52 protein-coding genes (2 of these 52 only partly in view) are annotated in these 55694 nt (G+C 67.3%); 32 read left to right on the forward strand and 20 right to left on the reverse strand.

Annotated features, from left to right (window positions below):
- From murD to AC3ISA_RS10835, 4 genes are all read left to right on the forward strand, one after another.
- Positions 1-649, forward strand: partial view of a UDP-N-acetylmuramoyl-L-alanine--D-glutamate ligase gene (gene murD / locus AC3ISA_RS10820; RefSeq protein ID WP_489177890.1) — the 3' portion only. Its footprint begins 845 nt before the window's first position; the window shows 649 of its 1494 coding nt (coding positions 846-1494); the start codon falls outside the window, past its left edge; it ends in the stop codon at positions 647-649.
- Positions 646-1824 (forward strand): peptidoglycan glycosyltransferase FtsW, encoded by a 1179-nt coding sequence (locus tag AC3ISA_RS10825; protein ID WP_489177891.1) that lies wholly within the window; start codon positions 646-648, stop codon positions 1822-1824. The genes murD and AC3ISA_RS10825 overlap by 4 nt, the downstream gene beginning before the upstream one ends.
- A 410-nt stretch (positions 1825-2234) precedes the next feature.
- Positions 2235-3326, forward strand: coding sequence for an undecaprenyldiphospho-muramoylpentapeptide beta-N-acetylglucosaminyltransferase (murG, locus tag AC3ISA_RS10830; RefSeq protein WP_489177892.1), 1092 nt, complete (start codon positions 2235-2237; stop codon positions 3324-3326).
- A gap of 202 nt (positions 3327-3528) precedes the next feature.
- Entirely contained in the window at positions 3529-4665 is a 1137-nt protein-coding gene (locus AC3ISA_RS10835) for a mechanosensitive ion channel family protein (RefSeq protein WP_489177893.1), read from the forward strand.
- Positions 4666-4806: 141 nt separating this feature from the next.
- Here the strand turns inward: AC3ISA_RS10835 and AC3ISA_RS10840 are convergent, their stop codons facing one another.
- The 5 genes from AC3ISA_RS10840 to AC3ISA_RS10860 all read right to left on the reverse strand — a co-directional run bounded on the left by AC3ISA_RS10840 (position 4807) and on the right by AC3ISA_RS10860 (position 10563).
- On the reverse strand, positions 4807-5220 hold the full coding sequence (locus tag AC3ISA_RS10840; RefSeq protein ID WP_489177894.1) for a surface-adhesin E family protein: 414 nt from the start codon (positions 5218-5220) through the stop codon (positions 4807-4809).
- The gene (gene smc, locus AC3ISA_RS10845; RefSeq protein ID WP_489177895.1) at positions 5217-8654 is read right to left on the reverse strand and encodes a chromosome segregation protein SMC; all 3438 of its coding nucleotides are present in this window, start codon (positions 8652-8654) and stop codon (positions 5217-5219) included. The genes AC3ISA_RS10840 and smc overlap by 4 nt, the downstream gene beginning before the upstream one ends.
- A 12-nt stretch (positions 8655-8666) precedes the next feature.
- Positions 8667-9269 (reverse strand): thioredoxin domain-containing protein, encoded by a 603-nt coding sequence (locus AC3ISA_RS10850; protein WP_489177896.1) that lies wholly within the window; start codon positions 9267-9269, stop codon positions 8667-8669.
- A gap of 1 nt (position 9270) precedes the next feature.
- Positions 9271-9915 carry a DsbA family protein gene (locus AC3ISA_RS10855; RefSeq protein ID WP_489177897.1) on the reverse strand — a complete coding sequence of 215 codons (645 nt, stop codon included), beginning with the start codon at positions 9913-9915 and terminating at the stop codon, positions 9271-9273.
- Between the two features lie 96 nt (positions 9916-10011).
- Positions 10012-10563 carry a DUF721 domain-containing protein gene (locus tag AC3ISA_RS10860; RefSeq protein ID WP_159849652.1) on the reverse strand — a complete coding sequence of 184 codons (552 nt, stop codon included), beginning with the start codon at positions 10561-10563 and terminating at the stop codon, positions 10012-10014.
- 20 nt (positions 10564-10583) lie between these two features.
- Here AC3ISA_RS10860 and mutY point away from each other — a divergent pair, with 20 nt between their 5' ends.
- Complete coding sequence (gene mutY, locus AC3ISA_RS10865) at positions 10584-11636, forward strand: A/G-specific adenine glycosylase (RefSeq protein WP_489177898.1); 1053 nt, start codon at positions 10584-10586, stop codon at positions 11634-11636.
- A 2-nt stretch (positions 11637-11638) separates the two neighbouring features.
- Here mutY and AC3ISA_RS10870 read toward each other — a convergent pair whose 3' ends face one another.
- From AC3ISA_RS10870 to AC3ISA_RS10885, 4 genes are all read right to left on the reverse strand, one after another.
- Complete coding sequence (locus AC3ISA_RS10870; protein WP_489177899.1) at positions 11639-13786, reverse strand: amylo-alpha-1,6-glucosidase; 2148 nt, start codon at positions 13784-13786, stop codon at positions 11639-11641.
- Positions 13787-13935: 149 nt separating this feature from the next.
- Positions 13936-15051, reverse strand: coding sequence for a glycosyltransferase family 4 protein (locus AC3ISA_RS10875; RefSeq protein ID WP_489180098.1), 1116 nt, complete (start codon positions 15049-15051; stop codon positions 13936-13938).
- A gap of 210 nt (positions 15052-15261) precedes the next feature.
- The gene (locus tag AC3ISA_RS10880) at positions 15262-16338 is read right to left on the reverse strand and encodes a site-specific DNA-methyltransferase (RefSeq protein ID WP_372693190.1); all 1077 of its coding nucleotides are present in this window, start codon (positions 16336-16338) and stop codon (positions 15262-15264) included.
- Between the two features lie 120 nt (positions 16339-16458).
- On the reverse strand, positions 16459-18546 hold the full coding sequence (locus AC3ISA_RS10885) for a catalase (protein WP_489177900.1): 2088 nt from the start codon (positions 18544-18546) through the stop codon (positions 16459-16461).
- A 182-nt stretch (positions 18547-18728) separates the two neighbouring features.
- On the opposite strand from AC3ISA_RS10885, the gene murC reads away from it, so the two are divergent.
- Positions 18729-20171, forward strand: a complete 1443-nt coding sequence (gene murC, locus AC3ISA_RS10890) for a UDP-N-acetylmuramate--L-alanine ligase (protein WP_489177901.1) — start codon at positions 18729-18731, stop codon at positions 20169-20171.
- Between the two features lie 11 nt (positions 20172-20182).
- On the opposite strand, the gene AC3ISA_RS10895 is transcribed toward murC, so the two are convergent.
- Complete coding sequence (locus tag AC3ISA_RS10895; protein ID WP_489177902.1) at positions 20183-20860, reverse strand: hypothetical protein; 678 nt, start codon at positions 20858-20860, stop codon at positions 20183-20185.
- A gap of 92 nt (positions 20861-20952) precedes the next feature.
- On the opposite strand from AC3ISA_RS10895, the gene murB reads away from it, so the two are divergent.
- The 4 genes from murB to ftsA all read left to right on the forward strand — a co-directional run bounded on the left by murB (position 20953) and on the right by ftsA (position 25101).
- Entirely contained in the window at positions 20953-21864 is a 912-nt protein-coding gene (murB, locus tag AC3ISA_RS10900) for a UDP-N-acetylmuramate dehydrogenase (RefSeq protein ID WP_489177903.1), read from the forward strand.
- A gap of 72 nt (positions 21865-21936) precedes the next feature.
- Entirely contained in the window at positions 21937-22878 is a 942-nt protein-coding gene (locus AC3ISA_RS10905) for a D-alanine--D-alanine ligase (protein WP_489177904.1), read from the forward strand.
- On the forward strand, positions 22866-23753 hold the full coding sequence (locus tag AC3ISA_RS10910) for a cell division protein FtsQ/DivIB (RefSeq protein WP_489177905.1): 888 nt from the start codon (positions 22866-22868) through the stop codon (positions 23751-23753). Before AC3ISA_RS10905 ends, AC3ISA_RS10910 begins: the two co-directional genes overlap by 13 nt.
- A gap of 13 nt (positions 23754-23766) precedes the next feature.
- The gene (ftsA, locus tag AC3ISA_RS10915) at positions 23767-25101 is read left to right on the forward strand and encodes a cell division protein FtsA (RefSeq protein ID WP_372693183.1); all 1335 of its coding nucleotides are present in this window, start codon (positions 23767-23769) and stop codon (positions 25099-25101) included.
- A 73-nt stretch (positions 25102-25174) separates the two neighbouring features.
- On the opposite strand, the gene AC3ISA_RS10920 is transcribed toward ftsA, so the two are convergent.
- Entirely contained in the window at positions 25175-27331 is a 2157-nt protein-coding gene (locus AC3ISA_RS10920; RefSeq protein WP_489177906.1) for an alpha/beta hydrolase family protein, read from the reverse strand.
- Between the two features lie 193 nt (positions 27332-27524).
- Between AC3ISA_RS10920 and ftsZ the strand changes: the two genes are divergently transcribed.
- Positions 27525-29117, forward strand: a complete 1593-nt coding sequence (gene ftsZ / locus AC3ISA_RS10925; protein ID WP_489177907.1) for a cell division protein FtsZ — start codon at positions 27525-27527, stop codon at positions 29115-29117.
- Positions 29118-29303: 186 nt separating this feature from the next.
- The gene (gene lpxC / locus AC3ISA_RS10930) at positions 29304-30203 is read left to right on the forward strand and encodes a UDP-3-O-acyl-N-acetylglucosamine deacetylase (protein ID WP_489177908.1); all 900 of its coding nucleotides are present in this window, start codon (positions 29304-29306) and stop codon (positions 30201-30203) included.
- A gap of 183 nt (positions 30204-30386) precedes the next feature.
- On the opposite strand, the gene pgeF is transcribed toward lpxC, so the two are convergent.
- From pgeF to lgt, 3 genes are read right to left on the reverse strand one after another with little or no spacing between them, the layout of a single operon-like run.
- Positions 30387-31157, reverse strand: coding sequence for a peptidoglycan editing factor PgeF (pgeF, locus tag AC3ISA_RS10935; RefSeq protein ID WP_489177909.1), 771 nt, complete (start codon positions 31155-31157; stop codon positions 30387-30389).
- A 13-nt stretch (positions 31158-31170) separates the two neighbouring features.
- Positions 31171-32256 carry a class I SAM-dependent methyltransferase gene (locus AC3ISA_RS10940; RefSeq protein ID WP_489177910.1) on the reverse strand — a complete coding sequence of 362 codons (1086 nt, stop codon included), beginning with the start codon at positions 32254-32256 and terminating at the stop codon, positions 31171-31173.
- Positions 32253-33122 (reverse strand): prolipoprotein diacylglyceryl transferase, encoded by an 870-nt coding sequence (gene lgt / locus AC3ISA_RS10945; RefSeq protein WP_372693177.1) that lies wholly within the window; start codon positions 33120-33122, stop codon positions 32253-32255. Before lgt ends, AC3ISA_RS10940 begins: the two co-directional genes overlap by 4 nt.
- A 174-nt stretch (positions 33123-33296) precedes the next feature.
- Here lgt and AC3ISA_RS10950 point away from each other — a divergent pair, with 174 nt between their 5' ends.
- From AC3ISA_RS10950 to AC3ISA_RS10960, 3 genes are all read left to right on the forward strand, one after another.
- Positions 33297-33584: an accessory factor UbiK family protein gene (locus AC3ISA_RS10950; RefSeq protein ID WP_489177911.1), complete on the forward strand. Its 288-nt coding sequence runs from the start codon at positions 33297-33299 to the stop codon at positions 33582-33584.
- A gap of 76 nt (positions 33585-33660) precedes the next feature.
- On the forward strand, positions 33661-34164 hold the full coding sequence (locus AC3ISA_RS10955) for a type III secretion system chaperone family protein (RefSeq protein ID WP_087119719.1): 504 nt from the start codon (positions 33661-33663) through the stop codon (positions 34162-34164).
- Positions 34164-34958, forward strand: coding sequence for a pyrroline-5-carboxylate reductase family protein (locus AC3ISA_RS10960; RefSeq protein ID WP_489177912.1), 795 nt, complete (start codon positions 34164-34166; stop codon positions 34956-34958). Before AC3ISA_RS10955 ends, AC3ISA_RS10960 begins: the two co-directional genes overlap by 1 nt.
- Here AC3ISA_RS10960 and AC3ISA_RS10965 read toward each other — a convergent pair.
- The 3 genes from AC3ISA_RS10965 to AC3ISA_RS10975 all read right to left on the reverse strand — a co-directional run bounded on the left by AC3ISA_RS10965 (position 34955) and on the right by AC3ISA_RS10975 (position 37621).
- On the reverse strand, positions 34955-35431 hold the full coding sequence (locus AC3ISA_RS10965) for a hypothetical protein (protein ID WP_489177913.1): 477 nt from the start codon (positions 35429-35431) through the stop codon (positions 34955-34957). The two genes, AC3ISA_RS10960 and AC3ISA_RS10965, sit on opposite strands and share 4 nt — an antisense overlap.
- A gap of 86 nt (positions 35432-35517) precedes the next feature.
- A complete protein-coding gene (locus tag AC3ISA_RS10970) occupies positions 35518-36885 on the reverse strand; it encodes an ATP-binding protein (RefSeq protein ID WP_489177914.1) in 1368 nt (455 codons plus the stop codon).
- A 4-nt stretch (positions 36886-36889) separates the two neighbouring features.
- Complete coding sequence (locus tag AC3ISA_RS10975; RefSeq protein WP_370514252.1) at positions 36890-37621, reverse strand: response regulator; 732 nt, start codon at positions 37619-37621, stop codon at positions 36890-36892.
- Positions 37622-37709: 88 nt separating this feature from the next.
- On the opposite strand from AC3ISA_RS10975, the gene AC3ISA_RS10980 reads away from it, so the two are divergent.
- Both AC3ISA_RS10980 and AC3ISA_RS10985 read left to right on the forward strand, forming a co-directional pair.
- A complete protein-coding gene (locus tag AC3ISA_RS10980; RefSeq protein WP_489177915.1) occupies positions 37710-38588 on the forward strand; it encodes a branched-chain amino acid aminotransferase in 879 nt (292 codons plus the stop codon).
- Positions 38589-38718: 130 nt separating this feature from the next.
- Entirely contained in the window at positions 38719-39990 is a 1272-nt protein-coding gene (locus AC3ISA_RS10985; protein ID WP_489177916.1) for a NupC/NupG family nucleoside CNT transporter, read from the forward strand.
- Positions 39991-40028: 38 nt separating this feature from the next.
- On the opposite strand, the gene AC3ISA_RS10990 is transcribed toward AC3ISA_RS10985, so the two are convergent.
- Positions 40029-40460 (reverse strand): PaaI family thioesterase, encoded by a 432-nt coding sequence (locus tag AC3ISA_RS10990; protein WP_055754103.1) that lies wholly within the window; start codon positions 40458-40460, stop codon positions 40029-40031.
- A 47-nt stretch (positions 40461-40507) separates the two neighbouring features.
- Between AC3ISA_RS10990 and AC3ISA_RS10995 the strand changes: the two genes are divergently transcribed.
- The 15 genes from AC3ISA_RS10995 to AC3ISA_RS11065 all read left to right on the forward strand — a co-directional run bounded on the left by AC3ISA_RS10995 (position 40508) and on the right by AC3ISA_RS11065 (position 54478).
- Positions 40508-40816, forward strand: coding sequence for a DUF3253 domain-containing protein (locus AC3ISA_RS10995; protein ID WP_372693171.1), 309 nt, complete (start codon positions 40508-40510; stop codon positions 40814-40816).
- Positions 40813-41439, forward strand: coding sequence for a uracil-DNA glycosylase family protein (locus AC3ISA_RS11000; RefSeq protein WP_489177917.1), 627 nt, complete (start codon positions 40813-40815; stop codon positions 41437-41439). The genes AC3ISA_RS10995 and AC3ISA_RS11000 overlap by 4 nt, the downstream gene beginning before the upstream one ends.
- Before the next feature lie 15 nt (positions 41440-41454).
- Positions 41455-42483: an alpha/beta fold hydrolase gene (locus AC3ISA_RS11005; protein WP_489177918.1), complete on the forward strand. Its 1029-nt coding sequence runs from the start codon at positions 41455-41457 to the stop codon at positions 42481-42483.
- Positions 42484-42571: 88 nt separating this feature from the next.
- Positions 42572-44209, forward strand: a complete 1638-nt coding sequence (gene fliF, locus AC3ISA_RS11010) for a flagellar basal-body MS-ring/collar protein FliF (RefSeq protein WP_489177919.1) — start codon at positions 42572-42574, stop codon at positions 44207-44209.
- A complete protein-coding gene (gene fliG / locus AC3ISA_RS11015; protein ID WP_135195015.1) occupies positions 44209-45243 on the forward strand; it encodes a flagellar motor switch protein FliG in 1035 nt (344 codons plus the stop codon). The genes fliF and fliG overlap by 1 nt, the downstream gene beginning before the upstream one ends.
- A 1-nt stretch (position 45244) precedes the next feature.
- Positions 45245-45907, forward strand: a complete 663-nt coding sequence (locus tag AC3ISA_RS11020) for a FliH/SctL family protein (RefSeq protein WP_489177920.1) — start codon at positions 45245-45247, stop codon at positions 45905-45907.
- On the forward strand, positions 45907-46239 hold the full coding sequence (fliN, locus tag AC3ISA_RS11025) for a flagellar motor switch protein FliN (protein ID WP_135195017.1): 333 nt from the start codon (positions 45907-45909) through the stop codon (positions 46237-46239). The genes AC3ISA_RS11020 and fliN overlap by 1 nt, the downstream gene beginning before the upstream one ends.
- Before the next feature lie 36 nt (positions 46240-46275).
- Positions 46276-47688, forward strand: a complete 1413-nt coding sequence (flbD, locus tag AC3ISA_RS11030; protein WP_372693166.1) for a sigma-54-dependent transcriptional regulator FlbD — start codon at positions 46276-46278, stop codon at positions 47686-47688.
- A gap of 2 nt (positions 47689-47690) precedes the next feature.
- Positions 47691-48587, forward strand: a complete 897-nt coding sequence (gene bla / locus AC3ISA_RS11035) for a class A beta-lactamase (protein ID WP_489177921.1) — start codon at positions 47691-47693, stop codon at positions 48585-48587.
- A 10-nt stretch (positions 48588-48597) separates the two neighbouring features.
- On the forward strand, positions 48598-50697 hold the full coding sequence (gene flhA / locus AC3ISA_RS11040; RefSeq protein ID WP_372693220.1) for a flagellar biosynthesis protein FlhA: 2100 nt from the start codon (positions 48598-48600) through the stop codon (positions 50695-50697).
- A 73-nt stretch (positions 50698-50770) separates the two neighbouring features.
- The gene (locus AC3ISA_RS11045; protein ID WP_489177922.1) at positions 50771-52297 is read left to right on the forward strand and encodes a sensor histidine kinase; all 1527 of its coding nucleotides are present in this window, start codon (positions 50771-50773) and stop codon (positions 52295-52297) included.
- Positions 52294-52716 carry a response regulator gene (locus tag AC3ISA_RS11050; protein WP_372693163.1) on the forward strand — a complete coding sequence of 141 codons (423 nt, stop codon included), beginning with the start codon at positions 52294-52296 and terminating at the stop codon, positions 52714-52716. Before AC3ISA_RS11045 ends, AC3ISA_RS11050 begins: the two co-directional genes overlap by 4 nt.
- A gap of 35 nt (positions 52717-52751) precedes the next feature.
- Positions 52752-53756, forward strand: coding sequence for a histidine kinase dimerization/phosphoacceptor domain -containing protein (locus tag AC3ISA_RS11055; RefSeq protein WP_489180099.1), 1005 nt, complete (start codon positions 52752-52754; stop codon positions 53754-53756).
- A 14-nt stretch (positions 53757-53770) separates the two neighbouring features.
- Entirely contained in the window at positions 53771-54214 is a 444-nt protein-coding gene (locus tag AC3ISA_RS11060; protein WP_428154414.1) for an NUDIX domain-containing protein, read from the forward strand.
- An 84-nt stretch (positions 54215-54298) separates the two neighbouring features.
- A complete protein-coding gene (locus AC3ISA_RS11065; RefSeq protein ID WP_372693161.1) occupies positions 54299-54478 on the forward strand; it encodes a CsbD family protein in 180 nt (59 codons plus the stop codon).
- Positions 54479-54546: 68 nt separating this feature from the next.
- Here the strand turns inward: AC3ISA_RS11065 and AC3ISA_RS11070 are convergent, their stop codons facing one another.
- Together AC3ISA_RS11070 and AC3ISA_RS11075 are read right to left on the reverse strand one after the other, a co-directional pair.
- On the reverse strand, positions 54547-55041 hold the full coding sequence (locus AC3ISA_RS11070; RefSeq protein ID WP_489177923.1) for a hypothetical protein: 495 nt from the start codon (positions 55039-55041) through the stop codon (positions 54547-54549).
- Between the two features lie 54 nt (positions 55042-55095).
- Positions 55096-55694: the 3' portion of a vWA domain-containing protein gene (locus AC3ISA_RS11075; RefSeq protein WP_489177924.1), read on the reverse strand. Its footprint extends 580 nt past the window's final position; 599 of the gene's 1179 nt are visible here — the last part of the coding sequence; its start codon lies off the right edge, out of view; its stop codon occupies positions 55096-55098.

Raw genomic sequence — 55694 nt, forward strand, 5'->3', positions numbered from 1 at the left:
CTGGGTCCCGGCTTTCGCCGGGATGAGCGGAATTGAAGTCCGATCAGGTCTCATAAAGTCGCAAGGCGCGATTCTCGCCGACCTCACCGCCGCCCGCTCGCTGCCGGGCCGCCACAACGCCCAGAACGCCGCCTTCGCCTATGCCGCCGCGCGGGCGCTGGGCGTATCGCACGACGCCGCCGTCGCCGGCCTGCTGTCCTTTCCCGGCCTGGCCCACCGCATGGAGGCCGTCGGCCGCCTCGGCCCGGTCCGCTTCATCAACGATTCCAAGGCCACCAACGCCGACGCCGCGCGTCAGGCCCTGTCGTCTTACCCCCGCGTCTTCTGGATCGCCGGCGGCGTGCCAAAGGCCGGCGGCATCGACGACTTGGCCGACCTCTTCCCCCGCGTGACCAAGGCCTATCTGATCGGAGAGGCGGCCGAGGCCTTCGCTACGACGCTGGCCGACACCCCCCACATCATCGCCAGAACCCTGGACGCCGCCGTGGCCGCCGCATCTGCCGACGCCGCATCCGCAGGCGGCGACCAGATCGTCCTCCTGTCCCCCGCCTGCGCCAGTTTCGACCAGTATCCCGACTTCGAGGCGCGGGGCGAAGCCTTCCGCGCCGCCGTCCTGGCCCTCGGGGCCGTCCCGGAAACCGCGTCATGAGCGCCCCCTACACCCCCGCCTTCTCGCGCAACGACCAGAGCCACGTCGCCCAGTGGTTCTGGACCGTGGATCGCGGCCTGCTGGGCGCGGCCCTGGCGCTGATGGGCCTGGGCGTGGCGCTCAGCTTCGCCTCCAGCCCGGCCGCCATTTTAGCCGATGAATCGATCACCGATCCCTTCCACTATTCCTGGCGGATGATGATCTTCTCGGGCCTGGGCCTCAGCCTGATGCTGACCAGTTCGCTGCTGTCGCCGCGCGGGGTGCGCCGCATCGCGGTCCTGGCCCTGTTCGGCGCCATCCTGGTGATGATGGCCCTGCCGTTCATCGGCGACACGGTGAAGGGGGCCGCCCGCTGGGTGAACTTCGGCCCGTTCAGCCTGCAACCGTCCGAGTTCGCCAAGCCCGGCCTGATCGTCTTCGCCGCCTGGATGTTCGCCGAGGCGCAGAAGGGGCAGGGGGTGCCCGGCGTCACCATCGCCTTCGGCTTCTACGCCCTGACGGTCTCTCTGCTGCTGATCCAGCCCGACATCGGCCAGACCCTGCTGATCACCACCACCTTCATGGCCGTCTTCTTCATGGCGGGGGTGCCGTTCAAGTGGATGGCGGTGCTGGCCAGCGCGGGCATGGCGGGACTGGTGTCGCTGTATTTCGTCTTCGGCCACATGCGCGACCGCCTGAGCCGCTTCTTCTCGCCCGAGACCACCGACACCCACCAGATCGACAGCGCGTCCGAGGCCATCCGCGCCGGCGGCCTTCTGGGGCGCGGCATCGGCGAGGGCGTGATGAAACGCCGGGTGCCCGACCTGCACACTGACTTCATCTATTCCGTCGGCGCCGAGGAGTTCGGCCTGATCCTCAGCCTGATCATGATCGGCCTCTACGCCTTCATCGTCATCCGGGGCATGCGCCGGGCGATGAAGCTGACCGACCCGTTCGAACAGACGGCGGCGGCGGGCCTGTTCATGCTGATCGGCTTGCAGGCCTGCATCAATGTGGCGGTGAATCTGAACCTGATCCCGACCAAGGGCATGACGCTGCCCTTCATCAGCTACGGCGGCTCGTCCATGCTGGCCATGGGCCTGACCATGGGTTTCGCCCTGGCCCTGACCCGCCGCCGCCCCGGCGCCTACGAACCGGGCGCCAGCCTGCCGGGACGACGGCGGCGGTTGCTGTAGTTTTCTTTCGTCATCCTCCGGCGCGAAGCGACCGGGGGACCCAGCGGCGTGCGTGAGCGCGAACCTGTCGCGGATTCTGCTTCAACCACTATGCGGCCGACACATCGCCTTCGGCGCCGTTGGGTCCCCCGGTCTCGCTTCGCTCGTCGGAGGATGACGAAGGAAGAGGGACATATGACCTTCTCTCAAACAAACACCCGAACGATCCCAACTGCTTAACACCGACCAGCCGCTTTCTCCTGCCCACACCCCAAAACCGTGCGATCCTGTCGCCGACCCATCCTCGACCCCACCCGTCCGCCACGGATTTCAGACGAAGTGCACTATTCAGACGGTGTTTTTCGCGCCCCCGCCGTCTGAATTTCAGACGAATTGCACTATTCAGACCCTCTTTTTTCGGAGCCCGCCCCATGACCAAGCTCTGCGTCGTCGCCGCCGGCGGCACCGGCGGCCATATGTTCCCGGCCGAGGCCTTGGCGCGCGAGATGGCGGCGCGCGGCTGGCGGGTGGTGCTGGCGACCGATCATCGGGGCGAGCAATACGCCCACGCCTTCCCGGCCGAGGAGCGGCTGGCGCTGGACGCCGCCACGGGGTCCGGTCCGCTAGGCCTGATCAAGGCGGGCGTCGCCATCTTCAAGGGCGTGGTCCAGGCGCGGACGGCCTTCGACCGGCTGGGCGCCGACGTAGTCGTGGGCTTCGGCGGCTATCCGTCCGCCCCGGCCCTGGTCGCCGCCGTCACGTCACAGCGCCCGACCGTGATCCACGAGCAGAATGCCGTCCTGGGCCGCACCAACCGCATCCTGGCGCCCTATGTCGGCCAGGTCGCCTCGTCCTTTCCGACGCTGGAGCGGGCGCCGGCCAAGGTCCAGGGCCGCTCCCACGTGGTGGGGTCGCCGGTGCGCGCCGAGATCCGCGCCCTGTTCGACCGCCCCTATGTCGCCCCCGGCGACGACGCACCCGTCCGTGTGCTGGTGACCGGCGGCAGCCAGGGCGCCCGCATCCTGTCCGAGACCACGCCCCGCGCTTTGGCCGCATTGCCCGAGGCCTTGCGCCGTCGCCTGAAGGTGCAGCAGCAGTCGCGGCCCGAGACGCTGGAGGCCGCGCGCCAAATCTATCTGGAGGCCGGGATCGAGGCCGAGGTCGCCCCCTTCTTCCGCGACATGGCCGAACGGCTGTCCAGGGCGCATCTGGTGGTGGGGCGTTCCGGCGCCTCGACCTGCGCCGAACTGGCGGTGGCGGCCCTGCCGTCCGTCCTGATCCCGCTAAAGATCGCCACCGACGACCACCAGCGCCTGAACGCCAAGGCCCTGACCGACGCCGGCGCCGCTGAAGTCATTCTGGAAGACGACCTGACCGTCGATCGGCTGGCCTCGACCCTGACCGCCGTCCTGTCCGACCCGTCGCGCCTGTCGGCCATGTCCGCCGCCGCCCGCAGCGTCGCCATCCCCGACGCCGCACAACGCCTCGCCGATCTGGTCGAGGCGACGGCGGGGCGCACCTAGGACTTCTCCCTCCCCCTGCGGGGGAGGGTGGCTGAGGCGCAGCCGAAGTCGGGTGGGGAGGGCAAGGCAAAGTCCCACCGACCTAATTATTCAAACTCGCGCGCCCTTGCCGGGCCGCCCCCACCCGGTCGCTGCGCGACCACCCTCCCCGAACGGGGAGGGAGATTCACAACCCTCTCGGCCCTGACGCGTTAGGAAGCCCATGCCTCCCGAAATCATCGCCGTCACCCGCCAGATCCGCGCCCTGTGGCACCGCTTCGACTGGCTGCCCGAATGGGCGGTTGTCATCCTGGTCCTGCTGGTCTTCGTCGGCGGCGGCTGGCTGACGCACAAGATCGTCTTCTCCATCCTGCGCCGGGTGGTCAGGAACAAGGACGTCTTCTGGCGCGGCGTGGTCGAGCGCGCCCGGATCAAGCTGCGTGTCCTGATCATCATCATCGGCATCGGCATCGGCGTGACCGTGTCGCCGATGGACCCCGGACCGTCTCAGGACATCCGCAACATCCTTCAGTTCCTGTTCGTCCTGACTCTGGGCTGGCTGGCCTCGGGCATGCTGGACATGTGGTCGGTCATGCACCTCAAACGGTACAATATCGCCGTCGAGGACAATCTGCTGGCCCGCAAACACCTGACCCAGACCCGCATCCTGCAACGGGTCGCCAAGGTGGTGCTGTTCATCGTCACCGTGGGTCTGGCCCTGATGACCATCGCCGGCTTCCGCCAGTGGGGCGTCAGCCTGCTGGCCTCGGCCGGGGTCGTCGGCATCATCGCGGGCCTCGCGCTTCAGCCGATCCTGACGAACATGGTCGCCGGCATCCAGATCGCCCTGACCCAGCCGATCCGCCTCGACGACGCCGTCATCGTCGAGAACGAGTGGGGCAATGTCGAGGAGATCACCGCCACCTATGTGGTGGTCAAGCTGTGGGACTGGCGCCGGATGGTGCTGCCCCTGTCCTATTTCATCACCACGCCGTTCCAGAACTGGACGCGCGAGAACGCCCGCCTGATCGGCGTGGCCTTCTTCTACGTCGATTACGAAGCCCCGATCGATCGGCTGCGCACCGCTTACGAAGCCATCGTCAAGGCGTCCAAACACTGGGACGGCGACGTCCAGGTGATGCAGGTGACCGACATCACCGAACGCGTGCTTCAGGTCCGCTGCCTGGCCAGCGCCCGCTCGGCCGGCATCGCCTTCGACCTGCGCTGCGAGATCCGCGAGAAGCTGATGGCCTTCATGCGCGACGACTGCCGCGAGGCGCTGCCACGCGATCGCATCGAATGGCCGCAAGGGGAAGATAGGTCTGCATCTCTCCCTCCCCGTACCGGGGAGGGTGGCTGAGCGGAGCGAAGCCGGGTGGGGAGGGCAGGGCGACGTCCCACTGACCTGTCTCGCATCAGGCAGTTGCGTCCCTGCCGGGCCGCCCCCACCCCGTCGCTGCGCGACGACCCTCCCCGGAGCGGGGAGGGAGAGCTGTTGTCGCTAATCCGCCAGAGCCGCCTGTCCTCGCCTGATCGCTTCGTCCAGCGACAAGGTCTCGGCGGGCCGCTCGGCCGCGCAGGCGATGGCCAGCAGCTCCGCCGCATCCCCGCCGGGCGCGGCGGCGTATGCCGATGCCGGATCGGCCGTCGCCGGGCCTTCGGTTCCGTCGGACTTCAAGGATGCAAAGTCCAGTCGGTCCGCCGTCTTCGCCCGGCAGTCGAAGGCCCATCGCGACCAGCCCCCGACATAGGTCACGTCCCCGACCTTGAACCCCGCCTCCGTCACCTGAAGCTCGCGCATCTGGGCCAGGTCGCCCGTGCGTTCGATGGAGGCGACGTCGGCGTAGATGGCGAACCGGCCGACGCCGGTCTCGACCAGTTGGGGATCGATCAGGGCCAGGAGCAGGGCGATCATGCGACCAGGGTCTCCGCCTGGTGCAGGTCCACGCTGACCAACTGGCTCATGCCGCGTTCGGGCATGGTGACGCCGTAGAGGCGGTCCATGCGGCTCATGGTCACGGGGTTGTGGGTGATGACGATGAAGCGGGTGTCGGTGCGGCTGCGCATCTCGTGCAGCATGCGGCAAAAGCGGTCCACGTTGGCGTCGTCCAGCGGGGCGTCCACCTCGTCCAGCACGCAGACGGGGGCGGGGTTGGCCAGGAAGACGCCGAAGATCAGGGCCGCCGCCGTCAGGGCCTGCTCGCCGCCGCTCATCAGGCTCATGACCGACAGCCGCTTGCCGGGCGGGCAGGCGTAGATTTCGAGCCCGGCTTCCAGCGGGTCGTCGCTCTCGACCAGTTTCAGCTCGGCCTGGCCGCCGCCGAACAGGGCCTCGAACAGGGTCTTGAAGTTGGCGTTGATGACGTCAAAGGCCGCCACCAGCCGCTCGCGCCCCTCGGCGTTCAACTCGTCGATGCCGTCGCGCAGCTTGGCGATCGCCTGGGTCAGGTCGATCCGTTCCGACTTCATGCTGTTCAGCCGGTCGCCGTATTCGACGGCCTCGTCCTCGGCGCGGAGGTTGACGGCGCCCAGGGCCTCGCGCTCGCGCTCCAGCCCGTACAGCAGGCTCTCGGCCCCGGCCGCGTCGGGCGGGCGGGCGATGGCGTCGTCGGTCAGCTTACGGCCCAGGTCGTCGGGTGACATCTGGGCGGTCTCGCGCAGGGTGGTCTCGGCCTCGGTCAGCTTCTCGGCGGCGGCCTCGGTGCGGGCGGACAGGCCGGCGCGGGCCTCGCGGGCCTGGCTGGCGGCGGTCTCGGCGGCGCGTGAGGCGCGGTCGGCGTCGGTCGCCTCGGTCTCGGCCTCGGCCATGGCGTCGGACGAGGCCTGTTTGCGCTGTTCGGCGGCGGTCAGGGTGTCGAGCAGCTTGCCGCGTTGTTCGGCGAAGCCCTGGGGCGCGATCTCGGCCTGTTTCAGCTGGGCGGTGGTCTTGTCCGCGTCCTTACCCAGGGCGGCGACGCGGGCGGCGCTGTCCCTGGACCGCGTGATCCAGCCGTCGCGGGCGCGGGTCAGGCTGCCCAACCGCTGTTCACGGCCTTGGCGGTCGCGGGCCTCGGCGTCGCGGTCCGAGCGGGCGGTCTGGGCGGCGAGGCGGGCCGTGTCGGCGGCGGCGCGGGCGGCGGTCAGGTCGTCGCGCAGGCCAGACAGGGTCTCCGATGGAGCCTCCGTGGTCTGGGCGGCGTCCAGTGCGGCTTGAGCTTCGGCCACCTCGGCGGCGAGGCGGGCCACGGTGTCGTCCAGGGCCTGGGCGCGGGCTTCGCGGCGGGCCTGGTCGCGGGCCAAGGTCTCGACGCGGTCGCGGGCGCCGGTCACGGCCTTGTCGGCGGCGAAGGGAGCCAGGCGGGCGGTCTTGACCGAATCCTCGGCGGCGCGGAAGGCGTCGGTGGAGGCTTTCTGGGCGGCCTGGGCCTGCTCCAGGGCGGGTCTGCCCTTGTCGATCTCGGCCTCCAGCTCGGCCAGGCGTGTGCGCTGGCCCAGGCGGACGGCGGCGGGGCGGGGCGCCTCGGCGCGGCTGACGAACCCATCCCAGCGATAGAGGTCGCCCTCGACCGTCACCAGGCGTGCGCCGGTCGGCAAGTCTTGAGCCAGCCGGGCCGCGTCGGCCCTGGCCGCAACGCCGCACAGGGCGAGGCGGGCGGTCAGTTGATCCGGCGCCTGCACATGGTCGGACAGGGGCGTGACGCCGGCGGGCCAAGACGGCGAGGGCGCGTCCGCCCCGCCCCAGTAGGCGGCGGCGCGGGCGTCCAGCGCCGCGTCCAGATCGTCGCCCAGGGCGGCGGCGAGGGCGGCCTCGTAACCCTTGTCGGCGCGCACCTTGTCCAATGCCGGCGGATGATCGCGCTTGCCGGTGACCAGCAGCTGGGCCAGGCCGCGCGCCTCGGTCTGCAGCCGGCCCAGCCGGTCCTCGGCCGCGCGGGCGGCGGTGCGGGCCTCCTGTTCGGTGCGGGCCAGGTCGCCGCGTGTCGCCTCGGCCGCCTCGACGGACTCGCGGGCGGCGGTCAGCTCGGCCTGGGCGGTTTCCAGCGCCTGGCGAGCGGTCTCCAGCTCGGGTGTTTCCAGCGGACCCAGGGCCTCGCGTTCGCGCCTGGCCTGGTCGTGCTGGCCGGTGACGCGCGCCAGCCGTGTCTCGGCGTCACGCTTGCGCGCCGTCTCGGCGTTGGCGCGGGCCTCGACGGCGGCGAGCATCCCGGCCAAGCGTTCGACCTCGCCGTCGGCGGCCTTGCGGGCGTCCTCGGCGGCGGCCAGCGCCTTGTCCAGTTCGGGGCCGCGTTCGGGGGCGGCGGCGATCTCGGCCTTCAGCTTCGTCAGTTCGTGGTCCAGCCGGTCCAGTTCGCGCTGGGCGTCGGCGGCCATGTTGGTTTCACGCTCGACGTCGGCGGCGATGCGGCCGGCCTCGGCCTTCAGTCGGTCGACCTCGGCGCGGGCCGCCTGTTCGGCTATGTCGAGCCGGTCGCGCTCCAGGCTGGCGCGGTGCAGCAGGGCCGAGGCGACGGCGTCCTCCTCGCGCGCCGGCTTCAACGCCTCTTGGGCGGCCAGCGCAGCAGTCTGTGCGGCGGCGGCGGCGGTCGTCGTCTCGGCCACAGCACGATCGGCGGCGCGCAACTCCTCGGCGGCGGCCTCGGCGGCCAACCGGGCGTCGTTCCAGCGGACGAACAGCAGCGCGGCCTGAAGGGCGCGGATCTCGGCGCTGATCTTCTTGTATTTCTCGGCCTGGCGCGCCTCACGCTTCAGCCGGTTCAGCGCCGTTTCCAGCTCGCGGCCGATGTCGTCCAGCCTGTCCAGATTGGTCTCCGCCGCCTTGAGTCGCAGCTCGGCTTCGTGGCGGCGGGTATGCAGACCGGCGACCCCGCCCGCCTCTTCCAGGATGCGGCGGCGGTTCTGGGGTTTGGCGGCGATCAGCTCGCTGATCTGGCCCTGCCGCACCAGGGCGGGGGAGTTTGCGCCGGTCGAGGCGTCGGCGAACAGCAGTTGCACGTCACGCGCCCGGACCTCCTTGCCGTTGATGCGATAGGTCGAGCCCTGGCCCCGGTCGATGCGGCGCGACACCTCCAGCACCGGACTGTCGGTAAAGGGCTGGGGTGCGCGGCGTTGCGCGTTGTCGATGGTCAGGCTGACTTCGGCGTGGCTGCGCGGCGGTCGGCCGGCGGCGCCGGAGAAGATGACGTCGTCCATGCCCTGGCCGCGCATGGCCTTGGCCGAGTTGGCCCCCATGACCCAGCGCAGGCCCTCAAGGACATTGGACTTGCCGCAGCCGTTGGGGCCGACCACGCCGGTCAGGCCGGATTCGATATGCACCTCCGCCGGGTCGACGAACGACTTGAAGCCGACGAGCCGGAGGCGCTGGAACTGCATCGCCCTGGCGGACTACCGGCGCAGCAGAGGGTCGATGGCGGCCGACAGGGCGTCCAGCGAATGGTCGGTCACTGCGGTTCCGTTGACGAAGAAGGTGGGCGTGCCGGTGACGCCGGCCGCATTGGCGCCCGTGATCTGGGCGTCCAGTTCAGCACGGATGGTCGGGCCTTGCAGGCAGGTCTCGATCTGCTCGCGCGTCTTGCCGCTGGCGGCGATGCCGGCCGCGAACCAGGGCTGAGGCCCCGTGGTGCGCAGATTGGCCTGGTCTCGCATGAAGACCGCCGCCACGTCGAAGTAGCGTTCCGGCGCAGCGCACAGGGCCACCGCGGCGGCGGCGGCGGCGACATTGGCGGGCTGGGTCGGCAGGTTGCGGTGAACCAGCCGGACCTTGCCGGTGTCGATATATTTGGCCTTGAACGCCGGCAGCACGGTGTTGTGGAAATCCGCGCAGTGCGAACAGGTGAAGGACGCGTATTCGATCACCGTCACCGGCGCATCCGCGCGACCCAGGACATGGTCCTGGGCCGTGACGGGCGGGGGCGCATCGGCGGCGAAGGCCGGCGCCGCAGTCAAGGCTGCGGCGAATGACAGGGCGAGGAAGACGCGTCGCATCATCTTACTTGGCCAGGGCTGCGTCGATGGCGGTGGACAGGTCGGTCAGGCTTGCGCCTTCGCCGCCCGGCGAGATGACCTGGGTGTCGTTGACGTAGAAGGCCGGGGTGCCGGTCACGCCCTGGGTGCGGGCGGCTTGGACGCGCTTCTCCATGGCGGCGACGGCGTCCTTGTCGGTGACGCAGTCGTTGAACTGCTGCTCGGACATTCCGGCGGCCTGGGCGGTGCGCAGCAGCCACTCGCGCGGCGACGAGGTCAGCATCTCTTGCTGGGTCGCCATCAACTGGTGGACGACGTCGAAATACTTGTCCGGGCCGGCGCAGCGAGCGATCAGGAAGCCTGCGGTGGCGGCGTCGACCGGCGGGGTCGGCAGTTCGCGGAAGACGTAGCGCACCTTGTTGGTGTCCACATATTTGGCCTTGAAGGCGGGCCAGGTGTTCTTCTGCCACTGCGCGCAGTGGGGGCAGGTGACCGAGGCGTATTCGACCACGGTGACCTTGGCGCCTTCCGGCGCGCCCAGACCCATGTCGCCCTCGGCCGCGCCCTTGGATCCGCCGCCGCACGCGGCCAGAGCCATGGTCGCCAGGGCGGCGCCGGTGATGGCCGCACGACGGCTCATGCGGACGAAGCGGGATTCAGTGTCGGCCATGGGACTTCCTTGATCGGATCGTTGGCGAATGGTGGCGCGATTCCCCTGGAACGACGACACCCCAGACTTGTCGAGAACAGGTGCGGCGAAGTTTTGTCAATCCTGCCTGTCGGTGCGCGAAAGCGCGACGCGGCCCAGGCGGGCGAGGGCGGCGCGCAGATCGTCGGGGGCGGAGGCGATGGAGGCGGCGAGATCGGCCTCGGCCTGGGCGGGCAGGGGCGGCGGCTTGGCGCTGCGTTTGGGGCGCGAGGCGGCCTCTTTCAGCGGGGCCACCGGCCCTTGGGCGATGCGCAGGCGATCGACCGTTCCGGCGCCGAGGAACAGGTTCACGCGGGCCAGGATGTCTTCCGACTGATGCTGGATCAGCAGGGCGGCGGCGCCGGCGACGCGCAGCTCCAGCACGCCGGGCTGGCCGCCCTTGCCCTTGGTCAGTTTTTGGGGGCGGGTGACGCGGGCCAGTCGGTCGCCGACGATCTCGCGCCAGCGGGGCTCCAGCGCGCCGGCGCCGCGTCCGAACTGCTCGTCCAGCTTCTTGATCAGCGGCGTCAGCGCCTTGCCCGCGCGCGGCGCCGGCCGGGGGACCGGACGGGTGCGGCGGCGAGACAGGATCTCCCGGACCTCGGCGTCTGTGGGCAGCGTGCGGCGCATGGGTCTATATAGCCCGACCGATGCCCGACGTCTCTCCCGACATAGACCTGATCCGATCCGACCTGCTGGCCTGGTATGAGGCCCATGCGAGGAGCCTGCCTTGGCGGGCGGTCGTGGGCGCGGCGCGGACCAAACCTTACCGCGTCTGGCTGTCGGAGGTCATGCTGCAGCAGACGACGGTGCCGCATGCGACGCCCTATTTCCACGCCTTCACCACACGGTGGCCCACGGTCTCGGACCTGGCGGCGGCCGAGGATGCGGAGGTGATGGGGGCCTGGGCGGGGCTGGGCTACTACGCCCGCGCTCGCAACCTGCTGGCCTGTGCGCGGGCGGTGGCGGGCGAGCATGGCGGGGTGTTCCCGGATACGGAGGCCGCCCTGCTGGTCCTGCCGGGGGTGGGCGCCTATACGGCCGCGGCCGTGGCTTCCATCGCCTTCGACCGGGCGGCCAATGTGGTGGACGGCAATGTCGAGCGGGTCATGGCGCGACTGTTCGCGGTCGAGACGCCGGTCCCGGCCGCCCGACCCGAGCTGAGGCGTTTGGCGGGCCTGTTCATCACAGACGAGCGGCCGGGCGACTGGGCGCAGGCGCTGATGGACCTGGGCGCGACGGTGTGCCGGCCCAAGTCGCCGTCGTGCGGGGCTTGTCCCGTGGCGAGCGAATGCCTGGGTCTGGTCAGCGGCGACCCGGCGCGGTTTCCGCTCAAGACCAAGAAGGCGGATCGACCGCACCGGCGGGGCAAAGCCTATGTGTTGGTCGACGATCAGGGGCGGGTCGCGGTGGAGACGCGGCCGGACAAGGGGCTGCTGGGCGGAATGCTGGGCCTGCCGACCAGTGAGTGGGCGATGGACGCGCCGACGGGGGAGCCGCCGATCAAGGCCGACTGGCGCGAGGCGGGGGCGGTGGAGCACGTCTTCACCCACTTCAGCCTGACCCTCACGGTGATGACGGCGCGGGGCGAGGCGGAGGATGGCCCCTGGCGCTGGATGCCGGTCGAGGCGGCGCGAGCGGCCCTGCCCACGGTGTTCGCCAAGGCGCTGGATCGGGCGAGCGCGCCAGACCTTTTCACATAGGCTTACCGCAGGGTGCGGATCGCGACCTTGCCTTGTTTGTGGTTGGGGATGACGACGGCGCGGCCGCCGGCGTGCTGGATGTTCAGATCGACGACGGAGCCGCCGACCTCCAGGCCAGTGATCCTCAGGCGGTCCAGGCCCGCGGGCAGGACGGGGTCGGCCAGATCGACCGTCTCGGTCCAGGCGTCGATGGACAGGCCCAGCGTGGCCTGAAGCATCAGGAAGACCGATCCCGCCGCCCAGGCCTGGGGCAGGCAGGCGACCGGATAGGCGATGGGCGGCTCGCCCGGCTCGCGGGGGAAGCCGCAGAACAGTTCGGGCAGGCGTAGGTGGAAGTGGGCAGCGGCGGCGTAGATTTCGGCCAGGATGGCGGCGACGGCGTCGCGCTCGCCATAGTTGGCCATGCCTGCGGCGGCCATGGCGGTGTCGTGGGGCCAGACCGAGCCGTTGTGATAGCTCATCGGGTTGAAGCGGGCCTGGCCCAGCTCAAGCGTGCGGATGCCCCAGCCGGTGCGGAACTCGGCCGACAGCAGGCGTTTGGTGACGCGGCGCGCGCGTTCCAGTGACGGCAGTCCGGTGAACAGCAGATGGCCGGCGTTGGAGGCGATGGCGCGGCACTGCTCGCCGTCGCCGTCCAGGGCCACAGCGTAGAAGCCCTCGTCCTCCATCCAGAACTTGTCCTCGACCAGGGCGCGAACCTGTTCGGCGCGCATCCGCCATTCGGTCGTGCGGTCGTCGTGCAGACGCTCGCCCAGGTCGGCCAGTGCCTTCCAGGCGGCGAAGGCGTAGCCTTGGACTTCTAGCAGCGCGATCGGGCCCTTGGGGAAGCGGCCGTCGGCGTGGAAGATGGAGTCTTCGGAGTCCTTCCAGCCCTGGTTCGACAGGCCGGTGTCGGCGCCGCGCTGATAGTCGATCAGGCCGTCGTTGTTGCTGTCGCCATAGTCGCGCATCCAGTCGGCGGCGGCGATCAGATTGGGCCAGAGCGTGCGGATCAGGTCCAGATCGCCGGTGCGGTTGGCGTAGGCGCCCGCCAGGGCGATGAACAAGCAGGTGGTGTCGACCCCGCCGTAATAGAGTCCGAACGGCACCTCGTGCAGGGCGCTCATCTCGCCGCCGCGCGTCTCGTGCATGATCTTGCCGGGCTGGCTGTCCTGGAACAGCGAGGTCTCGGTCGCCTGGCGTGAGGCCAGATAGGTCAGGACGCCCTTGGCCAGGGACGGGTCCAGCCACAGCATCTGCCAGGCGGCGATGATGCCGTCGCGCCCGAACGGGGTCGAGAACCAGGGCGTGCCTGCATAGGGATAGGGGCCGGTCGGCAGGTCGGTGGTCAACAGGGCCATGTCGGCCCTCGACTGATCCAGCCAGTCGTTGAACCGCGGGCTGCGTGGGCCGCGCACCGAGGCGCCGCGACGGCGTTTGGCGCGCATGGCCAAGCGCGCCTGGACGGCGTTTCGACGCCAACGGCCGGCGTCCGGCGTCTCGCAGGCATCGACGCCGCATTCGATGAACAGGTCCATGGCCCGGCCCTTCGGCAGGCTGAACATGAACTCGGCCCTCTGGTGCGTCAGGCGGGCGGGCGGCTCGGAGAAGGCCAGGCAGCTGGAGCGATCGACATCGTCCAGACCGGTGTAACGGAAGGTGACGCGGCGACCGTCGGTGGTCGGGGTATGGATCGTGCCACGCTTGGCCCTGGGCGTGCCGCGCACCTGGAAGATGTCAGCGAAGTCGGCGCCGAAGTCGAAGGCCAGCGGCAGGAGGATGTCCTCCACGCCGTGGTTGACCATCTGGATCCGTTCGAACATCCGTCGGCCCCACAGGAAGCGACGCCGCTCGATATGCAGCACGCCGGCAGGGGCGGACCGGCCGCCCATCGGGGGCAGCGGGCGGTTGGTCGTGTGGCAGGAGAAGAAGACGTTGTCCTGACTGACGCCCGACGACAGTCGCGACGGCTTCAGCAGGCCGACCGTCATGGCCCAGCGCGACAGGACGCGGGTGTCGTCGGCAAACAGGCCGTCGGCGCCGCCCTTCATGTCGCCCCAGCCGTCCGCAACCAAAAATGTGTCGCCGTCCTTCAGCGCCATCAACTGCTCAAGGCCGGAGGCCTCTACCGATTCGCCGGCGGTCAGTTGGGTGGAATAGGCGTCGTCCATGCGGTCTCTTCCCCGTCGTTTGAGGCCTTGGCCGAACGTGTCGCACCCGAATGCGGCGCTGAGGGGCCGCTTGAGTGATGAAATGAAGCAGGCGTCGGAGGGTTCACCTCCGCCGCCTGTTTTTCTTCGATAATCGTCGGCTGTGACGCTTAGGCGATGGCGGCGAAGCTGCGGTCTTCCTCAAGGGGGCGTAAGGGAGTGACCACATTGTCCAGCGCCGCTTCGGCGAAGGGGCGGCGAGCCAGGAGGTCGCCGTAGACGTCCAGATAGCGGCGGGCCATGGCGGTGGCCGAGAACCGCAGGTCGAAACGGGCGCGAACGGCCTCGCGGTCCAGCAGGTGGGCGCGGCCGGCGGCGGCGATAGCCTGTTCCATCGTATCGACCAGGAAGCCGGTTGCGCCGTCCTCGATGATCTCGGGCGTCGAGCCGCAGCGGAATGCGACGACGGGCGTGCCGCAAGCCATGGCCTCGATCATCACAAGGCCGAAGGGTTCGGGCCAGTCGATGGGGAAGAGCAGGGCGTCGGCGCCGCCAAGGAAGGCGGACTTCTGATGGTCGCCGATCTCGCCGATGAACTCGATCAGGGGATTGCCCTCGACCATGGGGCGGATGATTTCCTCCCAATAGCGTTTGTCGGCGGCATCCACCTTGGCGGCGATCTTCAGCCGCTTGCCAAGCTTCGTGGCGATCTCGATGGCGCGGTCGGGACGTTTCTCGGGCGAGATCCGGCCCAGGAAGGCGAGGTAGTCCTCAGACCTGGGCGAAAAGAGATACTGTTCGCCGGGCATGCCGTGATGGACGGTCGCCTTCCAGTTGGCGAAATGCAGGGGCTTGCGCTGGTCGTCGGAGATGGAGACCAGGCCGAACTCGCTCCAGCGGGCGTAGACGCCGGGCAGGTCCTTCATGTCCAGGCGGCCGTGCAGGGTGGTGATCGTCTTGTCCGCCAGTTCCCGGAACAGCGGGAAATGGATCATGTCGGTGTGGAAGTGGATCACGTCGAACTCGTCTGCGCGGTCCATCACCTCGCCCAGCATGGACAGGTGAGCGGCGAGGTCGGATTTCAGCGGCGCGGGATCAAGGCGGATGGCCTGATCGCGAACGGGAACCAGGCGCGCCTTGGTCTGGGCGTCGGCGCTGGCGAACAGGGTGACGTCATGGCCCAGATCTACCAAGGCGTCGGTCAGGTGCGCGACGACGCGTTCAGTGCCGCCGTAAAGCTTTGGAGGAACGGCCTCGTAAAGCGGGGTGACCTGCGCGATCTTCATGATGTTGTGCTCCGACCCCGCAATGGCGGGGGCCGTGGACAACAATGATCTCGCAACTGCGAAGTTCCACGGTTCGATGCGAATTTTCACATAGGTTTCGGTGGGTTACAGCGAAGCTGACCCAATGTCAGTGTGCGGATTCGTACGTTTCGGATTCGTCCGCGCCGCTAAGTGATTGATGTGGCTGATGCGACGCGGCGTCGCACCGGCCTACATCGCGGCGCGAACCTCGGAGCGCAGGGCGTCGATGGATTTCAGGCCCTGGTCGGTCTTGAAGCGCCAATAGGTCCAGCCGTTGCAGGCGGGGGCGTTTTCAAACAGGGCGCCCAGCTTGTGGATCGAGCCGCTGAGCGAGCCGGACACCAGCGAGCCATCGGCGCGGACGCGGGCCTCGCGCTCGCCCTTGGGGCAGTAAAGACGGTCGCCGGGATGCAGCAGGCCGGCCTCGACCAGGGCGCCGAAGGGCACCTTGGGCTCGGCGCGCTTGGAGCCCGTGACCATCAAATCGTCGGCGCTGGCGGGGATGACCGAGGCGATGCGGGTCGCGGCGACGTCGGCATAGGTCTCGTCACGCTCGATGCCGATGTAATGGCGGCCCAGCCGCTTGGCGGCGGCGCCGGTGGTGCCGGTGCCGAAGAAGGGGTCCAGGATCACGTCGCCGGGACGGGTCGCCGACAGCAGGACGCGGTGCAGCAGGGCCTCGGGCTTTTGCGTCGGATGGGCCTTCTTGCCGTCGGCGTCCTTGATCCGCTCTTCTCCGGTGCACAGGGCGAAGGTCCAGTCCGACCGCATCTGGGTGTCTTCGTTGAAGGCCTTCATCGCATCGTAGTTGAAGGTGTAGCGCTTCTGATCGCGGCTCTTGGCGGCCCAGATCAGGGTCTCGTGGGCGTTGGTGAACCGGGTGCCCTTGAAGTTCGGCATCGGGTTGGACTTGCGCCAGATGATGTCGTTCAGCACCCAGAAGCCCAGGTCCTGGATGGCCGAGCCCAGGCGGAAGACGTTGTGATAGGAGCCGATCACCCAGATTGAACCCTCCGGCTTCAGCACGCGGCGGCATTCCGCCAGCCAGGCGCGGGTGAAGGCGTCGTAGTCGGCGAAGCTGGCGAACTTGTCCCAGTCGTCATCGACGGCGTCGACCTTGGAATTGTCGGGACGCAGCAGGTGGCCGCCCAGCTGCAGATTATAGGGGGGGTCGGCGAAGACCATATCCACCGAGGCGTCGGGCAGGCTCTTCAGCACTTCGATGCAGTCGCCACGGTGAATGACGTCGGTCTTCAGATCGGACATGGAACGCGGTCTCGCAACAATGAGACCGCTATGGTGAATCCTTACGGTTAAGGCAGTGTTGAAATCCGCCCGGTCCCGTCATCCCAGGCACAGGGCCTGGGATGACGAAAGGTGGGGCGATCAGGCCAGCATGCGCACCTTGGGCTCGCGATCCCACTGGCGGGTGCGGGCGGGGGCGAGGAAGGCCCCGGCGTCCTTGGACAGGTCGATAACGCCGGCGTCCGGCTGGACGCCCGCCTTGTCCAGCAGGGACTGTGCCTCGGGCGTGTGACCGATAGCCTTGAGGTGGCCGAAGGCGTCCTTGGCGAAATCGACCGCGGCCCCTTCCTTCAGCAACTGAGCGCAGCCGTCCTCGGACAGGACGATGGCGACGGCGTCGAACAGGACCGATGGGCTGCCGGCCAGTTGTCCGTCGGCAGCCAGGGTCTTGCCGCCCTTCAGCTTGGCCCCGCCGATCTTGGGCGCGACGATGAAGACCGAGCCGCCGTCGCCCTCGACCGTCGCACGCACGGCGTCGATCACCGCGCCGTCCGAGCCGTCGGCGACCAGGATGGCGACCTTTCGGCCCTTCAGGGTGTCGGGATATTTGCCGACGATGCGCAGGGCAGGCGAGGCGTCCAGGTCGATTGGTGTGACGGCCGGTTCCGACGCCTTGGGCAGGGGCAGGTTCAGGCCGTCGGCGACCCGCTGAGCCAGGGTGTCGTCCACGTTCTGGAGATTGGCCAGCACGCGGTCGCGGACGTGGGCCAGCGAGACCTTGGACAGTTCGAACACGATAGCGCTGGCCAAATGGGCCTGTTCGATCTCGGTCTGGGAGCGGAAGAACAGACGCGCCTGGCTGTAGTGGTCGGCGAAGGTCTCGGCGCGCAGCCGGACCTTCTCGCCCTCGACCGGCACGGCCGCAGTGCGGAAGCCGCCCTTGGGATCTTCACGCGGGCCGCCGTCCTCGCCCGCCTGCGCCAGGCTGTTGGGTTCATAGTTGGCGCGGCCCTTTGGCACGGCCATCTGCATGTGGCCGTCGCGCTGGAAGTTCTGGAAGGGGCAGCCCTTGGCCTGGTTGATCGGAATCTGGTGGAAGTTCACCGTGCCCAGGCGTGACAGCTGGGTGTCCTGATAGGAGAACAGCCGGCCCTGCAGCAGCGGGTCCTCCGAGAAGTCGATGCCCGGCACAATGTTGGTCGGCAGGAAGGCGACCTGTTCCGTCTCGGCGAAGAAGTTGTCGGGGTTGCGGTTCAGGACCATGCGGCCGATCACGCGGATCGGATAATCCTCTTCCGGCACAAGCTTGGTGGCGTCGAGAATGTCGAAGGGCAGGGCGTCGGCCTGTTCCTGGGTGAACAGCTGCACGCCGAACTCCCATTCGGGGAAGTCGCCCTGGGCGATGGCCTCATACAGGTCGCGACGGTGATAGTCGGGGTCGGCGCCGGCGATCTTGACCGCCTCATCCCAGCAGGTGGACTGCGTCCCCAGCTTGGGCCGCCAGTGGAACTTGACCAGGGTCGCCTCGCCGTCCGCGTTCAGCAGGCGGAAGGTGTTGACGCCGAAGCCTTCCATCATGCGCAGGCTGCGCGGGATGCCGCGATCCGACATGGCCCACATGACCATGTGCATGCTCTCGGGCATCAGGCCGATGAAGTCCCAGAAGGTGTCGTGGGCGCTGGCCGCCTGGGGATAGCCCTTGTCGGCCTCCATCTTCACCGAATGGATCAGGTCGGGGAACTTGATCGCGTCCTGGATGAAGAAGACGGGGATGTTGTTGCCGACCAGATCCCAGTTGCCCTCGGTCGTATAGAATTTGACCGCAAAGCCGCGCACGTCGCGCGGCGTATCCACCGAGCCTGCGCCGCCGGCGACGGTCGAGAAGCGGGTGAAGAGCTCGGTCTTCTTGCCGACCTCGGTCAGGATCTTGGCGGTGGTGAAGTCCGACAGACTGTCGGTCAGTTCGAAGAAGCCGTGGGCGGCCGAGCCGCGGGCATGGACTATGCGCTCGGGGATGCGCTCATGGTCGAAATGCTGGATCTTCTCGCGAAGGATGAAGTCCTCCAGCAGGGTCGAGCCGCGCGGGCCGGCTTTGAGCGAGTTTTGATTGTCGCTGATCGGCACGCCGTGATTGGTCGTGGTGCGGGTCTGTGGCGTCGAGGCGGTCTGGTGCAGTTCGCCGGCATTGCCGAGCGTGGACGCACCGGCGGAGGTGGGTGTCTTGGCCATCTGGAAACCTTGGGGCGGCGGCGTCGACAGGGGTGCGGCGCGCGTTACCATCATAACGTTGCGGGGATGCGATGGTTCTGTGCGGGATCGCGCACAGGCAGCGCGGTGATCGCCCTCAGAAAAGTTCGCTCCGTATGCGGCGCGCCCTTCGCATGCGGCGAGGCGGAGTCTATGACGCGACGATGATCGCACGCCTTCGCCCCGTCCCGTTCGACCTCGGTCCCGTCCATTTCGTTGGCATCGGCGGCATCGGCATGAGCGGCATCGCCGAGATCATGCTGAAGATCGGCTATTCGGTGCAGGGCTCGGACGCCAAGGCCAGCGCCAACACCGAACGCCTGGAACAGCTGGGCGCCCGAATCTTTATCGGCCATGACGCGGCCCATGTGGGCGAGGGCGTCTCAGCAGTCGTCTATTCGACCGCAGTCAAGGCCGAGAACCCCGAGATGAAGACGGCGCGCGAGCGCCGCATCCCCCTGGTGCGCCGGGCCGAGATGCTGGCCGAGCTGATGCGGTTGCAATTTTCCATCGCGGTCGGCGGCACGCATGGCAAGACGACGACGACCTCGATGGTCGCTGCCCTGCTGGACGCGGCCGGGCTGGACCCGACGGTGGTCAACGGCGGCATCATCAACGCCTATGGCACCAACGCCAAGGTCGGCGACGGCGACTGGATCGTCGTCGAGGCGGACGAGAGCGACGGCAGCTTCCTGCGCCTGAAATCGACGGCGGCCATCGTGACCAACATCGATCCCGAGCATCTGGACCACTACGGCGACTTCGACGGGGTTCGGAAGGCGTTCGTGGATTTCGTCGAGAACATTCCCTTCTACGGCTTCGCCGCCGTCTGCCTGGACCACCCCGAGGTGCAGCGGCTGGTGGCGGCCATCGATAACCGGCGGCTGGTGACCTATGGCGTCAATCCGCAGGCGATGGTGCGGGCCGAGAACATCGACATGGGGCCGGACGGATGCCGGTTCGACGTGGTGTTCCACGGGGCGGGCGCGGACGCCGACGAGACGCGGATCGACGGCCTGTATCTGCCCATGGCCGGGGGCCACAACATCGCAAACGCCCTGGCCGCCATCGCCGTGGCGCGCGAGCTGAACGTGGCCGACGAGGCGATCAGGACCGGCCTGGCCGGCTTCGGCGGGGTCAAGCGCCGCTTCACCACCACGGGCGTGGTCGGGGGCGTGCGGATCGTGGACGATTACGGCCACCACCCTGTCGAGATCGCCGCCGTCCTGAAGGCCGCGCGCCAGGTGGTGCAGAACGCCGAGGGCGACGGCCGCGTCATCGCGGTGGTCCAGCCGCACCGTTACACCCGCCTGCGCGACCTGATGGAAGAGTTCTCGACCTGTTTCTCGGACGCCGACGCGGTGGTCGTGGCCGACGTCTATGCGGCGGGCGAGACGCCGTTGGAGGGCGTGGACAAGCATGCTCTGGTCGAGGGCGTCCGTCGCTTCGGCCATCGCTCGGTTCAGGCGCTGGACGGCGTCGAGGCCCTGCCGGGCGTGATCGCGGGCGAGGCCAAGGCGGGCGATCTGGTCGTGCTGCTGGGCGCCGGCGACATCACGTCATGGGCCTATGCCCTGCCGGGGCAGTTGGAGGCGTTGAACGGCTGACTGTCCGCGCCTCAGAGATGGGCGAGGATCATGTTGCCCGCGATGAAGGCCAGAAAGCCAGCCATCACAAAGGCGGTGGCGAAGGAGGACAGCCACTCCTGTCGCCCGCGTATGCCGAGCACCTCCTGTTCACTCAGGCCCCCGGCGGCAAGCCGTTTCCGGTCCGCTTCGAACAATGGGACGAGGCAGGCAAAACAGAGCGCCATCGGCAAGAAGACGATGACCAGTTGAACCAGGCTGGAAAAAGAGGCCCGACCTGCGCTGAATCGCCAAAGGAATGACGTCAGTACTTCCTGATGGCCCAAGGGGGCGTAGGCGGCGATCAGCGAGCTCATTCCGACCAGATACAAGAGAGCGTAGACGGCGATCTGGCGCGCCCTCCACTTGATCCGTGGAGGTGGCTGGGTGGGCTCTGAACCAAAGCCTGGCATCTCCTCGCCGAACAGGAATTCGCCAGCCGCCTGCTTGCGTCGGATGTGCCAGAACCATCGATAGGTCGCGGCGTGCAGGATGGGCAGGCCGATTACGGCGACGAACCCGACCAGAATCAGGTTCAAGACTTCTTCGGCGGTGATGGCGATCGCAGTATAGGTGTTTACGGCGTAGACGAGCGCGATCCAGCCCATCAGCATGACCGCCGTCAGAACCATCGAGACGGCGAGAATCTTGACCACTTGAACGGGTTTCATGATGCGACCCTAGGCGATGCAGGATGGGGCAGGCCAGCGGCCTTGTTCGTCTACGCTTTGACTTCGGCGGCGGCGCCTTTATCGGACATCGCATGACCCTGAGTGACGATCTTCCTGCCGTGCGCGGCAAGCTGCTGCGCGACGAACCCCTCGGCCCCTACACCTGGTTCCGGGTGGGCGGCGCGGCCGACGCCCTGTTCATCCCGGCGGACGCCGACGATCTGGCGGATTTCCTGAAGGCGTTTGACCCGACTGTCCCCGTGACCGTGCTGGGCGTCGGCTCGAACGTCATTGTGCGCGACGGCGGGGTCGAGGGGGTGGTGATCCGCCTGGCCGGGCGGCCGTGGGCGCAGATCACGACGGACGGCGATACGATCACGGCCGGCGCGGGCGCGCTGGATTCCATGGTCGCCAAGGCTTCGGCCAAGGCGGGCCTCGCCGGGCTGGAATTCTATGCCGGCATTCCGGGCACCATCGGCGGCGCCTTGACCATGAACGCCGGCTGCTATGGTTCAGAGACCAAGGACGTGCTGGTCTCGGCATGGGGGCTGAACCGCAAGGGCGAGCGGGTCGATTACGCCCTGGCGGATTTCGGTTACACCTATCGCCATAGCCAAGCGCCGGCTGACATCATCTGGATCGAGGCGACGTATCGCGGCACGCCCGACGCGCCCGAGGCCGTCGCCGCCCGGATCAACGACATCACCAGCCGCCGTGAGACCACCCAGCCGATCCGCGAAAAGACCGGCGGCTCCACCTTCAAGAACCCGCCCGGCCATTCGTCGTGGAAGCTGGTCGACGAGGCTGGCTGGCGCGGCAAGCTGCACGCCGAGACCGGCGGCGGCGCCATGTTCAGCGACCTGCACTCCAACTTCATGATCAACCCCGGCGAGGCGACAGCCGCCGACATCGAGGGTCTGGGCGAGGCGGTGCGCGCCGATGTGCTGGCCAAGACCGGCATTCAGTTGGAGTGGGAGATCAAGCGGATCGGCCGCGCGACCTAACCACAAAATTTCAATCGCGGGGGCGAGAAGGTTGATGGCTTGTTAAACATGTAGGCCGCAATCGGAGACGTCATGGCCCGCGCTTTCAAAGACCTTCATGTCGCCGTCCTGATGGGCGGCCTTTCCGCCGAGCGGGAGGTTTCGCTCTCCTCGGGCGAGCAGTGCGCCCAGGCGCTGGAGCGGCAGGGCGTGCGCGTCAGTCGCGTGGACGCCGGGCGCGATCTGGCCAATGTGTTGTCCGGCCTGATCAAGCCCGATGTGGTGCTGAACTGCCTGCACGGCGCCTGGGGCGAGGACGGTTGCGTCCAGGGCGTGCTGGAGACGTTGAAGATTCCATATAGCCATTCCGGCGTGCTGGCCTCGGCCCTGGCGATGGACAAGGACAAGTCGAAGGCCGTCTTGCGGGCGGCGGGCATCAAGGTGCCGGGCGGCGGCCTGTATGATCGCCACGAGGTCGCCAGCCGTCACGTCATCGAACCGCCCTATGTGGTCAAGCCGAACGCAGAGGGGTCGTCCGTGGGCGTATTCCTGGTGCGCGAGGGCGCCAATCGGCCCGTCGCCGAGGTTGGCGAGCCCGGCTGGACCTATGGCGAACAGGTCGTGGTCGAACCCTATATCGCCGGCAAGGAGCTGTGCGTCACGGTGTTGGGCGAACCGGCCGGGCCGCGCGCCCTGACAGTCACCGACATCACCCCGACCAAGGGCTTCTACGACTACGAGGCCAAATATGCGCCGGGCGGGTCTGTGCACGTCCTGCCCGCTGTCCTGCCGCCCGCCGTGTTCGAGGCCGCGATGCGTCAGGCCGAGGCCGCGCACGTCGCCATGGGGTGCCGGGGCGTGTCGCGATCCGACTTCCGTTATGACGATGTTAAGGACGATCTGGTCCTGTTGGAGGTCAATACTCAGCCCGGCATGACCCCGACTTCGCTCGCGCCCGAGCAGGCGGCCTACACCGGGATGAGCTATGACGATCTGGTTCGGTGGATGGTGGAGGACGCCTCATGCCCGCGGTAGTTCGCGGCGGTCGGCGACAGAGTTCTAATCAGGCTCCCCAACGTGGCGCGGCTCCCAAGGGCGGAGGTCGGTCGCGTGGCGGGGCCAAGAACGCGTCCGCCATTCCCGGCAAGATGGCCGCCATCGGCCGTGTCGATATTTCACCCCGCACCGCCGTGATCGCCCTGGGCGCCGGCGCGCTGCTGCTGGTCGGGGTTCTGGCCACGGGTGCGCGCGCCGAGCGGATCGGCGCGTCTGTCTCGCACGGGATGGACAATCTGACGGCCGGCATGGGGCTGACGCTGAAGCGGGTGCACATCACAGGCGCCTCGCCCGAGGCCGAGCCCGCCATCCAGCAGGCGCTGGGCCTGTATTCCGGCCAGCCGATCACCAGCCTGGATCTGGACGCCATTCGCATGCGGGTTCAGGGCGTGGGCTGGGTCAAGGAGGCGCGCGTGGTGCGCCTGTTGCCCGACACCCTGATCGTCGAGGTCAAGGAACACGACCGCCTCGCCGTCTGGCAGGAGGCCGGTCAGATCAAGGTCATCGACGCGCGCGGTCAGGTCATCGACGGGGCCGATGCGCGCCGTTACCCGACCCTGCCGCTGGTCGTGGGCAAGGGCGCCGATGTGGCGGCGGGCGAAATCCTGCCGCTGCTGGCTCAGCGTCCGCGTCTGATGGGGATGGTGGACGCCCTGGTGCGCGTGGACGAGCGCCGCTGGGACCTGCGTCTGAAGGACGGCAGCCTGATTCAGTTGCCCGCCACCGAACAGGAGGCGGCCCTGATCCGCCTCGATGCGCTGGACCAGCGCGAACGCCTGCTCGACCTGGGCTTCGCCCGCGTCGATCTCAGAACCCCGGACGAGGTCGCCGTGCGACCCACCGGCGACGCCTAGGAACGCCAAGATCATGACCAAGCAACGCGGAGCGGCGAACGATCAGGGTCGGGGCATGGACCCTCGCGCCGGTCGCGCGCCCGTGATCGCCGCGCTGGACATCGGCCAGTCCAAGGTCTCGTGCTTCATCATGAAGCCCGACGGCGTGCGTCACGCCGACCGCACCATCCGCGTCGCCGGCGCCAGCCATGTCCAGTCCAAGGGCGTGAAGGGCGGGGCCATCATCAACATGGACGAGGCGGCCCAGGCTATCGGCCACGCCGTCGAACGCGCCGAGCGCGCGGCTCAGAGCCCGGTCTCCGGTGTCGTCGTCACGACCGCCATCGGCCAGATGGCCAGCCACCGGGTGCAGGCGCGTGTGTCGCTGGGCGCCAATCCGGTCGGGGACGCCGATCTGGCGCGCGCCATCGGCATGGCCCTGGCGCAGATCCGCCTGCCCAACCGCCGCCCGATCCACGTCCTGCCCATCGCCTGGTCGGTGGACGGTGCGCGCGGCGTCCATGATCCGCGCGCCATGCGGGGCGGGTCGCTGGGGCTGGACCTGCTGGTCGTCTCCATGGCCGAGAACGTCTTCACGACCCTGAGCCACTGCCTGGAGCTGGCGCACCTCGATCTGCAGGGCGTGGCCGCCGCGCCCGTCGTGTCGTCCCTCGCCGCGCTGGAAGAGGACGAGATGGACCTGGGCGCCGTCTGCATCGACATGGGCGGCGGTTCGACCAGCGCCGCCGTATGGGGCGGGCGCTCCCTGCTGCATATCGAAAGCCTGAACGTCGGCGGCGACCACGTCACCTCGGACATCGCGCGGGGCCTTTCGACCTCCAAGGCCGGCGCCGAACGTCTCAAGACCCTTCACGGCTCGGCCATGGCCAGCGCCAACGAAGACCGCGAAATGCTGGAGGCCCCGCCGCGCGGCGAGGACGCCTCGGCCGGCCCTGTCATCGTCCCGCGCGCCATGCTGAAGACCGTCATCGCCCCGCGCGTCGAGGAAACCCTCGAACTGCTGCGCGATCGGTTGAAGAACGCCGGGGTTGGCCTCGAACCCGGCGCAGGCCTGGTCCTGACCGGCGGCGCCAGCCAGCTGAACGGCGTGCGCGAACTGGCGGTGCGTGTCTTCGACCGTCCCGTCCGCCTCGGAAAACCCCAACGGGCGCCACATTTGGCCGACGCCGCCTCCGGCCCCGCCTTCTGCGCCACCGCCGGCGTCCTGCTCCGCGCCGCCTACGGTCCGCGCGAGGCCGTGTCGGCCCGTAAGCTGATGGCGCGCCAGATCACGGCTGCGGATGCGCCGCGTATCCACCGCGGCAACGTGGTCGGACGAGTCGCGGGTTGGCTGCGCGACAACCTCTAGCGTTATATCTGAACCAAGAAAAAAGGCCCGCCGTCCGGCGGGCCTTTTGCTTTGTGTCAGGTCAACCCAGACTTCAGAGACCCGAACCGCCACAGCCGGTGCGGAGATAGTCGTCGATATATCCGAGTTGCTCCGCCATGATGGCACGGGTCCAGGCCGGGCCGTGGGCGTAGTCCTTGATCAGATGATACTGGACATCCTGGCCGCTGCTGCGTGCGCGAGCCACGAACAGGTCCGAATGGTCCTGGGTCACGGTGCGGTCGCGTTCGCCGGTGAAGACCATCATCGGGATCTGGATCTGGTTGGCGCGGGTGATGGGGTTTAGGCCATTGACCGTGTCGCGCTGCGCTTCACGCGTATAGGGGTTCTGGAACATGCTGGATCGGATCTTGGTCATATCCGACACGCCGGCTCCCGCGATGGCGCACTTGTAGAGGCCCTCGGGCCGGATGCCGGCGACCATGGCGGCGTAACCGCCGTAGGAGAAGCCGAACATGGCGACACGCCCTTGCTGCGCGACGCCCTGGTCGATCAGCCATTTGACGCCGTCGTCCTTGTCGTCCTGCATCTTCTGGCCCCACTCGTTGTCGCCAGCGATCCAGAGGCGTTTGCCCCAACCGTCCGAGCCGCGATACTGCGGTTGAAGCACCGCATAGCCGCGCGAGGTCAGCATGGCGCGCCACGACGAGTAATCCCAGGTCATCTCGTCACGGGCCCAAGGGCCGCCGTGAGGCATGATCACGGTCGGGTAGGGGCCTGCGCCGAAGGTTTCCGCCGGCGGCTTGCTCAGGAAGGCCGGGATGTCGAGGCCGTCACGCGCCTTGTAATAGACCAGTTCCGTCTTGCCGATGGTCGCCGGGTTGATCTGCGGGAAGGGCTGGCCCAACGGGGTCAACTGACCATTGCGGAAGATCGAATACGCGCCCGGGTCGTTAGACGCTCCAGCCCAGACGACGACCGTGCTCCAATCCTGAGAAGCGGCCGTGACGTTCATGTAGCGATCTGTCGCATAGGCTATGGTGCGCGCCGTTCCCGTCGCAGTGTCGGTTACGCGGAGCGGGTGGCGTTCGACGTGCAGCGCCTGTTCGAGCCCGGCGACCAGGCTTTCGTACCCTTCAGCGATCGGGAATTCGGTTTCGCGCGGACCATTGTAGGTGAATGACCGGACTTCGCCAAAATCCGGGCCCTTGATGCGATTGATGCTCATGCCGGTCGCTTCAAACAGGGGGTGTTCGAAGACGGCTTCTCCAAGCTGGCGAGCCGCAATATTGTATTCGAACACCGCTGCCTTGTCGCGACCACGGTTCGAAATTACGTAGGCGATGTTCGGGTCGGTGCTGAAGCCGGCGACCGAGAAGACTTCCCGATTCTTTACATGGCTGCGGAAGTGCTCGTCCCAGGACCCGCTGGCATTGCGAAATTGGGTTGCGATATAGAGGCCTTCCGCGTCGCGGTCGGCTATGTTCCGCACGCGCAGGTCGCCATTCAAATCGGTGTCGTACCCGATTACGCGCTCGCTGGAGCGCTGGATGCGCTCCGAGCGGTTGCTACGCACATTCAGCTTCAAGACGTCGCCGTTGATTTCGATCAGAATGTTGTCCGGATCGTTCGGCAGCGGGTCGAGGACTGAAGGACTTTGAGTTTTCAGGAATTCCGCTTCGTCATCGGAACGCGGACGGAAGGAATTGATCGGATCGCGCCAGTTTTGCCCCTGAAGGTCGGTGAGCATGAACTTGCCGAGGAACGTCTTCACCGATCCACCGGCCGCATCATAGGGCTGCCACAGCGACACGCCCAATACGTCGTTCTTCACGAAATTCACGCCCTGGATCTTCATCTGAGAAGATCCGATCACGGTCGGATTGCGGGCCAGATTTTCCGCGTCCCAGACCAGGATGACCCTGTCTTCGCCGCGCGCCTGAACCGCTGCGATGTGTTTTCCGTCAGGCGAGACCGTGAAGCTCGACATCAGAGGGAAGGCTGCAAACTGCTGCACGGTCGGCGCTGCGACCTGGGTCGCAGAAACCGGCGCCGCCGTTTGGGCGTAGGCGCCGCTCGCCGTCGAAATTAACAGGGCCGCCGCACAGAGCCCGACTGTCTTGATTTTCATTGTGAACGCTTCCCCACTGTCGATCGCATGGTGCGCCGACCAAATCTTGCCGCAATGAACCAAAACGAGCGATGATCGGCAAGCGCCAGTATTTCGGCTCGTCCAATCCTTCAGGGTCATGAAGCCGGCGGGTTTCTCCGGCAATCTGCTGCACAGCTTCCATATAGGGGCTTCACTTCGGGCCGACTCACATTATCGCCGTAACCTTCTCTTAACCTTCATGGGCGCAATCCTTAACGCGCTCATAACCAAAGCGATTCGGCGGGGCGGTCGGTTGGTTTGAAGGGGCGGGTCAGCAGGTCGGAAAACAGAAATGTCGCTCTCATTGGTCAAGCCGCAACACACTGAACTGAAGCCCCGCATCGTCGTGTTCGGCGTCGGCGGCGCCGGCGGCAACGCCGTGAACAATATGATCGACGCCGGCCTCGAAGGGGTCGAGTTCGTCGTGGCCAATACCGACGCGCAGCACCTCAGCTTCGCCAAGACAGATCGCCGCATTCAACTGGGCGAGACCATCACCCAGGGCCTGGGCGCGGGCGCCCATCCCGAAGTCGGCATGAACGCCGCCGAGGAATCCGCCGACGAGATCCATCAGCACCTGGAAGGTGCGCATATGGTCTTCATCACTTGCGGCATGGGCGGCGGCACCGGCACCGGTGCGGCGCCCGTCATCGCCAAGTGCGCGCGTGATCGCGGCATCCTGACCGTCGGCGTCGTGACCAAGCCCTTCACCTTCGAAGGCCGTCACCGCATGCGCCTGGCCGACGCGGGCGTCGCCGAGCTGCAGCGCTACGTCGACACCCTGATCGTCATTCCGAACCAGAACCTGTTCCGCGTCGCCAACGAACGCACCACCTTCGCCGACGCCTTCGGCATGGCGGACCAGGTGCTGCACTCGGGCGTGCGTTCGATCACCGACCTGATGATCCTGCCCGGCCTGATCAACCTGGACTTCGCCGACGTGCGCGCCGTCATGTCCGAGATGGGCAAGGCGATGATGGGTACGGGCGAGGCCTCGGGCGACGACCGCGCGTTGCTGGCCGCCCAGAACGCCATCGCCAACCCGCTGCTGGACGAGACCTCGCTGAAGGGCGCCAAGGCTGTGCTGGTGAACATCACCGGCGGTCTGGACATGACCCTGCTGGAAGTCGACGAGGCCGCCAACGCCATCAGCGCGGAAGTGGACGGCGACGCCAACATCATCTTCGGCGCGGCCTTCGATCCGGCCCTGGATGGCAAGATCCGCGTCTCCGTCGTCGCCACCGGCATGGACGAGGGCGAGATCAAGCGTATCGAACCCATCGCCCCACCGGCCGCCAGCGCGCCTTTGGCCGGTCATGACGCCCGCCGTTCGGCCGGCGGCCTGTACGGCACGCAGCAGTCGCGTTCGCCGGAGCCGACCCGGGATAGCTATCGCGAGCCGGTCCGTGCGGAAGCCCCGCGTGCGCCCGAGCCCCGCATCGAGGCGGCGCCGGTCGTGCCGACCTTTCAGGCCCCAGCCGCTCGCGAGCCGGAACCGCGCCCCGAGCCGGTGATCCGCGTCGCCGAACAGCAGCCGCGCCCGCTGGACCCCATCGTCGATCCGTGGGTCGAGGAATATGAGACCCGCGCCCCGGCCCCTCGCGTTGCGCCGCAGGGCGACCTGTACGCCGAACGTGAACGCGCCGCGCCTGTCGCGCAGCCCCAGGCCGACGACGGTTATGATGACCGCGATCACCGTCGCAGCGGCTGGAGCCTGTTCGGTCGCGGCAAGCGCACCCAGCCTCAACACGAGGCCTCCTATGCACCCCAGTCCACGCATCAAGCGCGTGGGTCGGTCCAACCGGCGCAGCAATCGGAACCGGAGGCGGGACAGGCCGATGACGACCTGGAAATCCCATCCTTTCTCCGCCGTCTGGCCAACTAGACAACCCAAGTGACGATGGAACGCCCCGGAGCCCGGCTCCGGGGCGTTCTTCGTTTCAGGATATGTCCCAGACCGAAACAATCCGAAACCGGACTTTGATTTCGCAGTTGCGGCATGCCCGCTACATGAAACCTAGGGCGTAATCCGCACAGGGTGCGGCGCGCAGAACCAAGAGCGAGTTTGAGTTTGTCGGTCAGAAACGACCATCACGAACACACCATCGTCGCCCCGGCCATCATCGCCGGCGTCGGGGTGCATACCGGCCGCCGCGTGCGGCTGGCGGTTCGGCCTGCGCCTTCGGGCACGGGCATTGTCTTCGTGCGCACCGACATTACTGACCGCGACAACCGCATCCCGGTGTCGGGCGAGGCCGTCGTGGACGCCCGCCTGAACACCATGATCGAGAACAGCGCGGGCGTTCGCCTGTCGACCATCGAGCATCTGATGGCCGCCTTCGCCGCGCTGGGCGTGTCGAACGCCGTGATCGAGGTGGACGGACCGGAGCTGCCGATCCTGGACGGGTCGGCGCTGGAGTTTGTGCAACTGCTGGACCGGGCGGGTTTCCGTCCGCAGCCCACGCCGCAACGCTATATCGAGATCCTGGAGACGGTCCACGTCACCGAGGGCGACAAACACGCGGCCCTGCTGCCGTGCGACCGTTACGAGATGCGGTTCGAGATCGACTTCCCGTCAGCCGTGATCGGCAACCAGATCATCGACTTCGTCGTGGACGAGCCGACGTTCCGCAAGGACATCATGGCCGCTCGCACCTTCGGCTTCGCCCATGAGGTCGAGGCCCTGCGTCAGGCGGGTCTGGCGCGCGGCGGCTCGCTGGAGAACGCCGTGGTCATCGACGGCGACGAGATCCTGAACCCCGGCGGCTTGCGCATGGAACGCGAGTTCGTGCGTCACAAGGCGCTGGACGCCATCGGCGACCTGTATGTCCTGGGCGCGCCCCTGCTGGGCCGCTACGAGGGCTACAAGGCGGGCCACGCGCTGAACAACCGTCTGGTGCGGGCGCTGCTGGCTGCGCCACATGCGTGGCGCGAAGTGACGCGCGTGCCGGAGCTGGCGCGGGTGGGCTGAGCGCGCGTTTTCCCTCCCCGGAACGGGGAGGGTGGTCGAGCCACAGGCGAGACCGGGTGGGGAGGGCCAAGTGACGCCCCACAGACCTCTTCTTACATCAGGCAAGTGCGCCCTATCGGGTCGCCCCCACCCCGTCGCTGCGCGACGACCCTCCCCGGAACGGGGAGGGAGAGGCTTTATGCGCTAAGCCCCGATCACGCTGATCAACCGTCCGAAATCCGGTTCGCCGTGCTGGAACGCCCGGCGGTTGGAGAAGAACCGTTCCGCATCCGCGCAGGTGTCGTGGCCGGTCCAGACGGCCTGGCCGAGGCCGGCTTGCTGGAGCCGCCACAGGACGAAGCCGGGCAGGTCGAACTGGCGTTTGTCGTCGGTCTCGCCGGGGTGGAAGAAGCGGTCGGCGCCGGGGTCGTGGTGGGTGAAGCGGTCCTCGAAATCGACGCCGACCTCGTAGCTGGCGGGGGCGATGCACGGGCCGACGACGGCCAGGGTGCGGCGGGGATCGGCGCCCAGGGCCTGCATGGCGGCGACGGCGGAATGGATCACGCCGCCCAGGGCGCCCTTCCAGCCGGCATGGACAGCGGCGACGATGCGGGTCTCGGGATCCGCCAGCAGCACCGGCGCGCAGTCGGCGGTCAGGACCGAGCACAGCAGGCCGGGCTCGGCCGAGACGACGGCGTCGCCTTCGGGCCTGTCGCCATGCCAGGGGCCTTCGGCCACGCGGGCGACGGCGGAGTGGATCTGGTAGCAGCCGTTCAGATGGTCGGCGTCGGCGCCGAAATGGGCGGCGACGCGGCGGCGGTTCTCGGCGACGGCGGCGGGATCGTCCTGTGAGCCGATGCCGGCGTTCAGGCCTTCGTAGAGGCTGGTCGAGACCCCACCCGCGCGGGTGAAGAAGCCGTGGGCGATGCCCGCGGCGGTCAGAAGCGGATGGGTGATGGGGGCCAGATCGCTCATGCCCCCACCTATATCAGGCGTCCCAGCCGGGCACGACCAGGGATCGGGGCGCAAAGATCGCGGCGGCGTTGAACAGGCGTCCCATCTGATCGTCGCCGGTCAAGCGGTCGAGCTGGCGGGCGATGACCGCAGCGGCTGCGGGACGGCTGGTCGTCAGGGCTTCGGCGCGGGCCTGGATGCCCAGCAGGCGCAGGAACTCGCCCTGCGGCAGGCAGCCGGTGACATCGGCGCCGGTGCGGACCGCAGCTTCCATGACCAGGGGGAAGTCGGCCCATTGCGTCAGGTCGGCCTCGCCCGGCGTCGAGAGGGGATCGACCTTCTGGTGACGACGCAGGGCCTGAAGGGTGTCTCCGGCCTCGGGCCGGGCGCGGCCGTAGTCGATCAGCAGGGCGGCGCCCGAGGCGGCCTTCATCAACAGGCCCAGGTCGCGGCCGAAGAGGGCCTGCTGCTCCGAGATTTCCAGGATGCCGCCCGGCGCGATATTGAAGTCCGGCTTGTGGAAGCCGCCGGAGATGGCGGTCAGGCCGAAGATCAGGTCGCCCTCGTCGGTGACGCCGATGCGCCGCTCAGCCCAGCCGCCGTCGGTGCGAACGAACTGGCGCGCGGGCATGCAGTCCAGCACCTCGTTGGCGATCAGGATGACGGGGGCGTCGGTCTCGATCCGCGTCAGGTCGCGCACCCAGCGCGGCGACAGGTCCGCATCGGCCAAGGCCTTGGCCTGAAGATCGCGCAAGGGGGCGCTGGGTTCGATCAGGATCAGGTCGCAGGCTTCGAGGAAGCCGGGAACCAGACGGGCGGCGCGCAGGGCGTCGCTCATCAGGGTTCCGTCGCCGGGGCCGACCTCGACCAGGCGGAACCGCTCGGGCGCGCCCAGCCGATTCCAGGTCTCGACCGCCCACAGGCCGATCAGTTCGCCGAACATCTGGCTGACCAGGGGGGCGGTGATGAAGTCGCCGCGCGCGCCCAGATCAGGACGCGAGGCGTAGTAGCCGCCCCTGGGATCGTGCAGGCAGCGGGTGACGTAGTCGGCGACCGTCATCGGACCCGTCAGGGCGATCTCTCGCGCCAGACGGGCCTTGAGGGTTTCGGCCTCGCTCATGCTGCGACGGGCGGCCGCTTCCAGGCGCGCCAGATCAGCCAGGCGCCGACCAGGATCATCGGGATCGACAGCATCATGCCCATGGTCAGGCCGAACGGGAAGTCGGGCATGCCGAAGTCCGGCTCGCGCACATTTTCCAGCGCGGCGCGGCAGACGCCGTAGCCGACCAGGAACAGGCCGGTGATGTAGCCGGGCTTCTTGAGCAGATCGAACTTCCAGATCGCGATGGACAGGATGGAGAACAGGACGATGCCCTCCAGTCCGGCCTCATAGAGCTGGCTGGGGTGGCGGGGTGCGTCGCCGGCGGGGCAGAAGCCGTACATCTGTTCGATGCGGGCGTTGCAGAAGCGCACGGCCCAAGGAACGGTCGTCTCGCGGCCCCAAAGCTCGCCATTGATGAAGTTGGCCAGGCGGCCGAACATCAGGCCGATGGGCACGACGGGCGCGACGAGATCGCCGAGGCGAAGCATGTCGATCTTCTGCGACCGGGCGTATAGGACGATGGCCACGACCACGCCGAGGAAGCCGCCGTGGAAGCTCATGCCGCCGGTCCAGAGCTGGAACAGTTCGAACCGTTCGCCCAGCGTCTGGCCGGTGAACAACTGGCCGTACATGGCTGGCTTGTAGAAGAGGGCGTAGCCGAGACGGCCGCCCAGGATGATGCCCAGCACGATCCACAGCACCAGATCGTCCAGTTGCGTCGTGGTGACCGGCGGTTTGCCCGGCGCCCACAGCCGCTGGGTCTTGGCCAGGCGTGCGGCGTACCACCAGCCCAGCACGATGCCGGCGACATAGGCCAGGGCGTACCAGCGGATCGGAAGCGGTCCGAGGTGGATCAGAACCGGATCGAATTCGGGAAAGGGCACGGGGCGTTCCTGTGAAGGGCAGTCTCTGAAAGGCGGTTTAGCAAGCGTCGCTGCGTCCGTCGCCTGTGAAGACGAATAACAACGCCTTGATGGCATCCGCGAAGCAGCAGAAAGAAAGGTTTCGTTCACCATAGTCGGTGAACCTTCGTTAACGACGTTGAGGTCGGAGCCGCCATGCAGACCCGCAATCCCATCCTGGACGAGTTCGCCAAGCTGACGACCGGCGCCATGGGCCTGGCCCAGGCCGCCGGCGAAGAGGCCAAGACCGCCTGGCGCGGCCAGGCCGACCGGATCGCCGCCGAAATGGACCTGGTCCGTCGCGACGAATTCGATGTGCTGAAGGACGAGATCGCCGCCCTGCGGGCCGAGATCGCGGATCTGAAGGCGGCGAAAAAGCCGGCCGCAAAGCCCGCGAAGGGAACGTCCACAGATGGAACTCAACCCGGGGACGCAGCCGGTTGAGCCGAATCTGCGAACAGGCTTACCGTTCTGTTAACACCCGCGATTCTCGCGGATGCAGCTCGAATCGAGACAATTGATGGATATCGCCCGGCCAGAGGAGATGGACGTGCCCTTCGACCCGCTTGAGGTCGTCGAGCATGTTCTTACGGCCGAGAACCTTCCGTTCGACCGCACCGATGACGGCGACCTGGCCTTCGCTCTGGCGGGCGACTGGAAGGATTACGAGCTGTGGTTCGCCTGGCGGCCCGAGGGCGACTGCCTTCAGCTGTGCTGCGCGCTGGACCTGAAGGTGGCCAAGAGCCGCAAGACCGCCGCCTATGAACTGGTCGGCCTGATCAACCAGCGCACCTGGATGGGCCATTTCGAGGTCTGGGCCGAGGACGGCGAGATCGTCTTCCGTCACTCGCTGGCCCTGCCGATGGGCGAGCGCCCGACCCTGGCCCAGGCTGCATCCATGATCGACGCCGCTATCGAGGCCTCGGATCGCTACTACCCCGCCTTCGACTTCATGGTGCGCGGGAACAAGAAGCCGCAGGAGGCTATCGACGCCTGCCTGTTCGAGACAGTCGGCACCGCCTGATGGCCGTTAAGGGTCCAGTCGTCCTGGTCGGCTGCGGCCGACTGGGGTCCGCCATTCTGGAAGGCTGGCTGCTGACCGGGACGGTGGCGGCGTCCGACCTGATCATCCTCAGTCCGTCGGAGAAGCCGGCCGCCGAGGCGGCGCGGGCGCAGGGCGCGCGGATCAATCCGCCGCTGGAGACGCTGACCCAGGCCGCCGTCATCGTGCTGGCGGTCAAGCCGGCGCTGTGGCGCGCGGTGATGGCTCCGTTGGCGCCGTTCCTGAACGACCGGGCTGTGATCCTGTCGGTGATGGCGGGCGTGACCGCGCCGACGCTGGCCGAGGGGATCGGCGGCTGGCCCATCGTGCGGGTGATGCCGACGACCGGCGTGTCGCGCAGACGCGGCGTGGCCTCGGTCTGGTCAGCGGATGCGCGGGCCGAGGACATTGGGCGGGCGCTGTTCGAACCGATGGCCGAAACCGTGGTTCTGGCCGACGAAGCCCTGATGGACGCGGCGACGGCGGTGGCCGGATCGGGCGCGGCCTATTTCTACGCTTTTACTGAAGCCTTGGCGCGAGCCGGGGAGGCGGCGGGTCTGGACGCGGCGACGGCGGACGTGCTGGCGCGCGCGACCCTGAGATCCGCAGCGGATTCGATGGGCGACGATGGGCTGGAGGCCCTGATCGGCCGGATCGCCTCGCCCGGCGGCTCGACCCGCGCCGGGCTTGACGCCATGGCGAAGGACGGCCGCCTGACGGCGATGCTGGACGAGACGGTTGCGGCGGCGGTCAGACGCAACCGCGAAATGGGTTAGAAGCGCCCGCGCTCGATCTGATTGCCGAAGCGCTCGAAGGCGCGGTCTGCGTCGCGCCAGACGCTGTAGCCCCAGACATCGGCGAGGTTGGGCGAGAAGTAGGAATAGTTCACCGGCCGGGTCTGGCCGTCCGCCGTAACGATCTCGCCCTTGATCGCCGCGCCGCCGATCGAGATGCTGTTGATCGGATCGAGGCCCGGCGTCTGGCGCACCTGTTCCCAGGTCGGACGGTTCGGCTTCAGATCGACCAGGATCAGATTGGCCGTTGCGCCGGGGTAGCGTTGCTCCAACGCCTTGCCGACCTCGGCCTGAAGGCCGGCGATCTGTTCGTTGACCTCGCGGTCGCCGAGCTTCTCGACCTGACGCTGAAGTTCCGGGCCGACCGTGACGTTCACGGTTGGGGCTTGCGCCTGGGCCATGGCGGCGGCTGCGAGGGTCGCGGCCAGGGGTGCAAAGAAGGCAAGTCTACGCATCGAATTCATCTCCAAGCCCTGTCGGAACCAAGATGACCCTTGCGGCGACGTTTCGCCAGACCCTGACCGCCGAAAGCTGAAATGCCTCAGGCGGTCTCGGTGACCGTGACGGTTCCCGGCACCCGGATCGTGGCCTTCAGCCCGCCCAGGTCGCTGCGGTCCAGGGTGACATCGCCGCCGTGGCCGCGCGCCACGTCGCGGGCGATGGCCAGGCCCAGGCCGACGCCCTTGCGGTTCTGATTGCGGGATTCGTCCAGACGGGAGAAGGGACGGAAGGCCTCGTCGTACATGGCTTCGGGGATGCCCGGCCCGTCGTCTTCGACGACGATTTCCAGACCGCCAGACGCCAGGGCGCGGCCCGACAGGCGCACATGCTCGCCGTGCGAGGCGGCGTTGCCGGCCAGGTTCACCAGGGCGCGCTTGAAGGCGAGGGGGCGCACCGACGCCGTCATGCCGTCGGCGACCAGAACCTCGACCTCGGCGCCGACGCGCCGGGCGTCCTCGCCCGCCGCCCTGAGCAGGTCGGAGATCGAGACCGGCTTGGGCGGCTCGCCCGCCTCGCCGCGCGCGAAGTCGAGGTATTCGTCGATCATATGCTCCATCTCGTCCAGGTCGCCGCGCATGGCGGCCTGGCGCTTGAACGGCGGGGCCAGGGCCAGTTCGAGACGAAGGCGGGTCAGGGGCGTGCGAAGGTCGTGGCTGACCGAGGCGAGCAGGGCGGTGCGCTGGTCGATGTGGCGCTGGATACGGTCGCGCATGGCCATGAAGGCGACGGCGGCGGCCCGGACCTCGCGCGCGCCATGCGGCTTGAACCGGGGCACGGTCTCGCCGCGCCCGAAGGCCTCGGCCGCATCGGCCAGCCGTTCGATGGCGCGGACCTGGTTGCGAATGAACAGGATGGCGACGCCCATCAGCAGGACGGTCGCCACCGCCAGCCACAGGACGAAGATGTGGGCCTGGGTCGCCACGGCGCGCTCGCGCGGGGCGATGATCCGCAGCACGCCCTGCGGCTCCTGCACCTGAATGTCGACATAGGCGGGGTAGCGGGTGGTGTCGAACCAGTAGGGGTGGTCCAGACGGGCGTCCAGGGCGCGGTCCAGCACCCGATCCACCACGCCGATGGCCCCGCGCCGCTCCTCCGTCGGCAGGGTGCGGCCTTCCTGAAGCACGATGGACAGTGACATCGACCGCTCCGCGCGGTTGGCCAGCTTGTCCAGGTTCGCCGGGCTGGGGTCGTCCTCATAGCTTTCGACGGCCCAGGCGACATCCCCGGCCAGGCCTTCGGACAGGCGGGCGGTGACGGTCTGCCAGTGGGCGTCGAAGAAGACCCAGGTCACCGCCATCTGCATGACCAGCACCGGCAGGACGATGATCAGCAGCGATCGACCCCACAGCGAGGTCGGCAGGCGCCGCTTCAGGAACCGCGGCCACAGATAGGCGGGCAGCAGCCGCATCGGATCAGTCGGGCGCCAGCATATAGCCGACGCCGCGCACCGTCTGGAGATAGCGCGGGTTCTTGGGGTCGACCTCCAGCTTGCGGCGCAGGCGCGTGACCTGAACGTCCACGGCGCGGCCGGTGATGTCGGCGGTATCGGGCGACAGGCTCATTCGTTCGACCGGGGCGTGGGCGTGCAGCGCCAGGGTCTTGAGCAGTTGCGCCTCGGCCTCGGTCAGGCGCTGGGGCGCGCCGTCGCGGATCAGCTCCAGCCGTTCCATGTCGAAGACGGCGGTTCCCAGCTTGATCTCCTTGGGACCGATCGGCTTGCCGCCGGTGCGGCGCAGGATGGCGTCGATGCGCAGCACCAGTTCGCGCGGTTCGAACGGCTTTGACATATAGTCGTCGGCGCCGCGCGACAGGCCCTCGATCCGGTCCTCGGGATCGCCGCGTGCGGTCAGCAGCAGGACCGGCGTCTTGGACAGTTCGGCCTTGCCGCGAACCCAGCTGGTCAGGTCCAGCCCGCTTTCGCCCGGCATCATGACGTCCAGCACGACCAGATCGAACTCGATCAGCTCCATCATCCGCTTGGCGGCGGCGGCGTGGGCGGCGCCGGTGACCCGGTAGCCTTCGCGCGCCAGAAATTCCTTCAGCAGCTCGCGGATGCGATCATCGTCGTCGACGATCAGCAGATGGCGGCCCACGCCGGGGCCGGCGATGGGGCCCGAACGGCCATGCGAGCGCGATTCCGTCATGCTCATGCGACGTTTCCCCCGCTACGGGCGTTGACCTGAGCGATTCGTGAGGCTCTAACACCGTCAATTTCGCGGGAGACGTATTTCAATGGCCTTCGTTCCTTTCGACGATCGTGACGGCTGGATCTGGGTGAATGGCGATTTCGTCCCCTGGAGGGAAGCGAAAACGCACGTTCTGACCCATGCCCTGCACTATGGCTCGTCGGTCTTCGAGGGTGAGCGTATGTACGCCGGCGAAATCTTCAAGCTGACGCAACATTCGGAGCGCCTGAAGCGGTCCGCCAACCTGCTCGACTTCGAGATACCCTACAGCGTCGCTGAAATCGACGCCTTGTGTAAGGAAACCTGCGCCAAGAACGGCCTGACGGACTGCTACGTGCGTCCCGTCGCCTACCTCGGCCCGGAACAGACCAGCGTTTCGGCGCTGAACAACAAGGTCCACCTGGCCATCGCCGTGTGGGACTGGCCCAGCTATTTCGACCCCGAGGTCAAGGCGCGCGGCCTGCGTCTGGAATGGTCCAAGTGGCGCCGCCCCGATCCGGCGACGGCCCCGACCACGGCCAAGGCGGCGGGTCTGTACATGATCTGCACCATGTCCAAGAACACGGCCGAGCGTAACGGTTTCGCCGACGCCCTGATGCTGGACTGGCGCGGCTATGTCGCCGAGGCGACCGGCGCCAACGTCTTCTTCGTCAAGAACGGCGTCATCCACACGCCCAAGGTCGAACACATCCTGGACGGCATCACGCGCCAGACGGTGATCGAGATCGCCCGCGAAAAGGGCATCGAGGTCGTGGTGCGCGACATCAAGCCGGAAGAGCTGTCGGACTTCTCCGAATGCTTCCTGACCGGCACAGCCGTCGAGGTGACCCCGGTCGCCGAAGTGGGCGAATACCGCTTCACGCCCGGCGCCCTGTCGCTGGACCTGATGGACCACTACGGCAAGCTGGTGCGCGGCCAACTCTGATCCGGTCGCGACGGCGTGATGAGGGCGGTCCCGAGGGGCCGCCCTTTTTCGTTTCGCTTGCCAGCCGCGCTGCTTTGTCCTTGAAGCGAATGAAGACCGGCGGGCGCGCCGGATACGGGGATCGTCTTTCATGTTCAGTCTGCTGAACCTCCAGAGCCTGTTCGGCCTGGTCGTCATCGTCGCCATCTGCTGGGCGTTCTCCGAGAACCGTCGCGTGTTCCCGTGGAAGCTGGCGATCGGCGCCGTCCTGGTTCAGGCCGGTCTGGTCCTGGCCCTGTTCGCCATTCCGGGATCACGCGCCGTCCTGACGGCGGTGACGGGGGCCATCGACGGCCTGGCGGTGGCGACGGCTCAGGGGACGCGGTTCGTGTTCGGTTATCTGGGCGGCGGCGATCAGCCCTATGCCGTCCAGAACGAAGGGGCCCTGTTCACCTTCGCCTTCAACGTCCTGCCGCTGATCATGGTGATCTCGGCCCTGTCGGCGCTGCTTTGGCACTGGAAAATCCTGAAGTGGCTGATCCGCGGCTTCGGCCTGCTGTTCCAGCGCACCATGGGCCTGGGCGGCGCCTCGGCCCTGGCGGTGGCGGCCAACATCTTTTTGGGCACCATCGAAAGCCCGATCGTCATCAAGGCCTATCTGGACAAGCTGAGCCGGTCTGAAATTTTCCTGATGATGACCGTGGGTCTGGCCACGGTCGCCGGTTCGACCATGGTCGCCTACGCCAGCATCCTGTCGCAGACCCTGCCCAACGCCGCCGGTCACGTGCTGGTGGCCTCCATCGTCTCGGCCCCGGCCGGCGTGTTGCTGGCGCGAATCATGGTGCCGGAACCCAACAAGGAAGCCGCCCAGTCGATCAGCTACGACTCGGCGCTGAAATACGACAGCGCCATCGACGCCATCTCGAAGGGCACGTCGGACGGCCTGATGGTGGTGCTGAACATCTCGGCGGTGCTGATCGTCTTCGTGGCCCTGGTGGCGCTGGTCAACGTCATGCTGGGCGGCTTTATCGTCTTCGGCGAGCCGCTGACGGTCGAGCGTATCCTGGGCGTTCTGCTGACGCCGCTGGCCTGGCTGATCGGCGTCGATGCGCGTGAGGCGGGGCAGGCCGGCTGGCTGCTGGGCGTCAAACTGGCCCTGACCGAGTTCGTGGCCTTCATCGAGTTGGGCAAGATCCCGGCCGACGCCATGAGCGAGCGCACGCGGATGCTGATGACCTATGCCCTGTGCGGCTTCGCCAACATCGGTTCTGTCGGCATCACCGTGACCGGCCTGTCGGTGCTGATGCCCGAGCGTCGCGAAGAAGTGCTGGGCCTGATCTGGAAGGCCCTGTTCGCCGGCTTCATGGCCACGGCCATGAGCGCGGCCATCGTCGGGGTCATGCCGGCGGCCGTGTTCGGCTGATCGAACACGGCTGGTCTTAATCCTTTGACCGCAATGGCTTACCGCGGCGTGAACTTGCGGATCACGCCGGAGAAGGTCATCAGCAGGCGATCGCCGGTGTTGATCTGGCCGCGCACGAAGATCAGGCTCTTGCCTGCCTTGGTGACCTGGCCGGTGGCCTCGATCAGTTCGCCGACATAGCCGCCGTCGATGAAGGTCGAATCTAGCTGGACCGTGACGCCCGAGGCACCCTCCATCTCCTGATAGGCGATCTGGAACATGGCGATGTCGGCGAAGGTCATCAGGCAGCCGCCGTGCATCCGGCCGCCGGCGTTCATGTGCTTTTGCTCGGCGCGGAAGGCGCAGCGCATGTGACCGTCGGGATCGGGTTTGCCGTAGAACGGGCCCACGACGGTGTCGAAGGTGTCGTGCAGATCATAGGTCTGCCAGCCGGCGAACTCGCCCTCGGTGATGGTGATTTTCTTGGGCATGCAGACTTGGCCTTACTTATGGGCGTGCGTTGCAGCATATAGGCGCAATGAGCGATCCGATCGAAACCGCAATCCTGAACAAAATCGCCGCGCTGGAGCCCGGCAAGAGCATTGAGCCGGCGGAAGTGGCCAAAGAGCTACAGCCGGAGCAGTGGCAGCGCATGCTGCCCAAGGTCCGCGCCATCGCCCTGAGCCTGATGCGCCAGGGCAAGTTGACCATCACCAAGAAGGGCAAGCCAGTCGACCCGGACCACGTCCGCGGCGTGACGCGCCTGCGTCAGGCCACCGAGGAAGAGACGGCCCAGGCTCTGAGCCGTCGTCCGCCGCTCGTCGAGGGCCCCGATCTGGATGAATGACGACTGATCTCGACGAGGTACTGAGCGACATCCGCGCCTGCCGCGCCTGCGCGGGCGTACTGCCGCATACGCCGCGTCCGGTGGTGCGGGTGTTTCCCGAGACGCGGCTGCTGATCTGCGGCCAGGCGCCGGGGCGGCGGGTGCACGAAAGCGGCCTGCCGTTCACCGATCCATCGGGCGATCGGCTGCGCGACTGGATGGGCGTGGACTACGAGACCTTCTATGCCGATCACCGCATCGGCGTGGCCGCCCAGGCCTTCTGCTATCCGGGGACGGCGCCCAAAGGCGGTGATTATCCGCCGCCGACGCGGTGTGCAGAGCTTTGGCGGCCTCAGTTGTTGGACGCCCTTCCGCAGATGGAGCTGACATTGCTTGTCGGCGGCTATGCCCAGGTCTGGGCGCTGGGCGACCGGGCAAAGCGGAACATGACCGAGACGGTGCGGGCTTGGCGTGAATACGCGCCTGACCTGCTGGTGCTGCCGCATCCTTCATGGCGCAATACGGCTTGGCTGAGGAAAAATCCGTGGTTCGAGGTCGAGGTGGTTCCGTATCTGCGGGAACGGGTTCAAGTCATTCTGAAATCCGCTGAGTCTCGCGAACGCCGCGATCCAGTTCTTTCGTGAGGTCGTAGGGGGCGAATGGTCGTTCACTTTTCCAGACTGATCCCGCTTGCGGCCGCGCTCGCTCTGTCGGCCTGCGCTACGCCCTATATTCAGCCGCCGTTGACGCCGCCCGTCGGGTTCGTCGGAGCGCATGTCGAGGATCGCGCCCTGGTCATGTCGGACGGGGCGCGACTGCCCTATCTGCGCTGGGGGCCGACGGATCGCGCGCCCTGGGCGGTGATCGTGGCGCTGCACGGCATGAACGACCACGACGCCAGCTTCCGTCTGGCCGGCCCATGGTGGGCCGAGCAGGGAATCGAGACCTGGTCATACGACCAGCGCGGTTTCGGCGCAGCGCCGGGGCGTGGCGAATGGGCCGGGCAGCAGCGGATGACCGACGACCTGCGGGAGATCACGGCCATGGCTCGCGCACGCTATCCCCACGCCGTCATCGCCGTGGTGGGCGAGAGCATGGGCGGGTCGGTGACGGCGGCGGCCTTTGGTTCTGACAATCCGCCCGATGCGGATCGGGTGGTGCTGCTGGCGCCCGGCGTCTGGGGCTGGTCCACGCAAGGGCCGCTGAACAGCACGGCGCTGAACATCGCGGCGCGGGCGCTGGGCGACGTGGCGCTGGAGCCGCCCGAGTTCATCACGCGCGATATTCACGCCTCGTCCAATACGCTGGAGCTGATCCGCAACGGGCGCGACCCGATGAGCATTCTCGCGACCCGGTTCGACACCGTCTATGGGCTGGTCGATCTGATGGAGACCTCGTCGCGCAGCCTGGGCCGCATCCGGGGCGACGCCATCCTGATGTACGGCGCACACGACGAGGTGGTGAAGAGAGGGCCTATGCGGTTGGCCTTGCGACGGGCCGAGGCTGAAGGCGGCACGTTGCGCACGGCCTGGTATCCGAACGGCTGGCATCTGTTGAACCGCGATCTGGACGCCGAGATCGTCTATCGCGACGTGGTCTCTTGGTTGAAGGACCCCAAGGCGCCCCTGCCTTCGGGCGCGCCGGCGGTGCTGCCGCAGTTGGAAACCCGATCTTCGGCGCGCCCGTAAACGTCTCTTAACGCGACGTTTACCATCAAGGCGGCATTTTCTGCCTAGCGGGGCGTTCGTGTCTCCCGCGAGTTTGGGGCGGGGACGCGTGGGCGGCTTCACAGCGGCGTTGCAGAAGTTCGGGATCGGCCGTCTGGCCGCTGTCCTCGGCGTCGCCGCAGGCGTCGCCGCCGTGCTGGTCGCCGTCATGCTGCGCATGGGCCAGGCGCCCGACGCGCTGCTCTATTCCAATCTGGATCTGCGCGAAGCCAGCGAGATCACCACCGCCCTGGATCAGGCCGGCATCAAATATACCTCCAAGGGCGACGGCTCGACCGTCATGGTCAACCGCGACGACGTGGGCACGGCGCGGATGCTGGTGGCCGAGAAGGGTCTCGTGACCTCGGGGTCGGTCGGCTACGAGTTGTTCGACAATCAGTCGGTCCTGGGCCAGACCGAGTTCCAGCAGCAGTTGAACGAGCAGCGCGCGCTGCAGGGCGAACTGTCGCGCACCATCATGTCGATGCGCGGCATCACCGCCGCTCGCGTCCACATCACCATGCCGCGCCGCGAGATGTTCACCTCGGCCGCAGGCGATCCGACCGCCGCCGTTCTGGTGGGTCTGGGCGGGCGCGACCTGAGTGCGGATCAGGTGCGGGCGATCCGCAACCTGGTGGCCTCTTCGGTGCCGAACCTGAAGCCGGACCGCGTCACCGTCGCCGATCAGAACAACCGCACCCTGGCCGCCGGCAGCGACGACGGCACGTTCTCGTCTGCTTCCGCCGCCGAGGCCAAGGGCAATACCGAAAGCCAGCTTCAGGCGCGCATCAAGGACATCGTCGAAGGCGTCGTCGGCATCGGTTCCGCACGTGTGCAAGTGACGGCCGACATCGATCAGAGCCGCGCCACCACTCAGGAAGAGAAGTTCGATCCCGATGGTCAGGTCGTCCGCTCGACCACCACCAACGGCTCGCAATCCGCCGACAATACCGCCCAGCCCGACGGCGGCGTCACCGCCACGAACAACATTCCCGGCGGCGCGGCGCCTGGTGCGACCCCGGCCGGCTCGACCAACACCGAGAACGCCGAGACCACCAACTACGAAATCTCCAAGACCACCACGACCACGACCAAGGAGCCGGGCGAGGTCAAGAAGTTGGCCGTCGCCGTCGCCGTGGACGGCAAGTGGACACCCGCCGCCGACGGCAAGGGCGAGCCGACCTATGCGCCGCGCACCGCCGAGGAGATCGCCCAGATCAAGTCGCTGGTCGCCGCCGCCGCAGGCATCGACGAGACGCGCGGCGACAAGATCGAGGTCATCAACGTCCGCTTCAACCACGACACCGGTATCGCCGGCGGCCTGGAAGGCAAGTCGTCGCTGCTGGACTTCTCCAAGAACGACATCATGCGCTTCATCGAGCTGGGCATACTGACGGTCGTGGCCCTGCTGCTGATCTTCTTCGTGCTGCGTCCGCTGCTGAAGACGGCCTCGGGCGGGACGAACCTGCCGGCCGTCATCGGCGCCAACGGCATGCCGGTGACGACGGTGGCGACGACGGTGATCGGCGCGGACGGTCAGCCGCAGCTGGTTCAACTGCCTGCACCCACCGAGATGGACCAGAAGATCGACATCGCTCGCATCGAGGGTCAGGTGAAGGCGTCCTCGGTCAAGAAGGTCGCCGACTTCGTCCAGGCCCATCCCGATGACGCCGCTGGCATCCTACGCACCTGGGTGGCCGAAGGCTGATGGCGAAGCTGGTCAACAAGAAGGCTGCGATCGACGACCCCAACAAGCTGACGGGGCCGGAGAAGGCCGCCGTCATCCTGCTGGCGCTGGGCGAAGAACATACCGCCCTGTGGGAGCGTCTGGACGACGACGAGGTCAAGGAGATCTCGCAGGCCATGGCGACGCTGGGCAATGTCAGCGCCGAGGCCGTCGAGGCCCTGATGATCGAGTTCGTCTCAGGCCTGTCGGGCTCGGGCTCGGTCATGGGCAGCTACGAACAGACCCAGAAGCTGCTGGCCGCCTTCCTGCCCAAGGATCGCGTCGACGGCCTGATGGAGGAGATCCGGGGTCCGGCCGGTCGCACCATGTGGGACAAGCTGGGCAATGTGAACGAGGCCGTCCTCGCCAACTATCTGAAGAACGAATACCCCCAGACGGTCGCCGTCATCCTGTCCAAGGTGCGCTCGGACCATGCCGCCCGCGTGCTGACCAGCCTGCCAGAAGACTTCGCCCTGGAATGTGTGCAGCGGATGCTGCGCATGGAACCGGTGCAGCGCGAGATCCTGGACAAGATCGAGGCGACGCTGCGCACCGAATTCATGTCGAACCTGGCGCGCACGTCCAAGCGCGACAGCCACGAGATGATGGCCGACATCTTCAACAGCTTCGACCGTCAGACCGAGGCCCGTTTCATCGGCGCCCTGGAAGAGCGCAATCGCGAGTCGGCCGAGCGCATCCGCGCCCTGATGTTCGTGTTCGAGGATCTGTCCAAGCTGGACCCCGGCGGCGTCCAGACCCTGCTGCGCGGCGTGGACAAGGATTCGCTGGGCCTGGCGCTGAAGGGCGCCTCGGAGGGGCTGCGCGAGATGTTCTTCTCCAACATGTCCGAACGCGCCTCCAAGATCATGCGCGAAGACATGGAATCGATGGGCCCTGTGCGTCTGAAGGACGTCGATGCGGCGCAGATGGCCATGGTTCAGGTCGCCAAGGACCTGGCCGCCAAGGGCGACATCATGCTGGCCGGCCAGGGCTCCGACGACGAGTTGATCTACTGACATGACCCAGTCTCCCGAAATCCGTCACCTCTTCGCCTTCGACACCGAGTTCGACGCGGACGGCACGGTGGTGCGCCCCGGCGCCTGGACGCCCGCCAAGCGCTCTTATCTGCCGGCCGAGGTCGAGGCCCTGGTGGCGCAAGGCCGGCTGGAAGCGCGCCAGCAGGCGCTGGCCGAGATCGAGAACATCCGCGCCATGGCCTTGAGCAACATCGCCCAGTCGGTGGCGTCGGCCATGCCGACGCTGAAGGCCGTGGCCCAGGCGCATCGCGAGCAGTCCGCCGATCTGGCGCTGGCCGCCGCCCGCGCCATCGGCGGGGCCGCGCTGGAGCGTTTCCCGCAGGCGCCGCTGAAGGCCGCGCTGGAGATGCTGGCGCAGGAGATCGACGCCTCGCCTCGCCTGGTGGTGCGAACATCGGGCCTGGACGATGAGGCGCGCGCCCTGATCCAACAGGCCTGCGCCGACAGCGGCTTCACCGGCGTGGTCGCCTTCCGCGACGAGCCTGGCATGGCGCAGACGGCCTTCCAGCTGGAATGGGCCGACGGTCGCGCCGACCATGATCCCAAAGGGTCCGCCGACCGTGTCGCCGAGGCGCTGACGGCCGCCCTGGCGGCCGAGGCGGGACACGCCGAAACCCTTACCGTCGACAGGAGCATGTTCTGATGGCATCCGACGACCTGGCGCTGGAGGAATTCTCCAGCCTTTCCGGCCCGCCGCCGATCGACGATCATGGCGACAAGACCGCCGCCGACCTGGCCACCGTCTTCGACGTGCCGGTCAACATCTCGGCCGTTCTGGGCAAGTCGCACATGTCGGTGGCCCAACTGCTGAAGCTGAACAAGGGGTCGGTGCTGGAGCTGGACCGCAAGGTCGGCGAGGCGATCGACATCTTCGTCAACAACCGCCTGATCGCGCGCGGAGAGGTCGTCGTCGTCGACGACCGGCTGGGCGTGACCATGACGGAAATCATCAAGACCGAGGATTCGGGCGCCTGATAGGCGACTGACTTTAGAGATTAAGGGAGAAGAACGATGCGTCTTCTGGTGGTAGGCAGACTGAGCGGGCAGCTCGCTTCGGCGGTGAAGATGGCCATGGCGCACGGCGCCAAGGTCACCCACGTCGAGCGCGCCGACCAGGCGACCGAACAACTGCGCCGGGGGCAGGGTGCGGACCTGCTGATGGTTGACTATCAGCTGGACATCGCCGCCCTGATCGCCGCCAACGAGGCCGAGCGGATCACCATCCCGGTCGTGGCCTTCGGCATCGACGCCGATGCGCGCGAAGCCGCCGCCGCGATCAAGGCCGGCGCCAAGGAGTTCATCCCGCTTCCGCCCGATGCCGAACTGATCGCCGCCGTCCTGTCGGCCGTCGCCGATGACGAAAAGCCGATGATCTCGGCCGACCCGTCGATGAAGGCGGTGCTGCAACTGGCCGACCAGGTCGCGCGCTCGGAAGCCTCGATCCTGATCACCGGCGAAAGCGGCGTCGGCAAAGAGGTGATGGCCCGGTATCTGCACGAACATTCGCGCCGTGCCGAACGCCCCTTCATCAGCGTCAACTGCGCCGCCATTCCCGACAATCTGCTGGAATCCGAACTGTTCGGCCACGAGAAGGGCGCCTTCACCGGCGCCGTCGCGCGCCGCATCGGCAAGTTCGAGGAGGCCGACGGCGGCACGCTTTTGTTGGACGAAATCTCGGAGATGGACGCCCGGCTTCAGGCCAAGCTGCTGCGCGCCATCCAGGAACGGGTCATCGACCGCGTGGGCGGCTCCAAGCCCGTCTCGGTCAATATCCGCATCATCGCCACCTCGAACCGCGATCTCGCCAAGGCCGTGGCGGAGGGCGTGTTCCGCGAGGACCTGCTGTACCGCTTGAACGTCGTGAACCTGCGTCTGCCGTCTTTGCGCGAACGTCCGGGCGACATCGTCGTTCTGGCCGATCACTTCATCAAGAAATACGCCGCCGCCAACGGCGTGCCGGTTCGCCCGATCTCGGCCCAGGCGCGCCAGGCCATCGCCGCCCACCGCTGGCCCGGCAACGTTCGCGAGCTTGAGAACGCCATGCACCGCGCGGTGTTGCTGGCGGTCGGTCCCGAGATCGACGTGGACGCCATCCGCCTGCCGGACGGTCAGCCGCTGTCGGGGCAAGGCGCGGGTGCGATGACCGGCCATGCCTATGATGGCGGACAGGGGGGCATCGCCGCCCGCGCCGCCCAGGCCGCCGACGCCGTGACCCGCAGCTTCGTCGGCCAGACGGTGGCGGCGATGGAAAAGACCCTGATCCTGGACACCCTGACCCACTGCCTGGGCAACCGCACCCATGCGGCCAACATCCTGGGCATCTCGATCCGCACCCTGCGCAACAAGCTGAACGAATATTCCGACGAGGGCACGGCCATCCCGGCGCCCATGAGCGGCGTGTCGGCCTCGGGCTACGCGGCCTGAGGATGACGACCGGGTTTGATCGCAGGACGCTGATCGGCGGGGCGGGCGCGCTGGCGCTTGTCGGCTGCTATCCGCGACGCGACGAACCCAAGGCGGAAGAGACCCCGCAACCTTTCCTGCTGAACGACCTGGAAAAGCGCCACGGCGGACGGCTGGGCGTGGCGGCCCTGGATGTCGGCAGCCAGCGCCGGGTGTCCTGGCGTGGACAGGAACGGTTCGCCTTCTGCTCGACCTTCAAGGCCTTCCTCGCCGTCGCCACGCTGGAGCGGGTGCAGCGCGAGGAAGAGCGGCTGGACCGCGCCGTCGCGATCACGCGGGCGGACATGATCCCCCACGCGCCGGTGACAGAAAAAGCCATCGGCCGTACCCTGACGATCCGCGAACTGATGCAGGCGGCGGTCGAGGTCAGCGACAATCCGGCGGCCAATATCCTGATCCGTGAAATGGGTGGAATCGCCGTATGGCGTTCATGGTGGCCGACGTTCGGCGACACCACCACCGTCATCTCGCGCCTGGAGCCGGACCTGAACACCGCCCTGCCCAACGATCCGCGCGACACCTGCCTGCCGGACCAGACCATCGCCAACATCCGCGAGCTGGCGTTCAGCGATCGGCTTACGCCTGAGCATGATCAACTGATCACCGGCTGGATGATCGGCTCGCCGACGGGCGCGAACCGCATCAAGGCGGGCGCGCCCCAGGGCTGGACCGTGGCGCACAAGACCGGGACCGGATCCAACGGCGCGACCAACGACATCGGCATGCTGACGCCGCTGTCGGGTTCGCCGGTCCTGCTGGCCGCCTATTTTACCGGCGCGCCCGAGGCGACGGACGATCAACGCGACGCCGTGATCGCCGAGGCGACGCGCCGCGCCCTGAAGGCGCTGGGCCGTGACTGACACGCCTACCATGATGAAGGACGGCATGGCGCGCCCCACCGGGCGCGACGTCCTGGGTTGGGTCAACCGCGGCGAAGTGCTGATGGCCGTCGGCGTGATCGGCGTGATCATGCTGCTGATCCTGCCGGTCCCGAAGATGCTTCTGGACCTGCTGCTGGCGATCTCGCTGGTCTCGTCCGTGCTGATCCTGATGACCGCCGTGATGATGAAGCGGCCGCTGGACTTCGCCATCTTCCCGACCGTGCTACTGGTCTCGACGCTGTTCCGCCTGGGTCTGAACCTGGCCTCGACGCGTTTGATCCTGACGCACGGCCAGGAAGGCCACGACGCGGCAGGGCAGGTCATCAACGCCTTCGGTCAGCTGATGATGGGCGGCAACTTCATCATCGGGGTGATCATCTTCGCCATCATCCTGGTGGTGAACTTCGTCGTCATCACCAAGGGGTCGACCCGGATCGCCGAAGTGTCCGCCCGCTTCACCCTGGACTCCATGCCGGGCAAGCAGATGGCCATCGACGCCGATCTGTCCAGCGGCCTGATCACCGAGGAGCAGGCCAAGCTGCGTCGCAAGGAGCTGGAGCAGGAATCGACCTTCTTCGGCGCCATGGACGGTGCGTCCAAGTTCGTGCGCGGCGACGCCGTGGCCGGCCTGATCATCACCTTCATCAACGCCATCGGCGGCATTCTGATCGGTACGCTGCAGCACGGCATGCCGGCGATGGAGGCCGCCAACACCTATGTCCAGCTGACCATCGGCGACGGCCTGGTCACGCAGGTTCCGGCCATCATCATCTCCATCGCCGCCGGCTTCCTGGTGTCCAAGGCCGGCGTCGAGGGCACGGCGGACAAGGCCATGGTCACGCAGTTGGCCACCAACCCGGTCTCGCTGGGCGTCGTGTCGGGCGCGGCCGGCCTGATCGGTCTGATCCCCGGCATGCCTCTGCTGCCTTTCGCAGCCCTTGCTATCGGTTCGGGCTTCATGGCCTGGAAGCTGGGACGCAACCGGCTGAGGCCGCAACCGACCGAGGCCGAGATCGCCGCGACCGCCGCCGCCGCCAAGCCCAAGGAGGATGTCGAAGAGCCGATCTCCAACATCCTGACCATCGACGAGGTCAAGATCGAACTGGGCTATTCGCTTCTCAGCCTGATCAACGATCTGGAAGGCCGCCGCCTGACCGATCAGATCCGCGCTCTGCGCCGTTCGCTGGCCCAAGAATACGGCTTCGTCATTCCCCAGGTGCGCATCCTCGACAACATGCGCTTGCCGACCCAGGGCTACGCCATCCGCATCAAGGAGATGGAGAGCGGCGCGGGCGAGGTGCGGCTGGGGCACCTGATGGCGATGGACCCGTCGGGGCGTCAGGTCGAACTGCCGGGCGAGCACATGCGCGAGCCGGCTTTCGGTCTGCCCGCGACCTGGATCGAAGAGGGGATGCGCGAGGAGGCGACGTTCCGGGGCTACACCCTGGTCGATCCGTCCACGGTGCTGACTACCCACCTGACCGAGATCCTGAAGGACAATATGGCGGACCTGCTGTCCTATGCCGAGGTGCAGAAACTGCTGAAGGAGCTGGGCGCCGAAGAGAAGAAGCTGGTCGAGGAACTGGTCCCCAGCGTGGTCACGGTCACCACCCTGCAACGGGTGCTGCAATCGCTGCTGCGCGAGAAGGTGTCGATCCGCGATCTGCCGGCGATCCTGGAAGGGCTGGCCGAGGCGGCGCCGCACAGCTCCAGCGTCACCACCCTGGTCGAACATGTCCGCGCACGCCTGGGCCGCCAGCTGTGCTGGCAGAACAAGGACGGCGAGGGCGCCCTGCCCATCGTCACTCTGTCGCCGGAATGGGAGACCGCCTTCGCCGAAAGCCTGATCGGACAGGGCGAGGACAAGCAGTTGGCCATGGCGCCGTCGCGGCTTCAGGACTTCATCCGCGCCGTGCGCGACACCTTCGAGCGGATCGCCATGACGGGCGAGAATCCGGTGCTGCTTACCGGACCGATGACCCGGCCCTATGTCCGGTCGATCATCGAGCGTTTCCGGGGCCAGACCGTGGTGATGAGCCAGAACGAAATCCATCCCAAGGCGCGGTTGCGGACATTGGGCCAGGTCTGACAACGGCCTGTAAACGCGGCGGAATCAGTTTGACGTTTGACGCGGCGCAACACGCCGCTAAAGCTCCACCGTCATGATCCCAAGCCCTCGGTCCCAATGGTCGCGATTGCGCGACTTCACCCGCACGTCGTCGCTCGCGCGGTCGATGTCGGCCATGCTGATCCTGGTCTTCGGCCTGCTGATCGTCGTCAATGCGACGACTTTCGTGATGATCCAGCGCACAGCGTCGGTGAACCGCACCATCGAACATGCCCAGCTGATGCGGCGGGCGTCGCGCACCACCCTGATTTCCATGCTGAACGCCGAGACGGCGCAGCGGGGCTTTCTGCTGACCGGCCGCAGCGATTTCCTTCAGCCTTATCGGCAGGCGCAGGAGGAGATGAAGCCGGCCGTCGCCTTCCTCGACGAAGGCGCGGCGCAGGATCCGACGCTGAAGGCCCCGGTCGATCGCATCCATCGCCTGGCGGACTTGAAGTGGGCCGAGATGGAACGGACCGTGACCTTGGCCCAGCAGGGGCGGATCGGTCAGTCGATCCAGGCCGTCCGCTCGGGCGAAGGCAAACGCTACATGGACGAGTTGCGGGCCGCCGTGGACGCCTTCGACGCCCTCAAATCCGCCCGCATCGCCGAACGCAGGAAGGCGTCCGACCGTTTCGGGGTCCTGACGGTGACGATGAACGCCATCGCCGGCCTGCTGGTGATCGTCCTGGCGTTGCTGTCGGCCTGGATGGTGCGGCGGTACGTGTCTGAACTTCAGGCCGCCCGCGCCACGCTGGATGCGGCCAACGCCGGTCTGGAAGACAAGGTTCGCGAACGCACCGGCGACCTGATGCGCGCCAACGAGGAAATCCAGCGCTTCGCATACATCGTCAGCCACGACCTGCGCGCGCCCTTGGTCAACGTCATGGGCTATACCTCCGAGCTGGAGCAGGCGGGCAGGGTCGTCGACAAGGCTATCGCCGACGCCGAGAAGACGCGCGCCGTCGATGCCGACGTGATCATGGCCGTCCGTGAAGACATGCCAGAGGCCATCGGCTTCATCCGTGCCTCGACCGAGAAGATGGACCGGCTGATCAACGCCATACTGAAGCTGTCGCGCGAGGGTCGCCGCAACCTGGCGCCCGAGACGCTGGACATGACGGCCATGGCCCAGAACATCGCCGACAGCGTCCATCACCAGACCGAGGCCTCGGGCGCGCGAATCGAGGTGCAACCTCTGCCGGAAATCGAAAGCGACCGTATTTCGATGGAGCAGATCGTCGGCAATCTGATCGACAACGCCGTCAAATATCTGGACGCCAGCCGGCCCGGAGAGATCGTGGTGTCGGGCGAGGACGTTCCGGGCGGCTGGGTCGTCTATCGGGTCGCCGACAACGGCCGAGGCATCGCGCCGCGCGACCACGAACGGATTTTCGAACTGTTCCGCCGGTCCGGCAAACAGGACCGGTCGGGCGAGGGGCTGGGCCTGGCCTTCGTGCGCAACAGCGTTCGTCGGATCGGCGGGACCATCGACGTGGAGTCCGAGCTGGGCAAAGGCTCGACTTTCCTGCTGAAATTCCCCAAACGACTGATCCTAGCTGAACCCGGAGGCGCGCTGTGACGCAACCCGTCAAAATCATCATGGTCGAAGACGACCACGGCCACGCCAAGCTGATCGAAAAGAACATCCGCCGGGCCAACATCAACAACGAAATCAAGCATTTCGACGAGGGCGGTGCGGCGCTCGACTATCTGTTCAGCGACGAAATCCTGAACAACGGGCCGCTGCTGATCCTGCTGGACCTCAACCTGCCCGATATGTCGGGAACTGACATTCTGGAGAAGGTGAAGGGCAACGACCGTCTGAAGCGTGCGCCGGTCGTCGTACTGACCACCACGGACGACAAGGTCGAGATCCAGCGCTGCTACGACCTGGGCTGCAACGTCTACATCACCAAGCCGGTGGATTATGAATCCTTCGCCGGCGCCATACGCCAGCTGGGCCTGTTCCTGTCGGTCATCCAGGCGCCGGAGATCTGACGATCGAGACGCCGCAGCCTATCCGCCTGCTCTATATCGACGATGACCGGGGCCTGTCCCGGCTGGTCGAGAAGGAGTTGGGGCGTCACGGCTATGCCGTCACCTGCGCCCCCGACGGGGACGCGGGGCTGGCGCTGTTGCAGCAGCACGAATACGATGTCTGCGCCCTGGACCACTACATGCCGACGCGCGACGGCCTGGACGTCCTGCCCGACATCATGGCGCTGAATGCGCCGCCGCCGGTCGTCTATGTGACGGGTGCTCAAGAGGGGCGGATCGCGGTCGCGGCCCTGCGTGCCGGCGCGGCCGACTATGTCATCAAGGACGTGTCCGAGGACTTCACCTCCCTGCTGCGCTCGGCGCTGGAAGACGCCCTGCTGCGTCGCCGGCTCCAGCGCGAGAACGACCTGGCCCAGGAAGAAATCCGCCTGGCGCGCGACCGGGCCGAGGCGATGCTGCGTGAGGTCAATCACCGCGTCGGCAACTCGTTGCAACTGGTGTCCAGCTTCATGTCTCTGCAGATGCGACACGTGACCGATCAAGGCGCCAGGGATGCGCTGCGCGAGTCTCAGGCGCGCATTGAGGCCGTGGCTCACGTTCACCGGCGCCTCTACACCTCGGGCGACATGAGCACCGTCGCCATGGACGAGTATCTGGTGGGGCTGATGGACGAACTGTCCAAGTCCATCGGGCCGGGCGAGGGATCGCCCAAGTTGACGCTGGATGCCGAGCCTTTGTCGGTCACGACCGATCAGGCGGTGTCCATCGGCGTCATCGTCACGGAACTCGTCACCAACGCCGTCAAATACGCCTATACGCCGGGGCAGGGCGGTGAAATCCGCATCCATCTGCGCCGCGAGGGTGACAACAAGGTCGCCCTGATGGTCGAGGACGACGGCCCCGGCATGGGCGACGGCACGCCCAAGGGCACGGGTCTGGGCGGCAAGATCATCTCGGCCATGGCCTCGGGCCTGCGCTCGGTCGTCGAGTTCGACGGCGCACACAAGGGCGTGCGCGCCCGGCTGTCGTTCGACCTTTAGGGTCGGTATCCGTCATGTTGCAGTTCGGCGTTCGCAAACCCGCTTCCGATTATCGTCACCGCGCCACGGCGTTCGGCATCGTCGAACGCGACGGGCTGATCGCCTGTGTCCGGGTGGAGCGCGAGGCCGGTCCCTATTTCGACCTGCCCGGCGGCGGGGTCGATGTCGAGGAGACCGAGGTTCAGGCCCTGAAACGCGAGTTTGTGGAAGAGACGGGCCTAACCATCGCGCCGCTGAACCGCATCGCCGAGGCCAGCCAGTATTTCGTGCGCTCGACGCGCGAGCCGGTGAACAATGTCGGCGGCTTCTGGACGGCGACCGTCACGGCCGAAAACCCGGATGCGAAGTGCGAGGACGACCACACCTTGGTGTGGCTGGATCCGACCTTCGCCCTGTCCCGGCTGAGGCACGATTCCCACGCCTGGGCGGTCGCCGTCTGGCTGCGTCGGGCAAGCTGAGCCTTACGGAACGAGGGTGCGGCTATGCCGTTTCCTTTTCAACCCGCAACGCCATGTCGCGGCTATTGAAAACGGAGACTTTAGATGGCTGATCACGACCGTATCGAAGGCGCCGCCAAGAACATCGGCGGCAAGATCAAGGAAGCCGCCGGCAAGGTGACCGGCGACACCAAACTGCAGGCCGAAGGCAAGGCCGATCAGGTCGAGGGCAAGGTCCAGAACACGGTCGGCGGCGTCAAGGACAGCCTCCGCGACAAGGCCTAAGCCCCAATCGAATTGCGTGAAGATATGAAACGCCGTTCGCGAAAGCGGACGGCGTTTCTGCGTTTTGATCAGTCCTTGTCGCCCCAGAGCTTGAGAGCTAGGTTGCGGGCGCTTGTTTCGACGGGGCGGCATTCTGAACTGAAACCGCCTCTGATCGGACGGGGTCGGCAGTCTATTTCCTGAAGGGCTGAAGGCGCCTCAGCAGCGCGCGACTGAGGCCCGCACTGAACGGCATAGGCAGAGCCGCCGGCGTTGGCCTGGGTCATGTGACAGTCGCCCGCCATGCCGCTGGGACGAAGGGCCTCGGGCAGGTCAGGCCCCATGGCCAGGGCCAGTTGTTCGCGCACCTCGGTCTGGCAGGTCTCCATCAACTTGGCGCCGCGCACCAGCGGACTGCACCGCGCGCGCTCGAAACCGAAAGGATCGGCCAAGCCCCACGCCGGCACGGAATGTTGCGCCGGCGGCGCCGGCGTCTCGACCACCGGCTCTGGCGCGGCCGTCTCCCACACCACGGTCGGTGCGGGTTGCTGAAACAGAAGCAGGGCGAAGGCGGCGGCGATCATGGACAAGGCCCCTCGATGTAGTTCGCCGGGCGGGAACTCGCCCAAGACGCGAACCTACCTTGTCAGGGCGCGCATCGCCTTGTCGAGACCTTCCAGTGTCAGGGGGAACATCCGTTCTTCCATCACCTCGCGCAGCAGGCCGACAGAGGCAGTGTAGCTCCAGTAGCGTTCCTGCACCGGATTCAGCCAGATCGACTTGTCCCACTGCTGACGCGCCCGCTTCATCCAGACGGCGCCGGCCTCCTCGTTCCAGTGCTCGACAGAACCGCCAGGCATGGTGACCTCATAGGGGGACATGGTCGCGTCCCCGACGAAGATGGCGCGCCAGTCGCCAGGATATTTGTGCAGCAGGTCCCAGGTTGGAATCCGCTCGGTGTGGCGACGCCGGTTGTCCTTCCAGACTCCCTCGTAAAGGCAGTTGTGGAAGTAGAAGAACTCCAGGTTCTTGAACTCGGTCTTGGCGGCGGAGAACAGCTCCTCGACCAGCTTGATGTGCCCGTCCATCGAGCCGCCGATGTCGAGGAACAGCAGAACCTTGATCGTGTTGCGCCGCTCGGGCCGCATCCGGATGTCCAGCCAGCCCTGGCGCGCGGTGCCGTCGATGGTGCCGTCGATGTCCAGCTCTTCCGCCGCGCCCTCGCGGGCGAAACGGC

Source organism: Brevundimonas sp. KH_058, assembly GCF_057838505.1.

What these genes read in the sequence shown, in the direction of transcription:
- AC3ISA_RS10825 (WP_489177891.1), top strand. Translation starts at nt 646, where the DNA reads ATGAGCGCCCCCTACACCCCCGCCTTCTCGCGCAACGACCAGAGCCAC.
- murG (WP_489177892.1), top strand. Translation starts at nt 2,235, where the DNA reads ATGACCAAGCTCTGCGTCGTCGCCGCCGGCGGCACCGGCGGCCATATG.
- AC3ISA_RS10835 (WP_489177893.1), top strand. Translation starts at nt 3,529, where the DNA reads ATGCCTCCCGAAATCATCGCCGTCACCCGCCAGATCCGCGCCCTGTGG.
- AC3ISA_RS10840 (WP_489177894.1), bottom strand. Translation starts at nt 5,220, where the DNA reads ATGATCGCCCTGCTCCTGGCCCTGATCGATCCCCAACTGGTCGAGACC.
- smc (WP_489177895.1), bottom strand. Translation starts at nt 8,654, where the DNA reads ATGCAGTTCCAGCGCCTCCGGCTCGTCGGCTTCAAGTCGTTCGTCGAC.
- AC3ISA_RS10850 (WP_489177896.1), bottom strand. Translation starts at nt 9,269, where the DNA reads ATGATGCGACGCGTCTTCCTCGCCCTGTCATTCGCCGCAGCCTTGACT.
- AC3ISA_RS10855 (WP_489177897.1), bottom strand. Translation starts at nt 9,915, where the DNA reads ATGGCCGACACTGAATCCCGCTTCGTCCGCATGAGCCGTCGTGCGGCC.
- AC3ISA_RS10860 (WP_159849652.1), bottom strand. Translation starts at nt 10,563, where the DNA reads ATGCGCCGCACGCTGCCCACAGACGCCGAGGTCCGGGAGATCCTGTCT.
- mutY (WP_489177898.1), top strand. Translation starts at nt 10,584, where the DNA reads ATGCCCGACGTCTCTCCCGACATAGACCTGATCCGATCCGACCTGCTG.
- AC3ISA_RS10870 (WP_489177899.1), bottom strand. Translation starts at nt 13,786, where the DNA reads ATGGACGACGCCTATTCCACCCAACTGACCGCCGGCGAATCGGTAGAG.
- AC3ISA_RS10875 (WP_489180098.1), bottom strand. Translation starts at nt 15,051, where the DNA reads ATGAAGATCGCGCAGGTCACCCCGCTTTACGAGGCCGTTCCTCCAAAG.
- AC3ISA_RS10880 (WP_372693190.1), bottom strand. Translation starts at nt 16,338, where the DNA reads ATGTCCGATCTGAAGACCGACGTCATTCACCGTGGCGACTGCATCGAA.
- AC3ISA_RS10885 (WP_489177900.1), bottom strand. Translation starts at nt 18,546, where the DNA reads ATGGCCAAGACACCCACCTCCGCCGGTGCGTCCACGCTCGGCAATGCC.
- murC (WP_489177901.1), top strand. Translation starts at nt 18,729, where the DNA reads ATGATCGCACGCCTTCGCCCCGTCCCGTTCGACCTCGGTCCCGTCCAT.
- AC3ISA_RS10895 (WP_489177902.1), bottom strand. Translation starts at nt 20,860, where the DNA reads ATGAAACCCGTTCAAGTGGTCAAGATTCTCGCCGTCTCGATGGTTCTG.
- murB (WP_489177903.1), top strand. Translation starts at nt 20,953, where the DNA reads ATGACCCTGAGTGACGATCTTCCTGCCGTGCGCGGCAAGCTGCTGCGC.
- AC3ISA_RS10905 (WP_489177904.1), top strand. Translation starts at nt 21,937, where the DNA reads ATGGCCCGCGCTTTCAAAGACCTTCATGTCGCCGTCCTGATGGGCGGC.
- AC3ISA_RS10910 (WP_489177905.1), top strand. Translation starts at nt 22,866, where the DNA reads ATGCCCGCGGTAGTTCGCGGCGGTCGGCGACAGAGTTCTAATCAGGCT.
- ftsA (WP_372693183.1), top strand. Translation starts at nt 23,767, where the DNA reads ATGACCAAGCAACGCGGAGCGGCGAACGATCAGGGTCGGGGCATGGAC.
- AC3ISA_RS10920 (WP_489177906.1), bottom strand. Translation starts at nt 27,331, where the DNA reads ATGACCCTGAAGGATTGGACGAGCCGAAATACTGGCGCTTGCCGATCA.
- ftsZ (WP_489177907.1), top strand. Translation starts at nt 27,525, where the DNA reads ATGTCGCTCTCATTGGTCAAGCCGCAACACACTGAACTGAAGCCCCGC.
- pgeF (WP_489177909.1), bottom strand. Translation starts at nt 31,157, where the DNA reads ATGAGCGATCTGGCCCCCATCACCCATCCGCTTCTGACCGCCGCGGGC.
- AC3ISA_RS10940 (WP_489177910.1), bottom strand. Translation starts at nt 32,256, where the DNA reads ATGAGCGAGGCCGAAACCCTCAAGGCCCGTCTGGCGCGAGAGATCGCC.
- AC3ISA_RS10950 (WP_489177911.1), top strand. Translation starts at nt 33,297, where the DNA reads ATGCAGACCCGCAATCCCATCCTGGACGAGTTCGCCAAGCTGACGACC.
- AC3ISA_RS10955 (WP_087119719.1), top strand. Translation starts at nt 33,661, where the DNA reads ATGGATATCGCCCGGCCAGAGGAGATGGACGTGCCCTTCGACCCGCTT.
- AC3ISA_RS10960 (WP_489177912.1), top strand. Translation starts at nt 34,164, where the DNA reads ATGGCCGTTAAGGGTCCAGTCGTCCTGGTCGGCTGCGGCCGACTGGGG.
- AC3ISA_RS10965 (WP_489177913.1), bottom strand. Translation starts at nt 35,431, where the DNA reads ATGCGTAGACTTGCCTTCTTTGCACCCCTGGCCGCGACCCTCGCAGCC.
- AC3ISA_RS10970 (WP_489177914.1), bottom strand. Translation starts at nt 36,885, where the DNA reads ATGCGGCTGCTGCCCGCCTATCTGTGGCCGCGGTTCCTGAAGCGGCGC.
- AC3ISA_RS10975 (WP_370514252.1), bottom strand. Translation starts at nt 37,621, where the DNA reads ATGACGGAATCGCGCTCGCATGGCCGTTCGGGCCCCATCGCCGGCCCC.
- AC3ISA_RS10980 (WP_489177915.1), top strand. Translation starts at nt 37,710, where the DNA reads ATGGCCTTCGTTCCTTTCGACGATCGTGACGGCTGGATCTGGGTGAAT.
- AC3ISA_RS10985 (WP_489177916.1), top strand. Translation starts at nt 38,719, where the DNA reads ATGTTCAGTCTGCTGAACCTCCAGAGCCTGTTCGGCCTGGTCGTCATC.
- AC3ISA_RS10990 (WP_055754103.1), bottom strand. Translation starts at nt 40,460, where the DNA reads ATGCCCAAGAAAATCACCATCACCGAGGGCGAGTTCGCCGGCTGGCAG.
- AC3ISA_RS10995 (WP_372693171.1), top strand. Translation starts at nt 40,508, where the DNA reads ATGAGCGATCCGATCGAAACCGCAATCCTGAACAAAATCGCCGCGCTG.
- AC3ISA_RS11000 (WP_489177917.1), top strand. Translation starts at nt 40,813, where the DNA reads ATGACGACTGATCTCGACGAGGTACTGAGCGACATCCGCGCCTGCCGC.
- AC3ISA_RS11005 (WP_489177918.1), top strand. Translation starts at nt 41,455, where the DNA reads ATGGTCGTTCACTTTTCCAGACTGATCCCGCTTGCGGCCGCGCTCGCT.
- fliG (WP_135195015.1), top strand. Translation starts at nt 44,209, where the DNA reads ATGGCGAAGCTGGTCAACAAGAAGGCTGCGATCGACGACCCCAACAAG.
- AC3ISA_RS11020 (WP_489177920.1), top strand. Translation starts at nt 45,245, where the DNA reads ATGACCCAGTCTCCCGAAATCCGTCACCTCTTCGCCTTCGACACCGAG.
- fliN (WP_135195017.1), top strand. Translation starts at nt 45,907, where the DNA reads ATGGCATCCGACGACCTGGCGCTGGAGGAATTCTCCAGCCTTTCCGGC.
- flbD (WP_372693166.1), top strand. Translation starts at nt 46,276, where the DNA reads ATGCGTCTTCTGGTGGTAGGCAGACTGAGCGGGCAGCTCGCTTCGGCG.
- bla (WP_489177921.1), top strand. Translation starts at nt 47,691, where the DNA reads ATGACGACCGGGTTTGATCGCAGGACGCTGATCGGCGGGGCGGGCGCG.
- flhA (WP_372693220.1), top strand. Translation starts at nt 48,598, where the DNA reads ATGATGAAGGACGGCATGGCGCGCCCCACCGGGCGCGACGTCCTGGGT.
- AC3ISA_RS11045 (WP_489177922.1), top strand. Translation starts at nt 50,771, where the DNA reads ATGATCCCAAGCCCTCGGTCCCAATGGTCGCGATTGCGCGACTTCACC.
- AC3ISA_RS11060 (WP_428154414.1), top strand. Translation starts at nt 53,771, where the DNA reads ATGTTGCAGTTCGGCGTTCGCAAACCCGCTTCCGATTATCGTCACCGC.
- AC3ISA_RS11065 (WP_372693161.1), top strand. Translation starts at nt 54,299, where the DNA reads ATGGCTGATCACGACCGTATCGAAGGCGCCGCCAAGAACATCGGCGGC.
- AC3ISA_RS11070 (WP_489177923.1), bottom strand. Translation starts at nt 55,041, where the DNA reads ATGATCGCCGCCGCCTTCGCCCTGCTTCTGTTTCAGCAACCCGCACCG.